52 protein-coding genes and 4 pseudogenes (2 of these 56 cut by a window edge) are annotated in these 57671 nt (G+C 41.1%); 31 read left to right on the forward strand and 25 right to left on the reverse strand.

The window, feature by feature from the left end; translation table 11 throughout:
- On the forward strand, window positions 1–309 hold the 3' portion of the coding sequence (locus ACN222_RS27165; RefSeq protein ID WP_149028808.1) for a nucleotidyltransferase domain-containing protein. Its footprint begins 276 nt before the window's first position; the window shows 309 of its 585 coding nt (coding positions 277–585); its start codon lies beyond the left edge, outside the window; the stop codon is at window positions 307–309.
- A gap of 276 nt (window positions 310–585) precedes the next feature.
- On the opposite strand, the gene ACN222_RS27170 is transcribed toward ACN222_RS27165, so the two are convergent.
- Window positions 586–2832 (reverse strand): ATP-dependent RecD-like DNA helicase, encoded by a 2247-nt coding sequence (locus ACN222_RS27170; RefSeq protein ID WP_010999631.1) that lies wholly within the window; start codon window positions 2830–2832, stop codon window positions 586–588.
- 647 nt (window positions 2833–3479) lie between these two features.
- On the reverse strand, window positions 3480–7049 hold the full coding sequence (locus tag ACN222_RS27175) for a filamentous hemagglutinin N-terminal domain-containing protein (RefSeq protein WP_044523588.1): 3570 nt from the start codon (window positions 7047–7049) through the stop codon (window positions 3480–3482).
- Between the two features lie 1388 nt (window positions 7050–8437).
- On the opposite strand from ACN222_RS27175, the gene ACN222_RS27180 reads away from it, so the two are divergent.
- From ACN222_RS27180 to ACN222_RS27210, 7 genes are all read left to right on the forward strand, one after another.
- The gene (locus ACN222_RS27180; RefSeq protein WP_010999633.1) at window positions 8438–9124 is read left to right on the forward strand and encodes an HAD family hydrolase; all 687 of its coding nucleotides are present in this window, start codon (window positions 8438–8440) and stop codon (window positions 9122–9124) included.
- 480 nt (window positions 9125–9604) lie between these two features.
- Window positions 9605–9991 (forward strand): hypothetical protein, encoded by a 387-nt coding sequence (locus tag ACN222_RS27185; RefSeq protein ID WP_010999634.1) that lies wholly within the window; start codon window positions 9605–9607, stop codon window positions 9989–9991.
- A 12-nt stretch (window positions 9992–10003) separates the two neighbouring features.
- A complete protein-coding gene (locus ACN222_RS27190) occupies window positions 10004–10417 on the forward strand; it encodes an HNH endonuclease (protein ID WP_010999635.1) in 414 nt (137 codons plus the stop codon).
- Window positions 10418–10513: 96 nt separating this feature from the next.
- A complete protein-coding gene (locus tag ACN222_RS27195) occupies window positions 10514–11542 on the forward strand; it encodes a tyrosine-type recombinase/integrase (RefSeq protein WP_010999636.1) in 1029 nt (342 codons plus the stop codon).
- 3 nt (window positions 11543–11545) lie between these two features.
- Window positions 11546–12013 carry a hypothetical protein gene (locus ACN222_RS27200; protein WP_010999637.1) on the forward strand — a complete coding sequence of 156 codons (468 nt, stop codon included), beginning with the start codon at window positions 11546–11548 and terminating at the stop codon, window positions 12011–12013.
- The gene (locus ACN222_RS27205) at window positions 12010–12684 is read left to right on the forward strand and encodes a hypothetical protein (RefSeq protein ID WP_010999638.1); all 675 of its coding nucleotides are present in this window, start codon (window positions 12010–12012) and stop codon (window positions 12682–12684) included. The genes ACN222_RS27200 and ACN222_RS27205 overlap by 4 nt, the downstream gene beginning before the upstream one ends.
- A gap of 88 nt (window positions 12685–12772) precedes the next feature.
- On the forward strand, window positions 12773–13474 hold the full coding sequence (locus tag ACN222_RS27210; RefSeq protein ID WP_126987714.1) for a hypothetical protein: 702 nt from the start codon (window positions 12773–12775) through the stop codon (window positions 13472–13474).
- A gap of 113 nt (window positions 13475–13587) precedes the next feature.
- Here ACN222_RS27210 and ACN222_RS27215 read toward each other — a convergent pair whose 3' ends face one another.
- Both ACN222_RS27215 and ACN222_RS27220 read right to left on the reverse strand, forming a co-directional pair.
- Window positions 13588–13899 carry a hypothetical protein gene (locus tag ACN222_RS27215; RefSeq protein ID WP_010999640.1) on the reverse strand — a complete coding sequence of 104 codons (312 nt, stop codon included), beginning with the start codon at window positions 13897–13899 and terminating at the stop codon, window positions 13588–13590.
- Between the two features lie 21 nt (window positions 13900–13920).
- Entirely contained in the window at window positions 13921–14859 is a 939-nt protein-coding gene (locus ACN222_RS27220; RefSeq protein ID WP_044523592.1) for a ParM/StbA family protein, read from the reverse strand.
- Between the two features lie 392 nt (window positions 14860–15251).
- Here ACN222_RS27220 and ACN222_RS27225 point away from each other — a divergent pair, with 392 nt between their 5' ends.
- A complete protein-coding gene (locus ACN222_RS27225) occupies window positions 15252–16040 on the forward strand; it encodes a ParA family protein (RefSeq protein ID WP_010999642.1) in 789 nt (262 codons plus the stop codon).
- A 9-nt stretch (window positions 16041–16049) separates the two neighbouring features.
- On the forward strand, window positions 16050–17168 hold the full coding sequence (locus tag ACN222_RS27230) for a ParB/RepB/Spo0J family partition protein (protein WP_010999643.1): 1119 nt from the start codon (window positions 16050–16052) through the stop codon (window positions 17166–17168).
- 81 nt (window positions 17169–17249) lie between these two features.
- Here the strand turns inward: ACN222_RS27230 and ACN222_RS27235 are convergent.
- The 3 genes and pseudogenes from ACN222_RS27235 to ACN222_RS27245 form a co-directional block, all read right to left on the reverse strand.
- Window positions 17250–17389, reverse strand: a pseudogene (locus tag ACN222_RS27235) (Uma2 family endonuclease); the annotation flags it as partial.
- A gap of 9 nt (window positions 17390–17398) precedes the next feature.
- Window positions 17399–17977, reverse strand: coding sequence for a hypothetical protein (locus tag ACN222_RS27240; protein ID WP_010999644.1), 579 nt, complete (start codon window positions 17975–17977; stop codon window positions 17399–17401).
- 33 nt (window positions 17978–18010) lie between these two features.
- The gene (locus ACN222_RS27245; RefSeq protein ID WP_010999645.1) at window positions 18011–19135 is read right to left on the reverse strand and encodes an RNA-guided endonuclease InsQ/TnpB family protein; all 1125 of its coding nucleotides are present in this window, start codon (window positions 19133–19135) and stop codon (window positions 18011–18013) included.
- A gap of 48 nt (window positions 19136–19183) precedes the next feature.
- Here ACN222_RS27245 and tnpA point away from each other — a divergent pair, with 48 nt between their 5' ends.
- On the forward strand, window positions 19184–19585 hold the full coding sequence (tnpA, locus tag ACN222_RS27250) for an IS200/IS605-like element ISNsp3 family transposase (protein ID WP_010999646.1): 402 nt from the start codon (window positions 19184–19186) through the stop codon (window positions 19583–19585).
- A gap of 160 nt (window positions 19586–19745) precedes the next feature.
- Here the strand turns inward: tnpA and ACN222_RS27255 are convergent, their stop codons facing one another.
- Complete coding sequence (locus ACN222_RS27255) at window positions 19746–19997, reverse strand: hypothetical protein (RefSeq protein WP_044523594.1); 252 nt, start codon at window positions 19995–19997, stop codon at window positions 19746–19748.
- A 143-nt stretch (window positions 19998–20140) separates the two neighbouring features.
- On the opposite strand from ACN222_RS27255, the gene ACN222_RS27260 reads away from it, so the two are divergent.
- The 4 genes from ACN222_RS27260 (at window position 20141) to ACN222_RS27275 (ending at window position 26112) form a co-directional block, all read left to right on the forward strand.
- Window positions 20141–20386: a hypothetical protein gene (locus tag ACN222_RS27260; protein ID WP_010999647.1), complete on the forward strand. Its 246-nt coding sequence runs from the start codon at window positions 20141–20143 to the stop codon at window positions 20384–20386.
- A 131-nt stretch (window positions 20387–20517) separates the two neighbouring features.
- Complete coding sequence (locus ACN222_RS27265) at window positions 20518–20964, forward strand: hypothetical protein (RefSeq protein WP_010999648.1); 447 nt, start codon at window positions 20518–20520, stop codon at window positions 20962–20964.
- A gap of 100 nt (window positions 20965–21064) precedes the next feature.
- Window positions 21065–25405: a strawberry notch-like NTP hydrolase domain-containing protein gene (locus ACN222_RS27270; RefSeq protein WP_231865595.1), complete on the forward strand. Its 4341-nt coding sequence runs from the start codon at window positions 21065–21067 to the stop codon at window positions 25403–25405.
- 509 nt (window positions 25406–25914) lie between these two features.
- Entirely contained in the window at window positions 25915–26112 is a 198-nt protein-coding gene (locus ACN222_RS27275; RefSeq protein WP_044523598.1) for a DUF2811 domain-containing protein, read from the forward strand.
- Window positions 26113–26178: 66 nt separating this feature from the next.
- Here the strand turns inward: ACN222_RS27275 and ACN222_RS27280 are convergent, their stop codons facing one another.
- Window positions 26179–26649: a hypothetical protein gene (locus ACN222_RS27280; RefSeq protein WP_010999651.1), complete on the reverse strand. Its 471-nt coding sequence runs from the start codon at window positions 26647–26649 to the stop codon at window positions 26179–26181.
- A 276-nt stretch (window positions 26650–26925) separates the two neighbouring features.
- On the opposite strand from ACN222_RS27280, the gene ACN222_RS27285 reads away from it, so the two are divergent.
- The 4 genes from ACN222_RS27285 (at window position 26926) to ACN222_RS27300 (ending at window position 29132) form a co-directional block, all read left to right on the forward strand.
- Window positions 26926–27249 (forward strand): hypothetical protein, encoded by a 324-nt coding sequence (locus ACN222_RS27285; protein ID WP_010999652.1) that lies wholly within the window; start codon window positions 26926–26928, stop codon window positions 27247–27249.
- A 68-nt stretch (window positions 27250–27317) separates the two neighbouring features.
- Window positions 27318–27632, forward strand: a complete 315-nt coding sequence (cutA, locus tag ACN222_RS27290) for a divalent-cation tolerance protein CutA (RefSeq protein ID WP_010999653.1) — start codon at window positions 27318–27320, stop codon at window positions 27630–27632.
- Window positions 27633–27736: 104 nt separating this feature from the next.
- Entirely contained in the window at window positions 27737–28414 is a 678-nt protein-coding gene (locus ACN222_RS27295) for a type I restriction endonuclease (RefSeq protein WP_010999654.1), read from the forward strand.
- A gap of 157 nt (window positions 28415–28571) precedes the next feature.
- Entirely contained in the window at window positions 28572–29132 is a 561-nt protein-coding gene (locus tag ACN222_RS27300) for a GNAT family N-acetyltransferase (RefSeq protein ID WP_010999655.1), read from the forward strand.
- A gap of 61 nt (window positions 29133–29193) precedes the next feature.
- Here ACN222_RS27300 and ACN222_RS27305 read toward each other — a convergent pair whose 3' ends face one another.
- Window positions 29194–29487 (reverse strand): hypothetical protein, encoded by a 294-nt coding sequence (locus tag ACN222_RS27305; RefSeq protein ID WP_126987711.1) that lies wholly within the window; start codon window positions 29485–29487, stop codon window positions 29194–29196.
- A gap of 132 nt (window positions 29488–29619) precedes the next feature.
- Between ACN222_RS27305 and ACN222_RS27310 the strand changes: the two genes are divergently transcribed.
- Together ACN222_RS27310 and ACN222_RS27315 are read left to right on the forward strand one after the other, a co-directional pair.
- Window positions 29620–30822: an AIPR family protein gene (locus ACN222_RS27310; protein WP_096637295.1), complete on the forward strand. Its 1203-nt coding sequence runs from the start codon at window positions 29620–29622 to the stop codon at window positions 30820–30822.
- A 111-nt stretch (window positions 30823–30933) separates the two neighbouring features.
- Window positions 30934–31257 (forward strand): hypothetical protein, encoded by a 324-nt coding sequence (locus tag ACN222_RS27315; protein ID WP_010999657.1) that lies wholly within the window; start codon window positions 30934–30936, stop codon window positions 31255–31257.
- A gap of 64 nt (window positions 31258–31321) precedes the next feature.
- Here ACN222_RS27315 and ACN222_RS27320 read toward each other — a convergent pair whose 3' ends face one another.
- Entirely contained in the window at window positions 31322–32440 is a 1119-nt protein-coding gene (locus tag ACN222_RS27320; RefSeq protein WP_096637294.1) for a hypothetical protein, read from the reverse strand.
- A 46-nt stretch (window positions 32441–32486) separates the two neighbouring features.
- Window positions 32487–32795: an HNH endonuclease gene (locus ACN222_RS27325; protein WP_010999659.1), complete on the reverse strand. Its 309-nt coding sequence runs from the start codon at window positions 32793–32795 to the stop codon at window positions 32487–32489.
- Between the two features lie 182 nt (window positions 32796–32977).
- On the opposite strand from ACN222_RS27325, the gene ACN222_RS27330 reads away from it, so the two are divergent.
- From ACN222_RS27330 to ACN222_RS27350, 5 genes and pseudogenes are all read left to right on the forward strand, one after another.
- Window positions 32978–33460, forward strand: a complete 483-nt coding sequence (locus ACN222_RS27330) for a hypothetical protein (protein WP_010999660.1) — start codon at window positions 32978–32980, stop codon at window positions 33458–33460.
- Between the two features lie 76 nt (window positions 33461–33536).
- A complete protein-coding gene (locus tag ACN222_RS27335; protein ID WP_010999661.1) occupies window positions 33537–34565 on the forward strand; it encodes a WD40 repeat domain-containing protein in 1029 nt (342 codons plus the stop codon).
- Between the two features lie 186 nt (window positions 34566–34751).
- Entirely contained in the window at window positions 34752–35333 is a 582-nt protein-coding gene (locus ACN222_RS27340) for a Uma2 family endonuclease (protein ID WP_010999662.1), read from the forward strand.
- Window positions 35334–35463: 130 nt separating this feature from the next.
- A complete protein-coding gene (locus ACN222_RS27345; RefSeq protein ID WP_010999663.1) occupies window positions 35464–35787 on the forward strand; it encodes a hypothetical protein in 324 nt (107 codons plus the stop codon).
- Window positions 35788–36035: 248 nt separating this feature from the next.
- A pseudogene (locus tag ACN222_RS27350) lies at window positions 36036–36281 on the forward strand (AIPR family protein); the annotation flags it as partial.
- Between the two features lie 18 nt (window positions 36282–36299).
- On the opposite strand, the gene ACN222_RS27355 reads toward ACN222_RS27350, so the two are convergent.
- From ACN222_RS27355 to ACN222_RS27410, 12 genes and pseudogenes are all read right to left on the reverse strand, one after another.
- Window positions 36300–37793: an ISNCY family transposase gene (locus ACN222_RS27355; protein WP_231865596.1), complete on the reverse strand. Its 1494-nt coding sequence runs from the start codon at window positions 37791–37793 to the stop codon at window positions 36300–36302.
- A 164-nt stretch (window positions 37794–37957) separates the two neighbouring features.
- Window positions 37958–38287: pseudogene (locus tag ACN222_RS27360) on the reverse strand (Uma2 family endonuclease); the annotation flags it as partial.
- 176 nt (window positions 38288–38463) lie between these two features.
- Window positions 38464–38655, reverse strand: a complete 192-nt coding sequence (locus ACN222_RS27365; RefSeq protein ID WP_010999671.1) for an N-acetyltransferase — start codon at window positions 38653–38655, stop codon at window positions 38464–38466.
- Window positions 38656–38705: 50 nt separating this feature from the next.
- Window positions 38706–40047, reverse strand: a pseudogene (locus ACN222_RS27370) (transposase).
- 68 nt (window positions 40048–40115) lie between these two features.
- A complete protein-coding gene (locus tag ACN222_RS27375) occupies window positions 40116–40481 on the reverse strand; it encodes a hypothetical protein (protein ID WP_010999673.1) in 366 nt (121 codons plus the stop codon).
- Between the two features lie 18 nt (window positions 40482–40499).
- A complete protein-coding gene (locus ACN222_RS27380) occupies window positions 40500–40808 on the reverse strand; it encodes an HNH endonuclease (RefSeq protein ID WP_010999674.1) in 309 nt (102 codons plus the stop codon).
- A gap of 43 nt (window positions 40809–40851) precedes the next feature.
- Entirely contained in the window at window positions 40852–41046 is a 195-nt protein-coding gene (locus ACN222_RS27385; protein WP_084789148.1) for a hypothetical protein, read from the reverse strand.
- A gap of 44 nt (window positions 41047–41090) precedes the next feature.
- Complete coding sequence (locus ACN222_RS27390; protein ID WP_084789149.1) at window positions 41091–41396, reverse strand: FAD-dependent monooxygenase; 306 nt, start codon at window positions 41394–41396, stop codon at window positions 41091–41093.
- An 11-nt stretch (window positions 41397–41407) separates the two neighbouring features.
- On the reverse strand, window positions 41408–42019 hold the full coding sequence (locus ACN222_RS27395; RefSeq protein ID WP_010999677.1) for a PEP-CTERM sorting domain-containing protein: 612 nt from the start codon (window positions 42017–42019) through the stop codon (window positions 41408–41410).
- A gap of 294 nt (window positions 42020–42313) precedes the next feature.
- Entirely contained in the window at window positions 42314–44398 is a 2085-nt protein-coding gene (locus ACN222_RS27400; RefSeq protein WP_010999678.1) for a di-heme oxidoredictase family protein, read from the reverse strand.
- 530 nt (window positions 44399–44928) lie between these two features.
- A complete protein-coding gene (locus ACN222_RS27405; RefSeq protein ID WP_010999679.1) occupies window positions 44929–46332 on the reverse strand; it encodes an NCS2 family permease in 1404 nt (467 codons plus the stop codon).
- A 609-nt stretch (window positions 46333–46941) separates the two neighbouring features.
- Window positions 46942–47943, reverse strand: coding sequence for a hypothetical protein (locus ACN222_RS27410; RefSeq protein ID WP_231865598.1), 1002 nt, complete (start codon window positions 47941–47943; stop codon window positions 46942–46944).
- Window positions 47944–48204: 261 nt separating this feature from the next.
- Between ACN222_RS27410 and ACN222_RS27415 the strand changes: the two genes are divergently transcribed.
- The 5 genes from ACN222_RS27415 to ACN222_RS27435 all read left to right on the forward strand — a co-directional run bounded on the left by ACN222_RS27415 (window position 48205) and on the right by ACN222_RS27435 (window position 55309).
- Entirely contained in the window at window positions 48205–48861 is a 657-nt protein-coding gene (locus ACN222_RS27415) for a pentapeptide repeat-containing protein (protein WP_190449796.1), read from the forward strand.
- Window positions 48862–48895: 34 nt separating this feature from the next.
- Window positions 48896–49966, forward strand: coding sequence for a pentapeptide repeat-containing protein (locus ACN222_RS27420; RefSeq protein WP_190449794.1), 1071 nt, complete (start codon window positions 48896–48898; stop codon window positions 49964–49966).
- Between the two features lie 37 nt (window positions 49967–50003).
- Window positions 50004–51113, forward strand: coding sequence for a pentapeptide repeat-containing protein (locus ACN222_RS27425; RefSeq protein ID WP_010999682.1), 1110 nt, complete (start codon window positions 50004–50006; stop codon window positions 51111–51113).
- 3 nt (window positions 51114–51116) lie between these two features.
- On the forward strand, window positions 51117–53072 hold the full coding sequence (locus ACN222_RS27430) for an NACHT domain-containing protein (RefSeq protein WP_010999683.1): 1956 nt from the start codon (window positions 51117–51119) through the stop codon (window positions 53070–53072).
- 86 nt (window positions 53073–53158) lie between these two features.
- Window positions 53159–55309, forward strand: a complete 2151-nt coding sequence (locus ACN222_RS27435; protein ID WP_010999684.1) for an NACHT domain-containing protein — start codon at window positions 53159–53161, stop codon at window positions 55307–55309.
- Window positions 55310–55535: 226 nt separating this feature from the next.
- On the opposite strand, the gene ACN222_RS27440 is transcribed toward ACN222_RS27435, so the two are convergent.
- Window positions 55536–57671, reverse strand: partial view of a putative Ig domain-containing protein gene (locus tag ACN222_RS27440; protein WP_419756917.1) — the final stretch only. Its footprint extends 7116 nt past the window's final position; the window shows 2136 of its 9252 coding nt (coding positions 7117–9252); its start codon lies beyond the right edge, outside the window — the gene reads right to left on this strand; its stop codon occupies window positions 55536–55538.

Raw genomic sequence — 57671 nt, forward strand, 5'->3', positions numbered from 1 at the left:
TATGGTTTTTTGGCTCAGAGTCAGGGTATTCTTCTCGACTGTGAACCGTGCGTTCGGATTGCCGACGATTACGAGTTAGAGGGATTGCCTCCAGGAACTTGCCCACTAGAACCGAATGGCACTCTTGGCGGAAAGTTAGTACGATGCACAAGTTGGGAAGCTATTCTCTGGGATTACTTCTATTATCTCGAAGAGGTTCCACAAAGTGAATGGCGACCAAAAGACTTTCACAGTTTTGCTCTAGCTAAAGACTCATTTGGCGAGGCTGCAACACACAATTTGCATGAGCAATTTAAGCGTCTATATTAAGTATAGTGTTTGATAATACCTGCCAAATTGAAATATTTTTAGATAGAAAGCGTTTGAGATTACAGTGGAATTTCATCCCAACTGTTCTAGACCTTGGGTTGGATGGTAGGGATTGGATGCTAGACAGAACGTCTGTCGAACATTGCCAAAGGCTTTTGCTGCAAGGGTTTTATTTTATTTGCGTAGACAGGGAATAAGAGATAGGGGACAGCAGAGAAGCAGGGATTGAGGTACTGAAATTTTTCAAAAATCAAATAGGATTCCTATATATTCATCTCATCCCATCGACTGTAACAACCTCTGCCACAACCGCGTGTACCTCTGCTGGTCATCTGTAGTTCGCACAGCCAGAGCGATCGCCTTCTTAGAGCCAACCACAATCGCCAACTTCCTTGCGCGAGTTAAACCAGTGTAAAACAAATTCCGCGAAAGCATGACATAGTGTTGCATGAAAAGTGGAAATATCACCACCGGAAACTCTCCGCCCTGGCTTTTATGCACAGAGATACTAAATGCCAGCGTTATCTCGTTCAAATCAGCATAATCATAAACCACAGCCCGACCACCATACTCAACCGTAACCTCTTGTTCCTCCGTGTCGATACTCAGAATAGTCCCCAAATCTCCATTGAACACCTCACGGTCATAGTCATTCATTTGTTGAATTACGCGATCGCCCTCCCGCAAAACCATCCCACCCCGGTTAATCTCGACTTTCCCCTGTGCAGGCGGATTGATCAGCTGCTGTAAAACAGCATTAAGATTTCGCGTCCCGACTAACCCCCGCGACATCGGGGATAGCACCTGCACATCAGTCGAGGGATTGAAGCCCAGCCGGGGGATAAACTCGCCTACCAATTCGCAGATTGCTTGGACTCCGTGTTCAGGACTGTGGCCACCACCATGCCACAAGCAGTCCGACTGCGGATTATCTGAGATTGGTTCTATATTTGGATAGTCACCCTGGTTGATTTGATGCGCTGCCGTGACAATCGCACTTTGCTGGGCTTGGCGAAATACTTGCGTTAGCTTGACCACCGGGACTTGCAGCGAGGTAATCAAATCTGCTAACACTTTACCAGGGCCAACTGAGGGTAATTGGTCGATGTCTCCCACCAGTAATAGTTGCGCTCCTTGTGCTACTGCTTTCACTAGGGAATGTGCCAGAAACAGATCCAGCATCGAAGCTTCATCAGCAATAATGGCACTGAAGGGTAAGGGATTTTCGTTATCCCGCTTAAATCCCATAGTTTTAGGGTCAAACTCCAGCAAGCGGTGAATGGTTTTCGCTTCAAGTCCTGTCATTTCCGATAATCGTTGTGCGGCTCTCCCAGTTGGTGCAGCCAAGGCGATGCTTTTGCTCATCGCTTTCCACAATGAGACAATCGTGTGTGTCGTGAAAGTTTTGCCCACGCCAGGGCCACCAGTCAGAACCATTACGGGTGAGTACGCTGCCATCTCCACTGCTTTCTGCTGTTGGGGTGATAGCTCAATCTTGCGGCTGGACATAAAGCGATCTAGCCATGTACGGACACGGGGGATGTCTTGTTTGACTTGTTGGCGTAACCGTCGAGATATCAACTGTGCTAAGTTTTGTTCTGTGTGGAAGAAGCTCGGCTTATAACAGAGTAATAATTTTTCTCCGTAGCTGTCCCTGACAAATTCCCTGATCAGTTCTTCCTTGGTTGACATATCTTTGATGATGTCCGCGATCGCATCCTCTGTTGGCTGGTGGTCATCTGTTGTTAGTAGTTTGATAACTTTTTCGATTAGTTCCGGCTGGGGGAGATAACAGTGACCATCCTCAGCAGCTTCACTCAATGCGTGGATGATTCCAGCACTGTATCGAAACTCTGAGCTTGTTGGTACGCCCAGGTTTCTCGCAATCTTGTCGGCTGTGAGAAAGCCGATACCGTAGATGTCGGTGGCAAGCTGGTACGGGTTCGCGGTGACGGTGGCGATCGCCTGATCCTGATATTGCTTGTAAATTTTGACTGCATAGGTAGTCGATACGCCGTGGGTTTGCAAGAACACCATCACCTCTTTGATGGCTTTTTGCGTCTCCCAGGCATTCTTGATTAGCTTGATGCGCTTCTTGGCGATACCTTGTACTTCGATGAGGCGGTCAATTTGGTTTTCAATGATGTCGAGGGTTTCTAAACCGAAATGTGCAACAATGCGTCTTGCTGTGACAGGCCCGACTCCTTTGATTAGTCCACTGCCCAGGTATTTCTCAATCCCTGTGAGGGTTGCAGGTTTGGTTTCGTGGTAGTTAGTGACATTAAACTGTGGCCCGTACTGGGGGTGATCCTTCCAGAAACCAGTTAGCTGAAGCGTTTGCCCTGGTTGGATGTTAGCGAAGCTGCCGACGATGGTGGTCAGGTCGGTACTGCGGGAGCGGGTTAGGCGTGCGACTGTGTAGCCTGACTCCTCTGAGTGGAAAGTCAGGCGCTCGACTACTCCGGTGATGGTTTCGTAGTGGGGTTGTACTGATGATTGTTGTGCTGTGGGTAGAGTGGACATTGATTGTTAAAAATGCCGCACACTATTATAAACTTGTGAGTAATTTTATTTTAGTATATTTGTACTAATTACTATCAGTGACTATTATTTATTCTCTTAACTCAAAACAAAAACTTCATAAAGTCGCTAATTATAAAATAATTATTGTAACTTTTTTTACATAGGGTTTGGTGTTTGGTAAGTAAGTAGGGGAGAAAATTTATTCGGATGCGTCCTGTTTTTTGAGCTTCAGCAACTTTGTGATTTGAACGATAATTTTAGCCAAACGGTTACGAAATACTTCACTCTGTACTAGGACAACATATAGTTCAAAGCTATAAATGGAGTTCAAAAAACTCAAAACTTAATTACAGCAAGGAACCTAGTCAAATAGTTCATTTGTACCGTACCGCGATGAGAGAGAAATAAAAATTCAGATTCCAGACGTAGGCGCAGCCCGCCGCAGGCATCGCTTTATCACTCAATTTTTGGCGAAACATATTTTTGAACCATAACGTGGTTCAAAATTTGGTCACGCAGGGGGTAAAGTCACAGCTTTATTTGTGGCAGCTTGTAAAGAAAGTAGGAAACCAGAGTCGGCACAAGTCAAATCTGCTGTGAAGGATTGGTTTGAGCGTGAGTGGGCGAGAAAAGACGTTTTAAGGATATCAGAGACATTCACGACTCATTACTAAATCTCCATTGGCTAGCCGATACACCCCTTGAGGTTCCACAATCAGCTCGCCTTTTTTCCATGAACTCGCTGCACTGTTATTAGTCACACTCTGCACATCACCTGTAGGATAACTAGAAGCCGCCGCCTCACCAGGACGATGAGGTAAACTACCAGTGCCGGTAATAATAAAAGTGCCTTCTTGCTTAGGGCTGCGAGCAATGCAACTATTAGCAATTAGGGCGTTAGTATCAATGGGATTGTTTTCTAATTCTGTCAGGCCGTTTTGGATAAAACTTATATCAGGCACACCGATAATATTACCTGAGACTGTACCAGTGGCATTAATGTCTGAGCGATTATTATTACTCAATGACTGGAGGCTATTTCTATCAGATGTTGTTTGTCTAGGGCTATAGAGAGAATCACTAAACACAGCACGAGTGTTAAATCTAATATCGCCGCCTTGCCCCTCTGGTGCAAAGGCGAGAATATCGCTATCTTCTAAAGCGATGATGATATCTGCTGTGAGGGAAATATCACCGCCTTTACCATTACCACCTGATAAATCAGTACGGATATCGCTGTTATTCCGCAAGCGGATGTTTCTAGCATTGATGTTAATATGACCTCCACCGGATTGTTCGGAGCTGGCACTTACTAAACCATTATTCGCATTAAAATTACCTGTGGCTACAATATTGATATCCCCTGCAACACCTTCTCCCAGACTGCTTGTGGCAACCGCGATGGGATAAGGAAGATTAGAGTTAGTGGCGGATAAATTAAAGTCTGTTGTAAATAAGGATATATTCCCACCACCTCCACTAGAAGTAGTACCTGCTAACAAAGCAGTTAAGCCAGTGTTGCTAAAAATAGTAATGTTATCTGTAGCATTAATCGTAATATCACCCGCTTTACCACTGCTCATAGTTCCTGTCACTAAAACTCCCCCATTTAATACCTCAACCACACGGGCATTGATAGTAACATTACCTGCATTACTAGAATTGCCTGTCGCTGATGATATCGTAGCTTTGTCTGCTAGACGGAAGTAATCTGTGTTGACTATGATATCGCCTCCCTGACCAAATGCTCCCTTTTGAGTTTCAGTTAATATTGCACTTGTAATACCATCAGCATTAAGTCCTGAGATGTTTACTGCATTTGTAGCATTAATGCGAATACGTCCACCTTTACCTTGTACAGCAGGTAAGTCTTCCAAGGCTCCGAAAACGGAACTACTTATGCGACCGCCATTAATCAAAGTCAGCTTTGGTGTCTGAATATTAATATCTCCACCATTTCCAACTCCACTAGATCCCACATTACTATCGATCCAACCGTTATCAATTACCACCTCATCATTGCTAAAAATAAAGATATTACCTGCATTACCTTGACCATCAGTTCCCGATGATATAACCCCCTTTATTAGCAATAACTTTCCTGTATTTATTGTTAATTCACCACCTTTACCCACAGCAACGACATTATCATTAACAGCGAAAACGCTTGTGGAGATTAAACTGCCTTGATTCAGATTTGAACTAATTAATTCAACCGAATCCGAGGCATTGATAGTAATATTACCAGCTTGTCCTCCTAAATTATTACTGGCATCTACTGTAATTTGACCGCCATCTCTCACAATCAGATTTTTGGTATTCAGTGTTATATCGCCAGCACGACTGCTACTACCCGTTCTGGCTACAAAACCAGTTGTTGCATCTTTTGCATTTATCAAACCTTTTGGATCTATTTCAATGAAATCAGTAGCTGTAACATTAATATTGCCACCAGAACCAATGATTTGTCCTGGTGCTGGTTCTCCAGAGCTAGAAGAAATACTTCCTCTATTTGTTATAGTAATTCGTTCAGTTTGAATATTGATATTTCCAGCATTCCCTACATTAGAAATACCTAGCCCCATTAGTGAAGTTGTGGAGATATAAGATTGATTTAGAAAAATGTCGCGCGCATTAATATTTAGATTAGAGCCATTTCCACTACCAGAACTACCAGATGTTATAATAGAATTATTATCAAGATTCAAGCGGTTGGTAATAATAGATAAATTACCTGCATTACCTTCTCCAGAAGTATCTGAGGTTATAGAAGAATTGTTATCAAGACTCAAGCGGTTGGTAATAATAGATAAATTACCTGCATTACCTTCTCCAATAGTCCTTGCAGTAATACTTGATTCATTTAAACTAATGTAATCGGTAGCTTGAATCTTAATTTCTCCAGAATTACCTACAAATAAATTATTAGGATTTGTCAAAACACCATCTGCAAGTAACAAATTTCGTATGCTGACACTATTTATGAAAGAACCATCTGCGAGTGACAGATTGCGCGCTTGAATATTAATGCCACCATCGCTGAAAATCAAACTGCTCGGAAAATCTGCATTTTTTCCAGAAAGAGCAATTGTATCATCAACTATAACATTAATAATTCCTGAATTACCTTGTTGGCTATTTATAATTAGCCAACCACTGTTAATAAGTTTTAGTGATTGACCAACAATATTGATATTTCCACTATTCCCCAAGCCTAAAGAAACATTGCCAATAAAACTACTTTCGGCAATAGTAACTATTCCAGTAGCATTAATAGAAATATCACTAGTTTTAGTCTCAGGATTACCTTGATTAGAAATTAAAAATGTTTGCAAACTGCTAAAATTTAATAAATTGAAGTTATGAGCATGAAATACAATATCATCACCTTCCGTACCGAGAACAAAAGTAGCAACATTAGAATTATTAATTAATGAAATATCTGTTCTAGCCACACCATTAGGAAATGCCAAGCTCAAATTATCATCATTAACCTGAAGCCCGACGCTGCCAGGTGCAGTTAATCCACCAATTTCGACCCTACCACCTAATGCTTCAATGATTCCACCATCCATCAAAATTTGCCCACTAGCGTCAGGTGTAGGTGCAACATTACCTCCAAGTAGTATTAAACTTTTATTATCGGAAACTTGTAAAGAACCACGGTTTTCAATTGAGTTTGCGCCTTGATTAGCAATTTGATTAAATAAAAATGCTGTAGGATTGACACTCAACAAGGTATTACCTGATGGTACTGATGAAGTTAAAGAAAACTCAGCACCACCAGGAAATTGAATTGCATTGGCTGTAGTCGCTACAAAAGAACCCCCAACATTTAATTGAGCGTTTCTTCCAAAAATAATGCCATTTGGATTCATTAAAAATAAATTAGTAGTACCTTGAGCGTAAATCAATCCTTGAATATCAGAAGGTGTACCACCAGTTACTCGTGCAAAGATATTAGTCAGATTGGGGTCATTTAAAAAAATTGCTGCACCACCGTTAGGAATGTTGAAACTACCAAAACTATGGAATAGGTTGGTATTGCCAACTGTTGTACCACCTTGAATTACAGAATATAAACCAATATCTGTAACTTGTGTTCCTAGTGTTTGGTCGGCTGTGACTTGCGCCAAGGCTTTGAGGTTTGTTGTGCAAGTTAAGCCCAGGAATAGTCCTAAGCGCCACCACCACTGGAAATAAAATTGATTAATCATTGGCTTTTCCTTGCTTCCCCCGATGGGTACATATGTTAGCTGTAGCACCTGCTATTCACTTTGAAGCCTGGGGGCATAAATTGCAACTCCGCATAACTTGATAGAAATTGCAATACAGTTTTATCCACTTTTACATACATCATTGTGCTGATATAGATGCTAAAACCTGCATCTAACCTTTCATAAAAGCTGAAGGACTAAGAGATTATTTATAAAGTAAATCTTTAGGAGACAAGACGACGTAGCATAATTCTAGCCATAACAGCATATATAGCCGCTTCGGTCATTTCTGTTAAACGCTCATAATCCTTGCTTATGTCAATTTTAAGGAATTAATGTCTTGCTGTGACCGAGGACAAAAAGCTTATATATCAAGGAGTTTACGCTTTTTGCTGCTCTTATATTTTAGGAATAATTTTAAATAATTAAATGCCTTTTCTCTAAAAACTAACCAGATAGAACTTAAATAATTAGATGCCTTTTTTTTGAAAGTTTCAATAGACTATTGACTTTTAGGCTTATCTTACGGGGAGATCAGCTATGCTTTTGCGTTACGCCATCGCTCTAGTATGAATGAGCCTAATCTAAATTATGGTTAAAACGTTTGCTAGGGGAGCATTTTACGATTTAACTGAAAAATTCTGGTAGATAATGAGGCTCGTTTTTATAAGTGAAGGGGACAGTAATTATTTAAAACTAGAATTTGAGGAGCTAGAGCATAAATTTAATTGCACAAGACCCAAAAAACCGAGTGATTTGACAGTAATTGTTGAAAACTGGCTAATAATTCTGCCACAGTGATGACTTAAATGCCTCTAGTTTTGTTTTACCTAGACATTACCTAGATATTACCTTGACACAAAATTTGGTTAACTAATTTAGTCTAAAAATATACAATATTTTAAATCAAAAGTGCATCTAGGTAAAATTAGCTTAAAAGCTTATTTAAAAACAAAATTACTTACCCATACAATACCTATATACCACAAAGAAAAAATATTCTACTGGCTCAATTCATACATCAAGCCGAGTAAAGCAAACCTTCAAGCGATAAAATATTAATTCTGTCGCGCTCACCAGAATGTAGCCAAAAAGTGCCACTGTTTTTTAGCCGGAGATGAGCATGGTTGCAGTCGTAACTGACCTAGACAATCAGTGAACGTTACCTAGATGCAACCTGAAGCAAGGGTGTCTCTTAAAGAATTATTTGTCAATTTTTAGGAATTAATGTCAGGTTGTATTAGAGGCAAAAAGCTTATATATCAAAGAGAATACGCTTGAGAGCCTCTTTTCTAATGATTCTGTCAATGGGCGTAACAGTTGAGGTAGAGGTAATAGTAGCGAGTTTTGATTAGCCTAGAGGCACTAAAGTAATCAAGAGATTCTCAATGGCTTATCAAGGCGTGATTTTGGACGTAGATGGTACATTAGTTATCAGTAATGATGCTCATGCTCAAGCGTGGGTAGAAGCATTTGCAGAATTTGGTTATGAAGTCAAGTTTGAGCAAGTCCGTCCACTGATTGGTATGGGAGGCGACCAAATTATTCCTCAGTTTGCGCCGGGGTTGTCTGATGAACAAGGAAAAGGAAAGGAAATTGCTGATCAACGCAAACAACTAATTATCAATAAGTTTGCCAAAAATTTGGCTCCTACCAATGGTACGCGGCAATTAATATTGAAGATGCAGTCTCTAGGTTTGCATCTGATCATTGCCAGTTCAGCTTCAAGTCAAGAATTGTCAGTTTTGTTAAAAGCTGCACAAGTCGAAGACCTACTCAGCCAGGATGAAGCAACCACATCCAGCGATGCCGAAGCTTCTAAACCTGCTCCTGATATTGTTGAGGTGGCTTTGAACAGGTTGAATATTGAACCATCTGAGGTTGTGATGCTGGGTGATACTCCCTACGATATTACTTCGGCAAATCAAGCAGGGATTAAGGTGATTGCTCTTCGTTGCGGTGGTTTTGATGATAGCCAACTCAAGGATGCGATCGCCATTTATGATGATCCGGCAGATTTGTTAACACAATATCAGCACTCACCTTTAGCAACCGAAGCCATGACAAAGGCATAATACTTTAAAAGTTGGTCAAGTATCGGTTCGCGGACTAATTGAAAAATTTTCAACGTAGTTATAGGGTTTCTAGCTCCTCTTGTCGCAGACAAAGTGAAAATTTGTCGCGGAGTAGATGAAAAATTCCTACCAAATTCGCGGACTAATTGAAATTTTCCGCCCAATGGGAATAAAAGGGCGCAACTCATTCCAGTATAAGGCTTTGGAGCAATAATTCTGTAAGTAGCGATGCCTGCGGCGGGCGTAGCCATCGCCGTGTACTACGAGAGAATAAGGGTTACACCAGGTCATTTTCAATTAGTCTGCGACAATTTTCATCTTTTCCGCGAACCGACAACAGTCACAGAAAATAGCTGTTGTGAAAAATCTTGTATTTTAATCGTAGTTTTCATCGTATAAAAGATAAGGGTCACTTATTTTTTATTGTAGTCTTGTATTACAACGTAATCTAACTCATAATGTGAGCAAACAGCTAATTTCATGGTTAAGGACGTGGCACAATTAACGATTCAAATACCGGATGAACTAGCGCAACGTTTAGAACCTTTGCAAAGTCGCTTGCCCGAATTACTTTGGCTATTGTTAGATATAGGTGGAGAACAAAACAAAGAGCAGCCTAAACTAAATACACAGACTCTAGAGATTCCCGAAGTTTATCAAGAAGTATTGGATTTTTTGATTAAACGTCCAACGCCAGAAGAAATTATTAGTTTTAAAGTCTCAGCAAGAGCGCAAATACATTTACAAGAGTTATTAGAGAAAAACCGCAGTGGGTCATTGAGTCAAATGGAACTAGCTCAATTAGATGTTTATGAACAACTAGAACATCTAATGATTTTGCTAAAGGCGCGTGCTATGGAAAAATAAAAAATAAATAAAATGGGCAGTACTTCAATTTCCACAGAACTTCGCAAACTGGTAATCAGTAGAGCATCAGAGCGGTGTGAATATTGTTTAATTCATCAAGATTTTTCAATTTATACCCATGAAGTGGATCATATTATTGCAGTGAAACATGGGGGCGAAACTGTAAAAGATAATTTAGCTCTTTCATGTTTAACGTGCAACCGTCATAAAGGTTCTGATTTTGCGACAATTGACTCAACGACAGGAGAAATAGTGCCGTTGTATAATCCTCGTCGTCAAATTTGGGAGGAACATTTTTATTTTGAGGGTGTAAGGATAGAGGGAAAATCTCAAGTAGGTCAAGCAACAACAAGGTTACTTCAGTTTAATCTCGCTAATAGATTACTACAACGACAAGTATTGATGAGTCAGGGAAAATATCCTTGAGCATCTGCTTACTTAATGGTTTAAGGAAAAGTAATTTTATGATAACTAATCTAGGTTTTGGAGAAAAATACAGTAATCAAAAAGGAAATATAAATAATGAATTATAATGCAGATTCTTTACCACCTATTAAACTGATATCGCTGGAAGATAAAGTATTACCGTTAGCTATTCAAAAATCTAAAAGTAGATCAGCAAAAATAGCTGCACCCACAGATATACGTTGGATCAAGGTACTGGAGTTCCTCCGCAGCACCAACCTCGCACCTAATAGCCGAAAATTATACGAACGCGAACTAAAGCGATTTTTGGGATGGACGCAACTGCACTATCACGAACTACGCCCACGTCACTTAGGATTATACAAGGAATATCTGAGGGATGAGGTAAAAACTGATTCAGGTAAACCCCTGTCAAAAGCGAGTATTAATGCTGGGGTTGCCGCACTTAAAAGCTTTTTTAATTGGATGTGCTACACATATCCTGAAATAATTACTACTAATCCTACACTGGGGATAAAGCTAGAGAAAGTACCACTGCCACCAGCCCAAAGCCTAACTGACGAGCAGATGGAGCGCGTTTGGTCAGCATTAGAATTGTTGGGAGAGACAAAAGAGCGCGATACAGCGCTTGTCCACATTCTCAGTCACGGACTACGCGCTGGGGAAATTGTACAGCTAAATGTTGGTTCCTTCGATGGCAAGCTGCTCTTCTTACCTGATACCAAAACGAATGAACCGCGCTTAGTACCATTGCGGAAAGAAAGCCGTGACGTATTAGAGGCTTATTTGCGATCGCGGCAACAGCAGGGTGAAGAACTTAATAGCCTCACCCCGTTAATGATTTCACATCACGCTTCATACAAGGGAGATCGCTTGAGTTACCACGGGATATACTTCGCCGTCGAGAAAATAGGTGAGTTTGCAGGCATCGAAGATTTACACCCGCACCAATTTCGGCATACATACGCCACTGAACTATTACTGTTAGGTGTAGACCCCAGCCACGCCAGGAAACTGACTGGGCATCAAAGCGAGAAGGCGTTCCGGCGCTATACTTTGCGTAGTGAACAAGAGGCGGCGATCGCTGCTTATTATCGGGCGATAGGGGAAGTTGAAGCGGAGTAAGCAATGCCCAAGCCGTTAGACCCCAAATGCCAGTTATGTGCCAAACTACCCTCCGCTAAAGCTAAGGTGCTGCATGGGCGAGAAGGTGATAACTGCTGGAACCCGAAGGTGTGCCACAATCGCCGTTCGTTTTACCGTAACCGCAACAAAGATGATTCTCTTGGGATTGAGGCGATCGCTGTTGCACCACCAGAAACATATTTTGCCGTGCTGTACTTGTACAAGGAGCCAGGCGATAAACCCTTACACGCTTTAGGTGCAGAACTATGGCTGGGACAAAAGCCAATCTGCCGCCTAGAGCCGATTCATTGTTTTGGACTGACGGCAGGTAAAATTAGAGCGTACACCGACAAAGTATTACAGGCTTTTGCTAAAGAATATAATGTCACGCTGTACCAATATAAAGAGATGTTCGAGATTGCACCGACTCACTGCCCAGTAAGACCCTGCCCGTTGCACCCTGAACCATGACCATTTATCGTCAGCTGACAATCTGGGACATTCTTGATGAGGTATCCGAAGCCCCGCCCACCTCTTCACTCGCTGCGGTGTGGTCATGTTTAGATACGGAGTTAGAAACTTTATCAGTAGAAGCACAATTGGCGATCGCCTCCACTGCATTCTCGCAAATCGCAGATATCCTTAAAACTCGCGCCCAATTATTGTTAGAAGATGTCCGCGCACAAACGGACACTGATGGGCCAGTCATCAGCACAGATATCTTTGCTGGTTTGGTGAGAACAACCATGCAATTAGATTTAGATGACCTCATTGAAGAACCGCCACCGCAAAACTTTAGACCACATGGGACACATCAGTTTACTCATCCTGTAAAGAGTGGTGATTCAGTAGCCGCACCTGTGGAGAAAGAGAATGTGCTGGCAATGCTGGAGATTCAGACTGTGGATGATGTCCATCGGCTGGCAGGTGATGAAGATGTAGATAAGTGGCGGGGGGCGATCGCTAATTGTTTAGTAAATGTGAAAGATGAAATAGCTCTAACGAAATTGCAACGCAAGTTGAAAATGCCGATGGTCGAGGTATGGTTGGGATTATTGCTGGGTGGGTTTGCGCTACAGCAGCGTGGGGAATTTTACGAAAATGACAATGTTTGGGTGAAAGCGGATTCTTCTAGAGTTTGACCCGCAGAAATGATATTGTCAAGGTAAGCGTAAAGGTAAATGTTTTACAAACTATCAGTGATAAGCTTTAGTTGACCTAGACTTAGAAATGAGCAACACTGGCAAGGGGAAAAAACTAGCATCTTTTAACTGTGACCAGAGGATGTGGGAAAGGTTTATCCTTCGTTGCCAGTCTAAGGGAACAACAGCCACAGCGACACTTACCCATTTTATTGAGATGTACATAGATGGTTCCTTGGATAACCTTGATGCAGTTGCTGATCATGATTTGAATAACAATGGGCTGGACTCCAGGATAAAAGAGATTGTTGCAGAATACTTACGCCAAAATTTAACTGACAATCTCAGTAGTGGTGATTCGGAAACAATATTAGCTATTTCCTCTCGACTTGACGAGCTTGAATCTCAAATTGAGAACAAGTCCAGTAGCATTGAAACACCATATCATCCCCAACAGAATGAGTTGGAGCAAAAAATTGAATCAATGACTTCCCGTGTAGAACAGTTGACTGATGCGATTAGAAAAATTCAAACCTATCTGAACAATCAACCCAAGCAGCGGGGCAAATCATACAGTAGAAACTCGTATACTCAAGCTTCTACTCCGCGCATGAAACCGTTAACTCCAGAAGGTTTAGCCTCTCGTTTAGGTGTCAGTGTGGAAACTTTGCGCGAACAGACGGCGAAGTTGCCACCACCGCTTTTCGTGGCATGGTGCAAGGGGAAAGATAGTTCGAGCATGGGGTGGGAATTTAACGAGGAAACAGGTTTTTATCATGCGGCAACTTGAACCCCAGTAGAAATTGGGGAGTAGGGAGTAGCGTTCGCAGCACCATCATTGCATCATCCCCACCCAGTTTCTCCAACTTGACTGTTGCGCCCCCTAACTAGCAAGACCATCCTTCACAAATCAAAATCGAGAGTAAATGTATCATCATCAGGTTTTTCTAATGTTTGAGGTATAACGGTCGCTGGTTCTGGCTCTTGCGCTTGTTGTTGGTTTTGGTTGATAGTTACCGGGGGTGGAACTGGTGTATGTACCCCTCCTAGTTGCAGAGGAAATGCACCTTTCTTGAAGGCGAAATAGCAATCAATTATAAAGTACAGCGTTTCCAGGTAACTTTTATCTAGGTTTTGCGATTCTAGAAATATACGTTTGCGGTAGCTGTCTCGGATGCGAACTCTCTCTGGGGTGTTGTCGTGTTCGTTTTTCATTTTTTCTCCTGACCTGGCTTCTTAGTTTTTGGCTGCAATGCTTTTTGCCATTTCTAGAAGCCCAATAGCATTCGCCTCTACCGGATTGTCCAAGACTTTGAAACCGTTTTTCTCCAACAGCTTCGTGAATCCCGGTAACAGACAACCACCACCTATCGCCCAGAGTTCATCACCAGAGTGCTTGGCATCAAGCGCCAGATTCACTGCTTTCTTTAAATATTTTTCGTACCAGTCTTTGAGGCAAGCAATGTAAATCTCTTTGATGTCAATGTCCCGACTATACTTGGTATGCCCCATTTCTAGGCAATAGCGAATTTTGGCTGGATCTCCGACTTTACCACCATTGAGATGCTTCATCTTTTGGGCAATATCGTCGATGAGAACTTCAACACCTGTTGGGTATGGGGTATGTACTTCTCGTTTACCCTGGTTGTAACGCGAAAATAAAGTTGTACCGTTGCCGAAGTCCAGCACAGTCAATTTTTTGGGTAGTGGCTGTCCGAATAATGCTCCCATTCCTTCAGGTATCACCTTCAGCACTTCTACTTTCACTTCTGATGGTTTACCCGCCAGTATCGGCTGATATTCTCCATTTAATACTTTCTTCAATTCTTCTGCCAAACCAACATCATGCAAGCTGACAACCATCTTTAAGTGCCATGCTTTGCGGTGTGGCAAATGTGCTAATGCTCCCAGCAAAGTAGTTAGTGCATTCTTGACTTTGTTTTCATTGCTATCGGTGTTGCGCTCAAAATGAGTTCCAGCACGAAAAGCTGATTCGCCAACTGTGTAAGCCTTGCCTTCAAACTCTACCCTTCCCGGCACATCTTCCATGTCGGCTGTAGAAATATAGCTAGGGATACGAACGACATCAAATCCTTCGACTAAAAGTTTGAGATTGCCGTAACCGTTATCGAACCCTGCGGGAAATATTTTTTGTAATGCGTGAACACTTGTCATTAATGTTAAATATGATACAAAAATTGATGGCGATAGAAATAACCTAAAAGCCACCTAAATATATCCTATATGGGTAACAAAATGAACCAAAAGATTTATAAATGATTTTGGGATACATTTAGACTCTATATGTAGCCCAATAAAAATATGCCCTTTTCAAAATTTTAAAAGCATGATAAACGTGGTACTTATTCTTTACCCATAGCTTGACAAAATCACTCACGCAACACCGGATCTGTTAGGGTGATAGCGAATCATAACAAGCTCAAAAGTTGTCGAATTTTAAAATTCGACATAAAACCGAATGTAAGTAATTGCAAAAACTAAAGAGATAAAGATTAAAAGACTTGTTTTAAGTTACTGAAATAGTATTGATATACTGAGGTGTTTCAATGTCACAAGTAGTAATAGCTGTTTTAGCAAATGCTGGCGGGGTAGGAAAAAGTACTTTATCAGTACACTTAGCTTATGAAGTAAGTCGGCGTAAGTTAAAAGTGGCACTGTTAGATTTAGATCCGCAGCGATCGCTTGATGTGTTTTGTGGATTAGAAGCCGCAGAAGCCGAGAAGACAATGTTTAAAGTATTATCAAAAGATTTTATAGGTGATTGGGCTTTAGCATCATCATGGGATGAAACCCGAATAGAGGTTTGCCAAGGACATCCATTACTGGCAGAAATTGCTAATGAGTTAGTAATTCGTAAGAGAGGAGAATATACGTTAGCAGACAGATTACAAAAATATTCTTTACCCCATGATCTAGTTATTGTAGACTGTCCTGCTACGTTGGGAATGCTTAACGTCAATGCTTTAGCTGCTGCAACCCATATTTTAGTACCAATACAACTTGAGATGAAAGCAATTTCAGGTTCAGCAGAATTGGTAGAGTGGTGCATGAATACATCTGAGGAATTACAATTAACACCTAAGCCTCAGATTCTAGGTTTTGTACCTAGTATGTACGATGAGACAGTAGCTATGCACAGGCAGTACCATTCACAACTACCTGAAATTGCCCAACAACTAGATATAAAACTTTATCCAAAAATTCGCAGTTCTAATGAATTTAAGAATGCCAGCGCTCATGGGCTACCTTTGCATAAGTACCGAAATAAACATCCAGCTTGTAAAGATTTTAAGCAAATCGCTGATGATGTGATTCAATTGATCAAAAACAAGTAAGGAGTATTAATGGCCAGAGCTTTACCACAAATAAGTGAAAAATTTAAAGGTGCAGTTCAGAAAACTGACCAAGAGAAGAAAATTGCTCAACTGCAAGCAGAAATAGAACAACTGAGGGTTAAGCAATCCCCAGAACTGGAAGCTGAGTTACAACTACTACGGGAAAAACTTAAAAATAGCTCAGGGGAAGTAGAGATTGAGCTTGAATTAATAGATCCTAATCCTCATCAACCCAGGCAAACAATAACTCTAGAGTCTATTCAAGCTAAAGCTAGACTTCTGAAAAAACACGGGCAGATTACACCTATAATTCTTGTAGCTCAAGAAGATGGTCGTTATATACTGTTAGACGGTCAATTACGTACTGAAGGGGCAAAGCTACTAGGATGGAAGTCCATTCGGGCTGTTGTAGTACCTATGCCCAAGGATTTGACACAATCATCATTAATTACGTTTTTAGGATTTGAAGACTTAAACCCATTGGATAAGGCAGAGGCTGTAATTCAAGAGGTTATTAAGGCAACTGCATTAAGTTCTGAGGAAATCACTACAGCACTAGCAACTGTACTCAAACGTATTGAACGCGATAGTAACATCAAAGAATTGGCAAAATTGACAAGTTTAGATGTAGATGAGCAAAAACAAGGATTAGAATCACTGGGGATTATAGGTGAAGAACAAAATTTGTTTTTATCATTGTTGGAGTTGGGCTTAAATCCAGCTTCAGTCAAATCTAATTTAATACCGATGTTGTTCTTACCTGCTGATTTAAAAAATGCGATTCGTCAAAAGGGTCTTAAAGGGGCGCACGCTTTGGCACTATCAACATTATCTGCAAAAGCTTTAGAAACATCTGAAGAAAAGGCTTTAAAAGAGCGAACTAGAATTACTCAAAAAGTTCTGGCAGAAAATCTTACAGTACCTGAGACACGCGAACTTATCAAAAAAGTTAAAGCTGAATACATAACAAAAACTGAATCTGAATCAAAAGAGGTAAAATTTCTTATTCAAAAAATCAATAGTATCTCGGAAAAAACCTTAGTAGGTGCAAGTAATAAACAGCTTCAGGAACTTAAAACACTTTTACAACAAAAACTGCTTGAGATAGAGAACCTGAATCAGAAGTAACATACTGCTAGGCTTTTAATCGATAATTGGTTCTGTTCCCCTAAACTGATTTCCTTGATAGACACCATCAACTAGCTGCTAAATAGTCATTACAGGTTCTTGAGATGAGGCAATGTAGCGTTCCCCCCTAGTCCCAAGTAATCGGCAATCCAATACTCTCCAATTCCCAGTGCTTCATAATCTTCCACTTTCCGAGCATAGTCATTTTGCCAGTTAGTACTGAATTGGTTTTATATTCTGTTCGCTTGAATAAAAGCGATAGTACTTTTCCAAAGAATTGTTTGATTCAGCAGATACTGTGCAAATATTGCCTTAACCTTTTGTAGTTCCTCTAGTGTTAAGTTTCGTCCAAGACGTTGTGCGTAACTTGGACGATTACTGCTATCTGTAAATAAACGTTCCAGAAAATGGCTACTAATGTGCATTTGCGTTGAATTTTGCTCAACAATTACATCTGCCTCTAGCCCTGCTGATTTAAAAGCGTCACGTAAGTCATCCACGTCCCAATTGAGCATGGGGTCTGAGCCATCATCATAAATTGCTTCTTCTGCTGACATTAAGCGTTTGTATAACTTGCTATCTACCGGGTGAGCTTCTAGTAGACGATAAAATCTTTGAGTGAAACGTGGTACAGTCTCAGCCAATATCAGCTTTCCTCTTTGGGGTAGTATTTTTACTATCTCTTGAACAGCATTTGACTTATCAAGCTCAGAAACTAAAACATTACGGCCAATAATAAAATCAAATTGGACATTTGCTGCTTGTTGAGTTATCACCTCAACTAATTCAGGAATTGAGGCTTTTGACATACTCCCCCGAATATAATTCGGGGGATTCTAGGCTCAAACAGCGATTGCTGGCGTAGCCAGTCTGACATCACCTAACCCAACAGTCGATGCCCCGACTGCACAAATTACCTTAGAGGCGTTTTCGTCTCTCTCGTTCACTGACTGGCAGGACGGACAACTCCACGACCGAACAGACAAATCAATACTCTCTAAGACATGACCACAGTGAGAACAGGTCTTAGTGCTGGGATACCACTGATCAATGAAGACAATCAGTTTATTCTTCTTTTTGGCAACCCATTCTAGAATTTCCAGAAACTCACCAAACGCCAAATCTGATATTTTCCTGCCCCAACGTCGTTGCATTCCCTTGAGGTTTAAGGTTTCAAAGCAGAGAACATCAAACTTATCTGTTAACTCATAAGCTAGTTTCCAGAACCAGTCACGACGGCGATTAGAAATATCTTCGTACTTGCGTACTAGATTAAGTCTCGCTCGTTTCCGATTAGCCGAACCTTTGAGTTTCTTTGAGTGTTGTCTACTAGCTTTGGTGATAGCGTTTAGAGATTGTTTGAAAAACTGAGGAGAATCAATTTTTGTGCCGTCTGAGCAAGTGAGAAATGTCTTCAAACCAAAGTCAAAACCAGCGATTTTACCCGTCTTAATCTCGATTTCTGGCTTAATACCGTCGTCAACTACCACAACCACGAACAACTCACCTAACGGTGTGCGCTTTATAGTTAGGGTTTTAACTGTTCCCTCTATCTGTCTCGACTTCCAGAATTGATAAACTCGATTACCGATTTTTACTCTGTTGCCACCTAAAAACTTATAACCTGCTTGTTTTAGGGTGAAGGATTTATATTTCTTCACCTTCTTAAATCCTGGTGGTCTAACCCCCTTCTTATTGTGTTTAAAAAATAATTGGTAAGCTTTTTCAATGCGTTGACAGATATCTTGCACTGCCTGAGATCCTACAGTTTGCCAAAATGGGTTACGCTTCCGCAGTTTAGCAATGTGAGCTTGAAGTTTTGCACAACTTAAGTGTTTGCCCCACATTCGGTAGTAGCGTTTGTGTAGGGCAATACAATGGTTGTAGATTACCCCACTCGCATTAATCATGCGCTTGAGGAATCTATTTCTTTTGTGCTGGTACAGTTTGAACTTCAAGGTTTTCATGTGGTTATAATATCATCATTGGTGTAGATAATCAACACTCATCTACAAATGAAAACTACATATAATCATTACAACCATTCAATAGGTTTAGCTACTGTTCACTTAGTCTGGATACCCTGTAGGCGCAGGAGAGTTTTCAATAACAACGAAAAATTAAAACTACGATGTATTGAGATATTTCAGTCAGTTGCTAATGATAAAAAGTGGATTATCAAAGCACTAGAAATTGCTCCTGACCACATTCATTTGTTGGTAGAATATGACCCGCATCACTCAATATCTCAAGTAGTGAAAGCGTTTAAAGGCAGGTCATCAAGATACTTGAGGCAAGAATTTCCAGAACTAATGAAGCTTCCTAGTTTGTGGACTCACTCTTTCATGTTTGACACAACGGGCAAAGTCAGCACTCAGAAAGTTTTGGAGTACATAAATGACCCACATCACGGATGAATAAATTCATCCCCCAGCGCTTATATCCCCCGCATGAATGACGGGGGCTTTACGCATCACGACTCGTAAACTCAATGCTTCTGGTTCTCACACCAAAAGCATTTCTTTAGCACCAGATGCGATGGCGTAATTACCCTCTTTATAAGAGATCGCCCCACAACTATTTTTGAAAATCCACATCGCTCTTATAAACCTTAGCCCTCGGCTTGGCCTTCTTTAGAGGTGCGGCGGCAGACTTCTTGGGAGCCGAAGGTGGACGGCAGGTTTCGCAATACAGTGGGCGTGGGCCAAATGTCTCGCGGCTTGTCATCTGTTCACATTGCTTACAGACGAAGTTGAACGTGCGGGTGTGTATCGTGCGTTTGTGCGCTCTGACAGTGTATTCTCTGACATCGATTTCTTTGCTTGCCATTGCTTATTTCAATTGTTAACTTTTCGGATCTTAGCCTTTGCCAACAGGATTTCAATAGTCTGGGTAAACATAATTACTCACTTTGTAGAATTAACTTTCAACGGCTACGCCAAAGCTAAACGAAAGCTCGTCTTAGGAAAAATATGAATAATCACAACTTTGATTCCATCTTCCAGGCTGTTTGGGATGGCAGCCAGAGAGTGTGGACTGATGAGGAAAAGGCTGTGGTTGTAAGCCATCCCGAACTGCTCAATCAGTTGCAATCCTGGGCAGACAATAACAATAGTGATAGCTGTTGGCATAAGGCTAATTACGATTTGGTTAAACCTAAGTCTTGTATTGCCAATACCATTTCTTCTGCGGACGAAGATATTCACATACCGTTTTAACCGCTTTGCACTCACTAGCTGAAAATGGCTACGCCAAAGCTTATGTGAGGGTTGCAGCGACGACACGCTTCAGACCCAACTGCAATACCTCATCACATTGAAGAAAAATTACAAACATTCGGAGTCTCATTATGGATATTCAAGCTACCCTCAACCTCATGATTCAAGCAGTCGTTATGGGAGTTGTCGCACTGATGGTTTTCGATTTCGTTGGTGGTTTGTGGGTCGTACCACTACCAGGTGCAGGATGGCAACCGCCAATTATCGAACAGTCCACAGTTTCCGTATTTCAACAAGTTCCTACTCCACAACAGGAAATTCCACTCCCCACTCCCGCAATCGCACCACAGTTTGAGGAAATTCCCGACCCCTGGACATTAGAAACCCAATCCCCTCAGAACTGTCTTCCAGCGTCAGCAGCAATAGTCTTATTCCCTACCCTCCAACTACTGCCACCAGCCAAAGCCCAAGAAGTACAACCGACTAAACCAAAGCGCAGAACTAGCAAATCCACCAATCCCACACTGCCTAAATCTCCCCGCCAGCGCCAGCCAAAACCACGCAAGATAACTGCTTAGTCCGATTGGCGATCCCCCCGACCACGCTTCAAAAAGGGCGATCGCCTCTACTAATTAAACAGTGACACTAATTAACGAAGTTTCTCATGAATACAAGTCAATGCTCAACTTGAGGCACAAAAGTATTAACAAACGGCTACGCCAAAGCGAAAGTGAAAATTATATCTATATATATATGGTCAGTCTCATCGCTACACAAGGGACTCTCTTTGATCTGCAAACAGTTTTGGATTATGGGCAATCAATCCTCAACGTTGCTCTTGAGTTGAGCAAATCACTCATTGAACACCGACCACTAACCACCAAAACGATTCAAGCCCAGATGAATCGTCACTTCCACGGCACGGCAGCAGAGGGCGCTTGGCAGTGGAAGGACGCTTACGAGGCTGTGGAAGTGGCAGCAATATTGTACTTGCGGCATAAGGGGCTACCTCCTTATCCCCTGAAAGAACTGCAACTAATTGAATCACTTTGCCCCACGCACACCCGTCGCAGCGAAGAACAATTGCAGCTTCAGCAGTTTTCTACCCCGTTGTCTTTGGCATATCTGGTTTCCCTTGCCGGACAAATACAGGGCAATGACCTGATGCTGGAACCATCAGCCGGAAATGGGATTCTGGCTCAGTTTGCTAAACTCCAGGGTGCGAGTTTGATGCTCAACGAACTCTCAAACGACAGAAGCAAAATCCTCCGGCGGCTGTTCGGTGGCGTTCCGCTATTCTCCGTCAATGCCGAACAGATAAATGACTATCTGGCTGGAAAGACTCAGCCATCTGTTGTGCTGATGAATCCACCGTTTTCAGCATCACCCAAAATCAACAGCCGCAATCCAGATGCTACCCCACGACATATCAACTCGGCGTTGCAAAGACTATGCGATCGCGGACGCTTAGTGACAATTTCCGCCAACTGGTTTTCTCCAAACAATCCTACTTGGCGAGACACCTTTATCAAAATGCAGGAGAAGGCAACGGTAGTTCTTTCGGTTGGTATCAACGGCAAGGTGTACAGCAAGCATGGGACGCAGATTGACACTAGATTGACGGTCATCGACAAAGTTCCGGCATCTGACCCACAAGACATCCCTTGCATTGCGGATACCGTTGAACTGGACGAACTTGCAACGCTGATTGAACGACTGCCACCACGACCACTGTGGGAACGAATTACTTCAACTGCTCAAACAGCCGTATCAAAAGCAATTCCTTTAAGTCCTGTTAAGCCTAATTCTCAATCAGCACCAGTTACTCAAGCATTATGCGAATTTCTTAATATCGTTGAGCTAGATTATGAGATTGTTGATTGGGCAGCAAATGACCAATTGAAAGATACTCTCTATGAAACCTATCGCCCACAAAGAATCCGAATCAAGGACGCAAAACCACATCCGTCGCTACTTTGCGAAAGTGCAGCCTTAGCCCTTGTATCTCCCCCGGCTCCCACATACAAACCCCATTTGCCTCAGCACATCATCACTCAAGGTTTGTTGTCAGAAGCACAGCTTGAAAGCGTTATTTACGCAGGTCAAGCTCACTCCGAATATCTATCAGGGTCTTATACTGTTGATGATTCTTGGGATAATGTGACTGTCTCGGCAACTAGCTCGGAAAATGCTGTTAGATTTCGCCGTGGCTGGTTCCTTGGTGATGGGACTGGTGCGGGTAAGGGTAGACAGTGCGCGGGAATCATCCTCGACAATTGGTGTCAGGGACGACGCAAAGCTATCTGGGTATCCAAAAGCTCTGCACTGATTGAAGATGCCCGTAGAGATTGGTGTGCTTTGGGCGGTAGTGAAAAGGACATAATTGACCTAAGTAACATTAAACTTGGCGATCCAATCCCTTTCACAGAAGGCATCTTGTTCTGCACATATTCCACGCTACGTTCCCAAAAGAACGGTAAAAGTCGGCTTAAGCAAATTGTTGAGTGGGCAGGCAAGGACTTTGAGGGTGCGATCTCCTTTGACGAGTGCCACAGCATGGGTAACGCAATGGCACAGGAAGGTACACTCGGTTTGGTGAGCGCATCACAGCAGGGAATTGTCGGGCTTCGGTTACAAAATGCTCTACCCAGAGCCAGAGTTGTCTATGTCTCTGCCACCGGAGCCACTAAAGTCTCTAACCTCTCCTATGCTAATCGCCTCGGACTCTGGCAAACGGGTGATTTCCCCTTTACCTCGCGTGAGGATTTTGTGGAGTCCATTGAAGTCGGCGGTATTGCTGCAATGGAAGTGGTGGCACGAGATTTAAAGGCGTTGGGTCTGTATTTAGCGCGATCGCTTTCCTTCGACGGTGTGGAATATGAGATGTTAGAAATCGAACTTACTCCTACCCAAGAACGTATCTATGACAATTACGCCGATGCCTTTCAAATCATCCATAACAACCTTCACAAAGCATTAGAAGCCTGCAATATCACTGGTGCGAAAACATACAATCGTGCAGCTAAGATGTCTGCCATGTCTCAGTTTGAATCGCATAAGCAAAGGTTCTTTAACCATTTGCTGACCGGAATGAAGTGTCCCATGCTAATCAAAGCAATTGAGAATGATTTAGCTGCGGGTAATGCTGTTGTTATTCAAATCGTATCGACTAATGAAGAATTGCTTAAGCGACGACTCAATGAGGTTCCGGCAGAGGAGTGGAAGGACTTAAACCTTGACCTGACTCCACGGGAATACGTCATGGACTACTTGTTAAGTGCCTTTCCCGTACATCTGCATGAGATTCACTCATCAGCTGAAGGAGAGGAACGTTCCGAACCAGCCTTTGATGCCGATGGTTCTCCGATTGTTTCGGCTGAAGCTGTGGCTTTGAGAGATGCCTTAGTCGATAAGTTAGCAAGCCTTGACCCAATACCAGGAGCTTTAGAACAACTGCTGTGGCATTTCGGTCACAAGCAAGTGGCTGAAGTGACTGGACGTAGCAAACGAGTTCTCAAGGATGATTCCGGGCGTTTGTTTGTCGATTCACGGGGCGCTGGTACGAATATTGCGGAAACAAACGCTTTTATGACGGGAGATAAGCAAATCCTCATCTTCTCTGATGCTGGTGGTACTGGCAGAAGTTATCATGCGGATCTCAATGCTGTGAATCGTCGGCGGCGATCGCACTATTTGCTCGAAGCTGGTTGGAGGGCAGATAATGCCATTCAAGGACTTGGGCGCTCTCACCGGACTAACCAAGCATCTGCACCAGTATTCCGTCCAGTGACCACTAACGTTAGAGGTGAACGCCGCTTCATCTCGACTATCGCTCGACGGTTGGACAGCTTGGGCGCACTGACACGGGGGCAACGGCAGACTGGAGGTAATGGAATCTTCGACACTAAGGATAATCTTGAATCCCAGTACGCGGAGTATGCCTTGTACGAACTCTTTAAGCAGATATTCCAAGGTCGATTCTATGAGGTTCCACTAGGGACTTTTGAGCAAATGACTGGACTCAGCCTGACTTCTCATGAAGGCGGGATGAAGATCGACCTCCCACCCTTGCGACAGTTCCTTAATCGACTGCTGGCTTTGACTATCAGGATGCAGAACGTGATTTTCGAGCGTTTTGAGTTGCTCTTGAGTCAACAAATTGAGACGGCGATCGCAAACGGTATCTTTGAAGCTGGAGTAGAAACGCTCCGTGCTGAAAGGTTTACTATCGAAAGCTGCGAATCTGTTTACACGCACCCAGATACCGGGAGTGTAACTAACTACCTGAAGGTCGAGCAAGTTCAACGAAATAACATCAGAACTGCTGTCGAGATGCTTGAGTTTGCTGCTAAGTACCAAGGACAACTCATGGTAAATCAGAAATCCAGTAACGCGGCTGTATCCATTCCTACGCACAGTATATTCGACTGTGATGGTGGTGTTGTGCCACGGGTTTTACTCGTCCGTCCACAGAAAGAAACTCGTGTACCAGTCGAACAATTGGAATCATCCACTTGGCAGCAGGTTTCGGCTGAGGAGTTTGTTACGGCGTGGTCGAGAGAAGTTGATGAATTACCCAGATTCACTACTGATTACTTGCATTTGGTTACAGGCATATTGCTACCCATTTGGAAAATTCTGCCACAGAAGAACAGCCGGGTGTTTCGCCTGCAAACAAGTGATGGACAGAAAATTCTGGGGCGGGTTGTTCATGCCTCAGACATCCAGACCGTTACTGAACAGCTTGGGCTGAAGAACAAGCTGCTTTCTCCAGCAGAACTTGTTTCATTGGTACTCAACGAAGGCTATTCTCAGCAGTTGCCCGGAGGAGTCACGCTGCGGCGGTCTTCCATTGCTGGGGAACCTCGCTTGGAATTGGTTGAGGCTCTTTCCCTAGCTGACAGACTTGTGGCTGTGGGTTGTTTCAGTGAAGTAATTCAGTGGCGCAAGCGGATATTCATTCCCACTGGCGACAAAGCTGCTGCTGTTCTGGCGGCGGTGATTGGGATTCTTGGGTAATGAAAGCAAAGCGATGTGGGTGAACTACCCGTCGCTTTGTTTTTTCTAAGATTCTGGTGTGCAGTTGCGACTTTTGATAATTCTTATTACTAGCTCAATTTTTCCGCATCCCTTCCACAGCTTTTCCACAGCTACCTCGGCTATTTTCCACAGACAGTCAACAAGGCTACAGGCTTTTGCCGTGTCGCTGGGGATTTTATCTTCTAGGCTTTAAGTCTTGTTAATTACTGAGTTTTTATTAAGTAACGTAACAGAAATGTATCTTCAACCCTGATGCTGCCGTAATACTTAATTCTTTTTGTACTTATGCTTGACATTTCGCAACATTGACAACCCTACCCCCTGGAGTTGCACAATAATTCGACTAGTCCTTCTTGTCGTTAAGACTTCTACAAATATCTGTATAAGAGTATTTAAACGTATTACAGATTGTTTAGTAGCTACTCAACGATATAGCAAAGGTTAAAGCTAGTTGTCAGGTTAATTCTCTTGTCTCCAGTCCGCATCCTATGAACGCAACAGTTAGCATTTTCACTCAAATCCCTGCCTCCTTGCACGATTGTATGCAGGATTACTTACAGCAACACCCAGATTGGGATGAGAAACGTTTACTGGCTGCGGCTGTCTCACTGTTTCTGCTGCAAAACGGTGATGGAGATCGCCATGTTGGGCAAGTTTATCTTGAGGCTATGTTCCATCGTTCTTGAATCAACATCAGTGGTGCTATATTCTCAAGCACCAATCTATCAGCATGAACAAACCGTACTTAATATCTATGCACTGTATCTGCTTCGCTCATCAACATAGCAATCTAAGTCTAGCTTTGCCAAATAATTAGCAAAGTCTCTAGCATCTTCCCAACTTGTTAATCGAGCATATATTACCGCATTTCCTCGGTCTTCATCGAAGCAGCACTCAGTTTTATACACTTTTCCTGATAAATATTCTTGAATTTTCTTAACGCTTGCGGGGCTGAATCTATACTTGTTTTCGCTAAATCCTTCAACGCAATCAGCAGTAACAACGAATTTATATTTCCCCCTAGATTTAATATAAATGTCAATCCAATTTTTGTTGTTTTGGTGAATTTTCTGGCGGTATTTAGCCATTTTCTGCAAATATTGAGTAGCGTGTTTTTTAGATTTTGCCTCTTTGAGGTTGCATCCAAAAATATTTGCACCTGCTTCGTTCATTTCCCGTTCTGTAGTTAACAGAATATATTTACTGGGGGATGTGTAATCCATCAATACTATCTCCAAAAATATAGAATCTAATTCGGAGCAGACAATTTCCAGTATAAAATATTTAAAATAGGCAACAAAACTTAGATACAAAGCAACACAACAAGGTTTTGAAATTAACGTTTATGTTTCCTAAGACTTGGAAGAATGTAAACAACACAAAAGCCTACAGCCAGATGAACCGTCACACATATTCGATGTATACGAGTTAACCCAAAAGTGTAACTTACCTCAAAAAATTGCTTCTAGCCCCAATGCAATGGTATTTGAACGACAGTCATGAGTAACCCTTTTTCCCATCCCGAAGATCCAGATTTGCATTTATCTATTCAGGAGAACCTAAAACAGCTTTCGGCTCAGTTGGGATCTCCCTTGGACGAATCATCAGTCATGGAAATATACCAGGATGCGTGCGATCTACTAAGCCACCTTTCCCCATCACCTCTTACTCTCGCCCGCGTTGCTGGAACATTACTGGTTTACCGAGTCAATGATACAGAACCAGAAGAATCTAAGTGGTTCAGCAGCCAGGTGAAACAATGCCTAGACGACGAAGAAGTTGAGGAGTTGATCGAATCTATCTCTCGCACTGATGCTTTGTAATCGCTGAGAAAACGGAGTCTCGCAATTCTTCTTTAAACTTTTAATTCAGTCCCAGGAGGAAAAGTACGATGAAAATTGCATTAACAAATTTACCGCCAGAACACGGAGAACGGATTGCTCGTTTGCTTGTAGAAGAGCATATTGTAGCCTGTGTTAACCTGTATCCAGTCCACAGTATATATTCTTGGAAAGGAGAAGTTTGTTCAGAGGCAGAAGTGACATTAATGATGAAGGTTTCAACTCAAGGAATAGAGCGTTTAAAACAACGTATTTGTGAACTTCATCCCTATGAGTTACCAGAGTTTGTTGTTATTGAGGTTGATAACAATGCTTCTCTGCGGGAGTATATTGACTTTGTTAAAGGAGAAACTCATCTGTATTAAGATAAATTAGTGTTATCAAGTTTCCTCACCAATCTCTTGATCACAATCTGCACTCGCGGGATCATCTTTCCAGCACTCCATAAGAAAGTCTAAGTCTGAGTTTTATGAAGTTTGAACGTTACTATTGCGGAGAAGCTGACTCTTGTGGCAATAGCGCAAGCACCCACATCCAAGCGCGGGATATCAGTCTTTACGAACTAGAGGAAACTTTTGGATTAGAGTTAGTTACCGATATTAATTTTTTCCCAGAATGGCGAGAAAATTTACCTTTACTAACAGATATTGAAAAATCATCTTTAGAAAGAGTAAAAAGCAATTATTCAAATTTAACTAAACGCCGCCCCATGTCTGAAGAAGTAGTGAAGATGGTTGTGTTGTCTCCATTACTTGATTTAGCTGGTTTTTATCAACCTAATTTCGAGATTGAAACAGAAACTTCTACTGAAATTTCTGCTGTAGATGAAAGCGTTATCGTTAAAGGTAGTATTGATGTTTTAGTTGTAAATAAAAGACTTTGGATACTTGTTATTGAATCTAAAAACACCAAATTTGATGTGATATCTGCACTACCTCAAGCACTGGCTTACATACTCGACACTCCCAATGCTGAACGACCAACTTTTGGTTTGCTTGTCAATGGTAGAGAGTTTGTTTTTGTCAAATTAGTTCAGGCACAAAATCCAAAATATACTCGTTCTGATGCTTTATCAATAGAAAAACCAAATGAAATTCAGCAAGTTTTAAGCGTACTAAAAAGATTTAGTGAATTAATTCTGTTGTAGTATTTTTAACTGAAAAAACAAGATACAAGCGTGTTTGAATATTGGGATTGACAATAGTTTTGGTCAACCGAAGAAAAGGATACTGGGGTAGAGAGATTCTAATCACCATCAAGTATTTTTCTGCTACAGTCAGAAGATTGAGTTTTTACCAAAGTTTATGTCAATTAATCTCCAACTTGAAACACCACGTTTGTTACTGCGTGAGTTTCAAAACAGTGACAAGGTAGCATTCGCCGCTTATCGCTCAGATCCAGGAACAGCAAAATATCAAAGTTGGGATACACCCTATTCAGAAGCACAAGCAGAAGCTTTTATAGAATCTTTGCAGCATTTAACCTCCAGTATTTTAGGTGAGTGGTATCAATTAGCCATTGAACTCAAATCAACAAGACAAATCATTGGTGACTGTGCTTTCTGTATCTTAGCTGAGGATGGAAAACAAGGAGAAATTGGCTTTACCTTAGCGCGTAAATACCAAGGTAACGGCTATGGCACGGAAGCTGTGATTTTTTTATTAAATTATTTATTTAACCATCTAAATTTACATCGAGTGCGCGCTAACTGCGACCCTGAAAATCTAGCATCCATTAAACTATTAGAACGAGTTGGTATGCGCCTTGAAGGTCGTTTTATTAAGAGTTTGTGGTTTAAAAATAATTGGGTAGATGAAATGTGGTTTGCTATTTTACAAGATGAATTTACAGCCGTTAATGTGTAGTGCAATTTGTATATTAATCTGCACATTAAACCTATTGTTGAAATTTATCAAGCTCCCTTACCTAACATTGCAGGTACGTCAATCTCTTTAATACAAGTAGCTTGTGATCAGGAAAGATACAGTCAAGAATGCGAAAAAGATCCCCTAGAGCGATCGCTTCACCATAGCTCAGATTCCCGGCTGCAAGATCCACCAACACTTCGGGTGTGCCAACGTTGTCAGGGTTAATTACGGTTACGATCAATTGGTTGCTGTGGGGTGCTTTACGGAGATTATCTACTGGCGTAAGCGCGTGTTTGTGCCAACGGGAGGGCCCACGGCGGCGGTGATTGGGATTTTTGGGTAATAAGAGCAAAGCGATGTGGTTAAAGCCCGTTGCTTTGTTTTTTCAAAATTCTGCTGAGTGCATCAAAGCTTGGGACTTTTGAAGCTAAATGCGCGTATGCTTCAATAATATATATGACTTGCGACCTCCCACAAGAAGACTATGCCAAAAAATTTGGCTTTGAAAGTAGACCAGTTTTTCAATGCAAACCCACACTGCATCATCGCTACCGTTCACGTTGACAGCTTTCCCGCCGACCTACCCCTAGAACCGAATATTCGGGAACCAAACAAGAAAAGTTCGACATACAGACAGATTTTTGACTCTCTGACTACCGAACCCGAAAAGTTCTTCGAGCGACATAGTGGGATTGTACTGTGTGCCAACAAAGTCAAGCCCAACAGTAAAAAGACACAACTAGAATTAGAGATACTTGAGGCTTCTGAGGGTGGTAGCGACGGTATCATTAATGGTGGGCATACGGTTTTAGCGTTTGAGCAAGCAAGAAATTATAAATATGACCTAACCGAAGCTAGAGTCAAAGTCACAATTCATATTGGATTAACTGAGGATGAGGCGAAAGACATTGCCCTAGCATCAAACACATCTGCCCCAGTAGATGCCCGTTCTAAAGTCAACGCCAGAGGTGACTATAAATTCCTCAAGCAGTTTTTAGCGCAATTGGAACGTGAGCAAAAGACAAAGTTCAGAATTGCATATTACCAAAACCAAAGCGGTGCGCCTAAAAGTCCACAGTGCAATGTCAACCATCTCATCAAATTAATGAACTGCTTGGATAGAAATAAGTACAACCCGGACTCTAAAAGCAGAACCAAGCACCCGCCTGTCAGCAATACGCCATCATTGAGTGAGGCGGAAAGACAACGCCTGTCGAAACTGTTACCGTTACTGTCCAAGGGGTTATGGATTGAGCAACGACTATTTCAGGTAATCGAGGGGCATATCACCAAGCCTAAAAGAAAGGGGGTAGTTGACCTCGCCTCAATCGACTCCCGCAAGAATACGCTGTTGCCCGATAGCAGATATTCGTTCGGCTTTAGTGCGCCGGCTGATATTGCTATGCCCATTGTTGCTGCCTATCGAGTGTTTTTGGATGAACAGTACAATTGGATAATACCTTTTGATGACTTTGCTGAAGATTTTCTGCAACATCTGTGGAATAACTATTACCGCAAGTATTTGGTGTCAGAAAAATTGGCTCTCAATACAGTTGGGAGTAAAATCTGCCGTAATCCAGTGATTTGGGATAATCTTTACGTTTCGGCGCAAAGTTATCTTAATCAGCAGTTGCTTAAGATGGTTGGATCAAGCACTAAGCGCGAAGAATTGAAGCTGGTGAATTGACGATAATTATTGCTCTATTTCCAAATTGATACCTATGCAGAAGCTAGAAAGCCTATACTGTAAGGTATCTGCAATTTTTATGATTGTGATTCGCTCCTTATTAAAACTGCTATGACTGATACACCCAGCAACCGACTAGACCGGATTGAGGCAATTTTAGATAGGGTAGCATCTCAACAACAACTAAATACTCAGGCGATCGCCCAACTGACAACAAAGCTGGACAACCTTAGCGATAACGTCAACGACCTAACCAGTAACGTCAACTCTGTATTGGCTAGGGATGCCATACTGAATGATGTGTTACTAGAACTGCGTGATAGTCACGAACAGCACCAACAGAATTTTGAAGAACACCAGCGAACTACTAATGCTGCCTTAAACCAGCTTGGGGCTATCTTGGTACAATTAACGAGAATAGACCCACAAAATTAAACCCTGTCCTAACAAGTCCTAAATTTCTCTGGTTTGCTTTTCTTTAGACAACTTGACTGTTGAATCAAATTTGAGTTAATCCAGCTTTCTTGAGCCGGGAGAGTAACCCTGAACGAGTGCTGTAGTCCTTCTGTATTTGTTGAATACTAGCTTTAAACTCCTCTAATGACCCTTGATATTCCGCCAAATCTCGTAAATCAATGAGATATGCAACGGCTTGCTCGTAGGGTTTAGATTGCTTCAGTTCTATTAATCTATATACCTCCAACCATACCTTATCTTCTTTTAAAGCCAGTGATTCTAACTTACGTACTTTCTCTTGTTGTGCTATTAGCAATTCCTGCTTAGTACGGTGTTCATTTTGCTCTTTAGCACCTTTTAATAATTCAGTTACAGAGCGTCTAGAAATATTATCATAACTAGAATTTTTTGCAGACTTAAATATTTCCCTTAATCTTTTTATCAGCTTCAGCTTAACATTAGGTTCATCCTTGACTATTTTGAGGAGAAATTCATTTTTTTCTGAAGATGATAAAGCTTGAATCCATTCTTCTATTGGTTCAACTTCAGATTTTTGAGAAACACTTAGCTCAGTTGCAGATGTTATAAGATCCTGATCGATATCAAAAAATTCTATAAAATTCTCTAGATAGACTGGGAGTTTTTTTAAATTTGCCGGAACAGGTGGTTCCAGCAAATCTTCTTCTTCCTCAGTGATGGACATGGAAGTAGCTTTTAACCAAGCAAGATATAAAGCTCTTAAATCTCCCTGCAAAATGTCGTCTCGAATCTGTAAAAACTTACTTAAGCAACCTTCACCTTCTATCCAAGTCCGATATTCTTCATCATCAATATTAATATCTAAAATTACATAGCTTGAGGTTGTAGATACTGTAATTTGCTCAGGTAAACAGTAAGGAGCGAAAACTGATGAGTCAATCACCGATTTTGGCAGCCGAAATACTAATTGTCTAGTCCCCCAATTTGCCATACATAACATAACGTCAAAGCACTTTTCTAAAAGCTCCTTGGGTTCACCTCTAAAGTCACCATAACTGTAAGTGAAAATTGCACTTCTTGATGTTAGCTGCACACGGCTAGAGAGACTACTAATATACGTTTGCTCTGATGTCGTTAATGGATGGTCTAATGCTTGAAATTCGTAATACTGATATTCGCTCATCGTCTCTATTAATTGTTTTTGTATTACCGCAAAATAAAGTTAAGTTCTAGCTAACTTTCTGCTCTGCAAACAGTGACAACTGCCCCGGAGAAACATTACCTCTGCCAAAACGGTGGTATGACAGGTGACAGCCACTACACAGACAAACTAAGTTTTCTAAGCGATTGTCAGACGGATCTCTATTCCAATGATGGACTTGCAATGTGTGGGCTTTACGCTCAGAAAAAGTTAAATTATCGGGTTTTTCCCCTGGACGTAAGCAGACTCTACCGCACTTAGCACAACGCCAGTCAGAAGCCGCTTTCAAAGCTGTGGCTAGTTGTTTCCAATTGTCTGGATATACACCCTGAACCATAACAGTGTTTTATAACTGATGAAGTAGGTTAATGGCTTAGTAATTACAAGAGCTTACCTCATTCATCAGGCCAATTCAAATACTCTTGCGTTGACTACGGTGATCGCATCTCATACTGTACCAAACCCCGTACTTGCTACAATCGAATCAATTGAAACTGCCAACTATTTTTTTTAGCAGGTATGTCAAGTTTTTGGTTCTGGGAACGGGATTCAGTTGAATACGAAATTTTCAATAAATATGAACGGGCATTAGTTACTCTTGGCGTAAACTTTTCTCTTGAGCAAGTTAGTGAAGCCCTAGAAGGTTGCACTTGTGGGCTAGAAGATGCGTTTAGAAGCACAATCGACTATGCTTTGTGGTTACAAAAGAATGAAAAACAAGTTTACCCAAACGCAATTTTGATTCGTGCTTTACAGGAACAATGGAAGCCGATGGCATGGTCTGATGACTACCTCGAACTACCAAGCTTAGAATCACCTGGACAAAGGTGGTGGAATGCCGCAGCTAAATTATGGGGGTACGATTTACGTAATCAACTTGTTGCAGATGTGTTTTATGATGACGGCACAGAATTTATCAAATTCACCAACGGCAAAGAAATTACTTTAGAGACTGCATGGCGTTGGGAATGGGAACGAGTGCTGGAATATGCGACTAATTAATAACTGAGGTTGCTAATGGAACAGCGCGTAGTTTAATGAGTCGAGTCAGATAGTAAGCTTAAGGGATTCCCCGGCTATGACTCTCAACCGTATTTTGTGGAATTACCTAATAGCCCCAACAGTAATCACTATTGCTGTTTGCGGTTGCACTACACAGACTCCCAACACTCAGGATTTAATTGCTCAGTCGCCAAAAGATAGCCAATTAGTCCGTACTTTATCAGCACGGTCTGATTCAGGTTATTCGGTTGCGTATTCTCCAAGCTCTGTGGGAACAATTCTTGCTAGTGCTGGTGCTAAAAGCATTAAGCTTTGGAATCCTAACACGGGTAAACTATTGCGTACTTTATCAGGACAAGCTTTTACTGTCAGCTTTAGCCCAGATGGTCAGATTCTCGCTAGTGGTTCTCAGGACGGCAGCCTGAATTTGTGGGATGTTCAAACAGGGAAACTCATCCGTACACTCCAACACTCAGAACCAGTGCTTGGTGTAGTTTTTAGTCCAGATGGACAAACTTTGGTTAGTAATCTTGATCTCGGATCTATCATCAGGCTGTGGAATTGGCGTACTGGAGAAATCATCCGCATAAAGGATGACCCTGACGCTTATCAAAAAGGATTTGAGAACTTCAAAACTCAACCAGCCACTTTTAGCCTGGATGGTCAAACATTATTTGCTACAAGTGGTTCTGGTTCTATGCTCCAGTCGTGGAATCTGAAAACTAGTAAACGAACAGGCAGTTTCGATGCGAAATCATCAATTAATGCTGTCGCTATCAGCCCAGATGGAAACACCCTAGCTACTGGCATTCGGGATAATGCAATTAAACTGTGGAATATTAATGATGGTAAACTTATTCACACTTTAACTGGTCATCAAGGTCAAGTCAGAACTGTTGCCTTTAGCCCAGATGGAACATTACTGGCTAGTGGTAGCTCTGATGGCACTGTCAAATTGTGGAATGCTACTACTGGTAAAGAAATCAACACTTTTACAGCACACAAAGAACAAGTTTGGTCTGTGGCTTTCAATCCTGATGGCAAAACACTTGCTAGTACTGGACAAGATGGCAGTGTTAAGATTTGGGGTGTATCCCCACAATAAATCTACGAGCTTATGTAACCTTGTTCACCACCCACCGGATACCGCCACATCATCTCCTGCAATCCCATAGCTTCCCCATCCGGCGTGTATTGAGCCGTTTGTTGAGGTGAAGGCCAATTAAGGGATACAGCCGTTCAAAAGCTAAAATTTGCTAGAATTTACATTTGAAAGTATAAAAAAGGGGTTATGACCACAGCAGTCAGAAAATTTACCCTTGATGAGTACCTGTCCTATGATGATGGCACAGATACTAAGTACGAACTTGTGGATGGAGAATTGGTTGAAATGCCACCAGAAAGCGATAGGAATAATTTAATTTCTCTTTATCTCCTATCGCAGTTTCTCAAGTTTATCCCCATTCAACTCATCCGCCATAAAGATACAGAACTGGTAGTCATTGGCAATCGAACTCGTGTGCGGCTCCCTGATTTGATGATATTGACACAAGAATTATTTGAGGCGATCGCGGGGAGACGAGCAACTATCACTCCAGATATGCCTTCCCCCGCAATGGTAGTTGAGGTTGTCTCGCCAGGAAAGGTAAATGAAGATAGAGACTACCGTTATAAGCGTTCTGAATATGCTGCTAGGGGGATTCCTGAATACTGGATTGTTGACCCTGAAAAATCTCGAATTACTTTATTGACTTTGGTTGATGGACTATATGAAGAGTCAGTGTTTCAGGAGACGGACATGATTAGGTCTACAACATTTCCAATGCTGGATTTAACGGCATCACAGGTATTGGCTGCTGGGCTAGTTCTTTAGCCTGTCACATTTCTATGCACGAGGGATTATCAACAGAGTGGCTTTTTTCAATCTATGAATTAACCAAAAAGAGTAACTTACCTCAACAAATTTCTTAGAGTCTCAATCCAATGACATTTTAACGACAATTATGAGTTCCCCTATTTCCCATGCTGAAGATCCAGACTTCCATTCATCTATTCAGGAAAACCTAAAACAGCTTTCGGCTCAGTTGGGATCTCCCTTGGACGAATCATCAGTCATGGAAATATACCAGGATGCGTGTGATCTACTAAGCCACCTTTCCCCTTCACCTCTTACTCTTGCCCGTGTTGCCGGAACATTACTGGTTTACCAGGTCAATGACACAGAACTGGAAGAATCTAAGTGGTTCAGCAACCAGGTGAAACAATGTCTGGACGAAGAAGAAGTTGAGGAGTTGATTGAATCTATGTCTCGCACTGATGCTTTATGAACTTCAAGTAAATAACTCAGACCGAAAATTTTGGCTGAATAACCGCAAAAAAGTTAACAATTATTGTTGGTTCCAAAAAATTAATATCGCTGGCTGTGCGGACTACAAATGACCAGCAAAGCACAACAGACTATGGCAAAGGCTCTTACAACCCCATCAATAAAAGCTCAAAGCTTTTACTAGTGTCAATTGATGCTAAATTCTGTATGCTTCATTAATATGCACTGCACTCCTCACACAAGAAGACTATGCCAAAAAATTGGGCTTTGAAAATAGACCAGTTTTTTAATGCAAACCCCCACTGCATCATCGCTACCGCCCATGTAGACACATTTCCCGCCGACCTACCCTTAGAACCAAATATCCGAGAACCGAACAAGAAAAGTGCAACATACAGACAAATATTTGACTCGGTGACGACTCAACCAGAAAAATTCTTTGAGCGTCATAGTGGAATTGTACTGTGTGCCAACAAGGTTAAACCCAATAAAAATCTAGCGTGGCAAAACTTACTAGAGAAGACGACTCTCTAGATTAGCCAAGTAAGCCTTGGGGTCTCTGCGAAATCGATACTGTTCAATTCTGGCTTTGTGGTGTTTTTGCAATTGAGAGCGTAATTCGAGCCAAGTATGAATATCAACTTGTGCTAAATCAGATGCGGTAAAAGAATGAAGCTTAGTAGCGATCGCACAGGCAAGTTTGACAGAACCACGAATAACGAGAGATGAGGGGGCAACCTTACGACCGGTACAACGACGTTGATGATAACGTAGCATACCAAAAGCGTGTTCTAAGTCATTATTAGTTCTAGGAAAATCTTCAATTTCATAACAATGAAAAAGTCCAGACCAGTAGCTGTGGGTGGTTTTTATAAAGTTATCGATTGCAGTGTTCAGGGTACCAGCTTTCTGCTTTTGTTGAGACATTTCTGTCAACAGTTGCTGATAACTTTGTTTGACCCCAGCAGCATCAAGACCTATTTTATTGTTGAGAATATTACTAGCTTTATCAACCCACTGATATGCAACCCTCACAGGTGAAAATAAAGATGCAGTAGCAGATAATCCCTTAGCTAGAAGGTGTTTTAGGTTAACTAAAGGTGGTGGTAAAGCACTTCTTTTTTCCATCCTTTCTAAGCTTTGTTCTATCAAAGTCAAATTTTCTTGTAACTTTAATCCAGATGCCTCTAACGGTGGATGTCCATCATTGGTTATAGAACTACGGACTGCCGAGCAATAATCTTCAATAATAGTCACCAAATCCTTATCTTCATTGGTAACACTACGTTCAATTTCTCGTAATCCTCTAACTTTTTTTTTCAATTCCTTTTTTGCATTTCTATCCGCCTCATATATGGGTTTAATTGCTTCTTTCAGGTAATGGTAATGACATAAACCATGAGCAATTTTAGGTAATGCTAACCCAACAGCTTTACGAATTGATTGTTGTCCATCACTAACAACTCCATCAATTGGTACATCCAGTGTATTAGCCACTTCTAATAATAACGCTACTAAATCTTCATTCCTTGATGATAATAAAGTTTTAGCAAGTAAAATTTCTCCTGATAGACAATCTCGAATTACCCATAATACCTCATGTCCAATTTCTGGCTGCATCCCATCAATGGCTAATATCACCCGTCCTTGATTAGCCACTATTGCTTTTAATCTTTTATGGTCTTTTAGCCATAAAGAAAGTAACTCGTCATATCTGTCAATTAAGTGTGTGACCGTTCGTTGACTTATACATATACCTTTTAATTCAAGGTGAGTATGTATTTGAGGAACACTTCTATGTTCCTGGTAGCGTAATGCTCCTATATAAGCAATCACATCCAAACCAAATTCGTTCTGTGGTAGAGCGAGTGACCCTTCTTGCTCTGGTCGATATGCTTTTTTATACCGCATACATGACTTATTTTGACATCGCCGAATTTTTAGCTGTAGTTCTACTACCCCATTTAGCGTTCTTATATGTCGAGGATTATTGTATTCATTCCACATTGCTTGACCACACGAAGGGCATTTTTTTTGAACACAATCGAGTACTTCAAACGATGTTGCTTCTGGTTTTAAACTTTTTCTTACCAAGTTTTTGTACCATTATTTCGTTACAAGCTCAAGATTACAGGATCTCTGCTCCTCTCTAGTAAGTTTTGCCACGCTAGGATTTTTTCTTGTAATGGTTTGATGCGGTCACTTTTAGATTTGACCTCAACAGTGAGATCAGGTACTAACTCCACAAAGTCACGCTGAGTTTTTTTTAGTCGTTCAGCGCGAACAAAAGACACATCAGGAGCGCGTAAGTTTCTTTTTTCAGGGTTGCCTGTGTTGTCATCATTTTCCAGACTAGGCAAGATAAAGCCAGCACTAGAACCAGTCACTCTGCCTAACTTGCGAGGCATAACCCACATATTGAGGAAAGTTAACAGGCGAGAACCAATTTCATCTGACTCGTAATCGGATGGCCCGCAACCACATAACCCCACTGTGAACACTTCCGCACCATCCCCCTAATCACAATCTGCACTCGCAGGGTCATCATTCCAGCACTCCATGAGAAAATCTAAGCCTGGTTTTTTCAACAAATTCCCCATCTTGAATTTCTCCATGCGCCAAGGTCTAGCCTTGGCTCTCTCTGCGATACCTACGGTGGGTTTTGCCTACGTCCGACTCAGCCTTCATAGGCAAACACCAAAAACCTTGTACCTTCATAGCTGAACTCTGCCATTTGGCACATCCCCATTTTTCGATGAGCTTGAAGAGATGGTTCATTGTGACCTTTGATAAATAGTATTCCTTGGCGTTGAGGTAATAAATTCTTCAACTTAGCAAACATTGCCGCAGCAATACCTTGACCTCGCATACTTTCCTCAACGCATATAGGGCCATACAAATAACAATACCTCTGCCAAATTACGAGGGTTCAACACCCGTAGAAACGGGATGAATGCGTCCTAAAGAAGTAAGCTTGGCAAAAATCTGGTTTAATAAAATAGGCTCAGGGATTTCGGGAAGCATTTTTAACATTTCACGGACATATCGAAAACCACTCTGGGTGAGCTTTAAGATCAATAATGCCGGAGTCAGGATTAAGGAGACGGAAATCAGATAGAAGATGATGGGATAAGTTGACCATAAAGAATGCTAGATTAACAGCATTAGTTACAGCAGTTTGACTTAAATTCATAAAATCTTCCAATCCCCAAAACTGCTTCGCATCACGAAAGTTAAACTCGATTTGAAAGTGCAGTTTATAGTAATCAATTATCTTTTCGTATGACAACTTTAGGTCACTAGAAAATAGGATTACATGACTATGAGCATTAGTTTTAAGATTGGTTTTGACCAAAATAACTATATTCAGTGCTTGGGCAAATTCCTTGTGGAGTAAAGTAGCTTGATAAATATCAGTTTTGATATCGTCTTCAATGGTACTTTTACATAAATATTTATCAGGTATGTTACAGTAGTCAATCTTATCACCGTATTTACGACGAGAGCGACTATTGGAGTCAGGATGTTGATAGGGTATATACAATGAGGAATCATGGCGCAACTTGGAAATTATGTGCAAGTTAACTTGCCGAACCATTTGCAAGGCATTATTGTTTCCAAAATGACCGTCTAAGACTAAGTAAGTTAGGGGGATAAAGTTAGCTATTAACTTGAACAACTCATTAATCATCTTCTTAATTCTTAGTAATTCAGATGTGAGAATTACTTCTGTTTTGTTTTTATTTTTACTACCTTTTGGTCGTCCACGTCCACATATTTCTTTGGGTTTGATTTCTGTTGTTGGCGATACACTACTTTTTTCTACATCGCTCTTGATTACCTGTTCTATTTTAATCGGAAATGAGTGTCTTCGCTTCACACTTACTAATGATAATGTAAAAAAAGATAGCCCTAATATAGGTTTGCTGGCGAGGCTAGAAAAAAATCTATCCAGCCCATAAGTTTGTTTCCCTGATTTACTGATTACAACTTCATCTCCTGCCAGCAAATACACCTCATTTGCACGGAACAAATGCTTACGAAAAAATACCCAAAACAACGTTGCCCAAGGTATTACTGTCTGAAAGAATCTTAATATTGTCCGATAACTACCACCAGTCCCTGCCCAACGAGACATTCCCAACATTGTGACTCTCCCGCTCATCGCTAACATCGCCAGGATTATCTGGTTCATTCGGCGCATCGTCGTCGCGTTGATCTGCGGTAGCAGGCATTGTAACAATGATAGGATGTCTGGCATGGGTGGTTTGTAGTTTTTGAGTTGTCGTTGTGAGAGACAATAACTCTACTACAAAGCGCCCTACCTCTTTATGCTCTTATTTTGGCTAAGGTATTGAAATAAGCGTCTTTATTACCGGGGTAGACTTGTAACATTGTGCCTATAATTGGCATCTGTACTGTTGCCTTTGGCCAAGTCAGTAAAAATCCTACGACTTGATTATCTTTACGGGCAACAATACTGGGCATCTGCGAGATGGTTTTGCTTACTGCTTCAGTTTCAAGACGACCTAGCAACATCCCACCATGTTCTGGATCATTGGCTTGGGCTAACGCTATAATTCCTGCCACATCTGCTTGATTAGCTTGGTCAATCACAATATTAGACAAACACATACAGCGACACTCTAGTAAATTTGTAGTATGGCTTTTGGATTTGGGTGAAAGTTGCTTCATCAAAGCTAATCAAGTTAGTTAACTAACTTTCTGCTCTGCAAACAGTGACAACTGCCCAGGAGAAACATTACCTCTGCCAAAACGGTGGTATGACAGGTGACAGCCACTACACAGACAAACTAAGTTTTCTAAGCGATTGTCAGACGGATCTCTATTCCAATGATGGACTTGCAATGTGTGGGCTTTACGTTCAGAAAAAGTTAAATTATCGGGTTTTTCCCCTGGCCGTAAGCAGACCCTACCGCATTTAGAACAACGCCAGTTAGAAGCCGCTTTCAATGCTGTGGCTAGTTGTTTCCAATTGTCTGGATACTTACCCTGAATCATAACAGTGTTTTATAACTGATGAAGTAAGTTAATAGCTGATTAATTAGAAGAGCTTACCGCATTCATCAGACCAATTCAAATACTCTTGCATTGACATGGCGATCGCTTTGTTGTGATCGCCATAATTCACTTCAGTTAACAAACAAGTAATTATCAGGGTGTAGATACTTGCGCCATCGCACCCACTCCATTGGGCCACAACATTTTGATTATTCTTCCCAAGATGGTTGGTAATCAAACAACCATTTAAACTGCAAGTCAGCTAACCAAGTTGGAGTCAACCTATAAATCCAATCTCGTAGGAAACATCCAATTGCTCCCGTTAGTTTGTCCAAGCTGACCAACTTGCCGAGAAGTCGTAAATACACGAGTGACTCGTTTGCTACGAATACTCTCAAATTGACGTAACATTGACACCACTTGATCGCTGTTTGGGTTATTTTTGAGCAACTTGACGAGTTCAAAGGCATCTTCTACTGCCATACAGCCGCCTTGTCCAAGATTTGGTTGTACAGGATGTGCTGCATCGCCAATTAAAGTCGCTCTCCCTTTACCCCAAGCATTGCCTAATGGTTGGCGACTTCTAATGAAGGGAAAAGTTAAGTGTTAATAGCGTTAATGTCTGTCGGGGATGCTTCCCTGCTTATGACCCTTTGAAAAGCTACTGCTTGCTTTCGTTTTCTCCACCAGCCAAAACCAATAGCAAGTAATGAGCCAACTACTGTATGAGGTTCTGGAACAGAACGTGGATTAATACTAAAGTTTCCATAATCTACATCACTTGAAAGCTCTGAATAACCTTCGTTGAAACTACTGTAGAATACATTAACGTTCCCCAAACCATCTTCTCCACTACCAGAAACCAAATAAGAAAAACCATTCGTGGTTAACAGTGGCTGACTCGCATTCAACAAATTATCGTTGACACCATATGTACCAGGTAATAGCAAACCAATTATTGTCTCTGTAATTCCTTTATCTGTTCGTTTACCATTTATACCTATAATTGTGTAACTATTGTTAATAGGATCTAGATCAGTTGTAGTAAGAGTTCCGCTAGCATAAATAGGCGTACCGTTTACTTCATAACTGGGAAAAGAATACTGAAAATTAAATAACTGTGCAGCTTGTGCTGTAGAACAGGCACTCATACCAGTTAAGCCAACAACAGCAATGACGGTAGCAATGCGAAGCTTTCTGACTATTTCCATGCGATAATCCCTCAAAAAACTAAAGTAAAAATTTGCTTAGGAGTCAGAATATTCTCTCTTTTAGCTCCCAAAGCCCTGGATCTAAACAAAAATTCATATTTGGGAATGCAACTCCCTAATACTGTTTCTCCAAGTTAGCGTGCAGTAAACAGTTATCAAGGCGTATGGTGAGGGACTGCTGCTACCCAGCACCATACGTCTACTACCAGTTGATGTGGTGTTTCACCAAGGATTTTAGTAATAAGTGATAACTGTCAAAGGTAGATTTACTGTTTGTATTAGCCTCAGTTTCAATTAGAAGCTACCAGGATAGTCATCAAGTGCTAGTAAGAAATTAATCAAGTCTGTTTGCTGGTTTGGATTAAACCCAGCCTGCCGATCTACATAGAAATCATGACCTGTACCATCAATGTTACTAAACACTAACCCCGGATTAGCTTTATTAGCTTTGATAACTAACGCACGAAGATCACGATCAACTAAAGCACGCAAGCTGCTAGCAGCATCGGCAGGTATACCTTGGTTGAGAGTGTTAGTTAATCCTAATCCACTCTTGTCAGCAATAGTGAAACTACCATTGGGGTTAATTTTCAGACTTTTTGCTCGTACTGCTACACCACCATCATGCAAATATGGCGCGCTTAAATAAAGACCACGTAAGGAAGTAGTTTTGTAACCACCTTTAGGCAATATACCTTTAGGCAGAGTTGTGGGAGTATCGGAAATACCCTGTGTTGGTACATCCAGCACTTCAGCGTTATCTGGAATCGGAACGGGAGTATTAAAAGTGTATAACTTGGATGGCACTAGCAAATTCTTCACCGCAAGACGAGACTGGGCGCGAGCTGGATTAGTACCTATTTCATCAAGAGGATGAATTTTATTGTCAGTGAAGAAGGGCGGAATATGGCAAGTTGCACAATTAGCTTTCTCAAATATTTTCGCCCCGCGCTTCACAGAATTGCTGTTTAATGCTTGCCAATTTTCTTGAGTCTGGTTAGCAGGTGGTACTAAGCTATTTTGAAAAGCAGACATAGCATTGTTAGCAAATAAGAAAGTCCCACTGGCAATATCTCTAGGATTACCAGTATTTGGACTGAAAACCAAACCGTTGCTTGTAAATAAATTGATTTGTAAATCAGGGTAAGTTCCTGTATCAGGTGCAGCAACTTGGTCTTCTAATTCTGCTTGTGTAGGATTCGGGGCAAGCACTCCTCGTAGCCATTCTGAAGGTTTTAATGTCACTCCTTCTGGTAAACGTAGACGTGGGTCAGCCGCATTTTGGAGAAATGTCCCAATATAAACTTCTGGGTCAATACCAAGAGTTTTTGAACTTAATTGAGCCGCAGCCAACAAATTAATTTCTGAAGAATGGACAGCACTGGTAAGAGAAGTCAGTCCTCCAAATGGGCCAAAAGCCGCAGCCCCGTCTGCACCATAAGGCTGACTTTTAAAGGTGAATAAACTCGGAATTTGCGTGGTGTTATTAATGCCATCTGGTGAACTCTCAAAATTTCCAGAAGGTAAACCTAGTAAGGCATCATCAAAAGCTTTTTCAAACTTTTCCGGATCTGGTAATCTGACTACATTACCTTTACTGTCAATAATAGTTTTGCCATCACCTTGATATTGTGGATCTAGAGGATTGAATTTTGCCCGTGCAAAGGCCGCCGCCGAATTTGGTGCTATGGCAAGAAAAAAAGGAAAGGCAAGTTCACTATTCGGGACTCCCGGAAGACGTTTCCCTTCCTTGGAAAGAGTTACATGACAAATTGCACAAGTAATGTCACCATTAGGCGCACTTCCTACAATATTCCCCTGCTTGTCCACTTTTAAGCCTGTATTAATGGCAGTTCCCTTGAGAAACGTCTTACTACCCAAAGGAATATCCTTCAAGAGGGTGATTTGTAAGTTGTTCGTTGCCTGACCTTGCAAATTATTAATTGCTCTGGCATATTCTTCTGCAAGAATCGCAGATCCCTGACCAAGACCGAATACACCTTGCAAACCAAATGTATCGCCAATTTTACGGTTGAAGAATATATTTTCACCTTGAGCTATTAATTCCTGAGTAATTTTAATAGCCCCTACTCGCTGATAAGAAATAGGGTCATTCGGGTCAAGTCCCTTTTTTACAAGCATTTCTGCCGCTTCTTCAGGACTCAGCAGTTTGCCAAAATAATCGTAATAACCTAGTGGTTGACTAGGTGCTGGTTGCAAAAGATCGGTTTTTGCGAAGGCTGTCTGGCTTGTCATCAACAAATTTGATAACAAAATACCAAAAACACTCATCATAAAAACGCAGATTAGTAATAAAATCTTGGTTTTTGCAGCACGAAATACCCTAACTATGCCTGTGTTGGGGTTGTTTTTTTTCATCGTAAGCAATGTAGTAAAAGCTTACAGCTAGATATATCACACTATTACGTAAATATATCTAAAGGTAAGTGGAGTTTTCTGTTTTGCCATATTCAGGTAATTGAACTGTTTGGACACAAAAAAAACACAACCCAGACAGCAAGAGCAGAACTAAACACCCACCTATGAGTAACACCCCGTTTTTAAGTGAGGCTGAAAAACAATTGACGCTGCAAGAACAATGGAAGCCGATGGCGTGATGAATACCTGGAACTACCAAATCTAGAATCACCTGGACAAAGGTGGTGGAATACCGCCGCTAAATTATGGGGGTACGATTTACGCAATCAACTTGTTGCAGATTTGTTTTATGACAACGGTACAGAGTTTATCAAATTCACCAATGGGAAGGAAATTATGGTAGAGACTGCATGGCGTTGGGAATGGGAACGAGTTCTGGAATATGCTACTAATTAATATTTTATAGTAAAAATCTTCAGCAAAAAAATCGCTTTTATCTCCTAATTCAACCACTAGCAATCATACTGAGACTAAGCCTGTATCGTGATCAGCGTGAAGTAAGCTACAGCAATACCTGCCAGAACTAGACTAGATCGCGTCCCTTGTCGATTTCTCTGAGCAACAGTTGCAACCGCATGAGCAATAAACCCTGCTGCCATGCCATCGGCGATCGAAAAAGTTAGGGGTGTAATTAAAATGACCACAAATGCCGGAATTGCCTCTGCTAAATCATTCCAATTGATCAGACGCACACCACTCATCATTAAAACACCAATCATCAGAGGAATAGGAGCAGTAGCAAACGCCGGAATCGCGGCAAATAAGGGTGTGAACAACGTCGAAATGAGAAAGAGTAACCCCACCACAATCGCAACAAATCCACTACGCCCACCTTCAAAGATTCCAGAAGCCGCTACTAGATAGGGCATGACAGGAGTACTACCCACGATTGCACCAAAGACGGTTCCGAGTGCGTTGGATAATAAGGCTTGTTTCGATCGATATAGTTCACCGTCGGGCTGCATGCAGTCGATTTGTCGCCCTAACACATTGAAACTCATCGCATCGGATAAGGACATAAATAGCAGCACAAAGACGACTGCCACAAAATTTCCCAGTTGCGACCAGGAGAGATATTGTACTCCAACGAGCGCTTGCCCAATCAAGTCTTGAGGCAACTGGGGCAGAGCGAGAATGCCTTTAGGGCGGGGTGCTACTCCTGTCAGCCAACCGAGCGCAGCCGTGCCAAAAATCACAAACAGGAATGCGCCTTTGACCTTCCGCACCGTAAGCAGTATTGTCAATAAAATCCCAAAAATTGCCATCAGCGTAGCTGGCTGCTTCAGTGTTCCCAGGCTGGTCAGCGTGGCAGTATTCGCAACGATGATCCCTGCACCGACCTGGGAAGAAGCGACTTTTCCCGACAGCGCAATAGATGAGAGAAACAGACCCAAGCCAATCACCATCGCCTGTTTTAGCGAATTGGGAATGGCATTATGCAGTTGGCGACGGAGTGGACTGACAGACAACGCTGTGAAGAGAATTCCCTCGACTAAGACAGCAGTTAGTGCCAATCGCCAATTCATTCCCATGCCTAGCACGATAGAGAAGGTAAATAGTGCGGCGGCTCCAGTCGCCGACCCCAGGACAAAAGGATAATTAGTTAGTACTCCAATTAGGAAACTAGATACCGCAGCACAAAGGGCAAGTGCCACCAAAATTTGCTCCAATAAATCTCCGGCCTGCTGTAGAAATATCGCATTTCCTAAAATATGAGCATTCACGACCAGAATCGGAGCCGTGGTTATAAAAATCGTCAAGCCAGCTAGTAATTCTGTGCGGAAGTTTGTTTCCAACTGTTTAAACCGGAAGAATTGACTAATGCGATTGAGACAGGATGGGGGCTTGGAAAATGGCATTGTTTGTCTGTTCATATAACATTGAAGAGTTGGTGTAATGCCAAGCTACTACCTGACTTGTGAACCGATGTAATTTTGATAAGTACTGAAATCAGTTTGATGCAAATTTTTTCAGTCTTGTAAGCTGGGCAGAAACGCACAAGAAATATTTACAGCGATATGAAAAATTTAGATTTGCTGTTGTAACCGAACATTTTATAACTTGTTTGAAGCTTCTTTTAATGGTTGAATTTAGATATTTTTGTGATTTTAAAAAACAGATGACTCGCAGTCAATAATCCTTCAAACTGGTCAATATTTTGAGAACACGATTCCGCAGGTTGAGCAGCATTTAGCATATTTCCTAATACGCTAGTTAGAGACTGTTGCAATTCCAAATTTTCTCTAACTGTCAGATTTCTGATAGTTTTTAAACTTCATTAACACGATATTTTGGCATAAGCAGTGCATTTCATGTATGTTGCAATGTGTACAGTGACAAATTCTCGGAATCAGGAGTACTTATGATACTGGGTAGAACTGTAAGTCTAGGCATAATCAAAATCTTTCTAACGTCTTTACGTAATGTTAAATATTAGCTATCTGATACTTAGCTGTGAGTCTACTAAGTAGTCACTTCAAAATTTAACTTTTCTGCAAAAAGCTAAAAATCTTACAAAACTTTATACTTGTTCTTGTCCTGCTCATGAGGTGGTTGTCAATCACTTTTGACATCACTCCCCCATCGGATACCGCCGCATCATCTGAGCCAATGCCACAGCCTCCCCCAAGGAGCGTGTACACAACCTCACCCGACATCGCAATCACAATCCGCTTCTGCCTCGCCCACTCAAACCAAGCGATCGCTTCCGATTTAACTTGCACTGACTCCGGCTTCCTCCCCTCCCTACAAGCAGCCACGAATACAGCCTCCGGTGACTTAACCCCCTTCCAAGTCCGTACTGCCTCCTTCAAATACGCGATCTGCTGAAAGCAGCAGCGCTTCGCTATCGCACCCGGCACATTCGCCCAGTAACGCTTGACTGTACGCTGAATCTCTCCGTTTAACCGGAACTGAGGCGTACAAGGTATTTCCCGTAGCTGTTGCAATACCTCCTGAACCTCCTGCTGACTGGGTTGTACTGATTTTTCTTGTGGCTCGGTGTAATCATCATCACTATCATGAAAATTTGATCCAACAGGGGCGGCGGAAGAATGGCCCTCATGATGGTCTGTCTCGGTAATCGAGTCAACCTGTTCTATCTCTTCAACAAAGTGAGTAATCTGGGGTAACTCTGGTTCCTCCTCACATTCCAAAATCTTGCTTTCCACTTCCTCACTTTTTTCAAGCTCAACAGCACTGTGTTGTTGTGAAGCGAAGTCTTTGAGAGGGAAGTCTCTGTTATGATCTGCCGGCTGTGAGCAGATCGATATGTCCAAATTGCTCACATCGATCTGTTGATTTTGACAAATGCGATTCCACAAGGCTTGTACGTTCTCGACGTTAACCGTGAACCAGTTCGCTTGATACCAAGTCTTCTCACTGTGACGACAGACATCAATCAACTTAAAATTATCTCTCAAGTTAGCGATCGCACGTCTGATGGCTGATGCACACAAATTTTTCAGTGGGTCTTTGCCTTCCAAACCTTTAGCTGGCGGTGTTTAGCTGCGATTGTCGCCCCTTGAACTTTGAGCGTCTTCCAGAACCAACGCCTACCGTCACGCTTGATGTGCTTGGAAATTTGGCAAAATTAGTGAATCTGTTGGAGTATTACCAATACAAACTGAAAAAGAGATTATAGCAACCAATATCGGTTTACTTGCCAAGAAATCTTGTGCTAAACTCCGTACAAGCACATACTTAAGCTTTATACAGTATAAACTATCGCTTTTATTTGCCTAACCATGCTAAAAGATTTCTCTGGTCAAAATCTCAGAGGTCGTTCGTTCAAAGGCGAAGACTTGGGCGGGGCAAACTTTAGCTATGCAGATATCCGAGGGGTAGATTTTAGTGGGTCTAATTTGAGCGGTGCAAACTTTAGTCATGCTGAAGCTGGGCTACCGTTATATTGGGCAATTGGATTGATTATAATTTCATCTTTATTGACAGCAGTTATAGGGATATGTTTACTATTTACTCATATTGTATTAACAGCCATTCTTACGTTTTCTAATAATATCAATATTAGCTTTAAATTTGGCATAATTTGTTCAATTATATTTGCTGTTGCTTTTACTATTCATAAGAAATTTGTAGCAGGTTTAGAAGCACTTTGTTTGGTCTTTACTGTGGCAGTAGCTATGGCAGTAAGTACCAGTATTATTTTAGACATTACTGCCAATGCTAAAGTAAATGTTCTTGGGAATTTTGCCGTAGCAGTTGCTTTGACTGTGACTATCATTTTTATTATATTTTTTACTGTTGTTGGCATTATGAGTATTGCGGTGAGTGCCGGAATTGCAATAGCAGTTTTGGAGTCTGAAAAATTTCTTGTTTTAATTTTTTTTCACTATTATTGTCACTATTCTTATTCTTTTCTCTTTCATTATCTCAGTTTTTAATATTTATGAAGCTGGAATTTTTACTGGAATTTTCGTGATTTTAAGTGCCTATATGGGAATATTTGTTACAACTTCTAAAAAGTATGAGACTGGTATTAAAGAAATTTCCATAGCTGTTGCTGCTATGAAAGGCACTAAATTTCATTTAACCAACTTAAGTAATGCCAATTTCAGTCATGCCAAACTAAAAAATACAAACTTTGAAAAAGCTAACCTAACTAACGTCTGTTGGAATAATGCTAAAAAGCTTAAATATATTTATCCTATTAGAATTCATCAAGAGAATGGACAAGTAAATTCAGATAATATAGATTCCCATAAGAGCATTAACTTCACATTCAAAAAGGGGATTGTTTGGGAAGCTTTTTTGTCTACTTATAAAATAATTGTTGATAATGAAGGTGTCGAGCTAAATATTCAAAGTATTGAGAACAAGAATAATAATGTTTTAGTCATAAAAGTTCAAGTTCCTGAAGGAGCCAATAAAGCAAATATTTCTAATATTTTTAGACAAAAATACAAAAATGCACTGAAAGCTATAGAAGCGAAATACGAAGGAGAATTAAAAAATAAAAACAATCAAATGACCATTTATCGTCAAGTTTATGAAGATAATTTACAACAAAATGCAAATTTGTTAAATATTATAAATAAAATGGCTACAAGTCAGTCTATAAATATTCAAAATATAGCTAAATCAGAAAGCGAATCTATGTCAGAAAGTTCTAAGAAACAATCTAGCTTTGATCTTAAAGGCGCTCAATTCGGTGGCGGTCTAGTCAACGCCGATACAGTAAATGCAAACCAAATCGGCGGTAACATCACCAACTACAACCCAGAGCAAAAGCAGAATCTCGCCCAAGCCGCAGCAGACATTCAGCAGCTTCTCAACCAACTGAGCCAAACCTACCCCACGACTACAACATCGGAGAAAATGAGCGTTGTGGCTAGGGCTGTAGATGAGATTGAGAGTAACCCAACATTAAAAGCACGGGTAATAGGTGCGTTGAAGGCTGGGGGAACCGAGGCGTTGAAGGAACTAATCGATAATCCTTTGATTAATATACTGCTGGCATCAATCGACGGGTGGCAAGATGCGGAATAGTTTGTTGTCAACAGGTGAGCAGAAGGGTTAGCTGAAGATGGCGAATGAGGAGCATCTGGCGATACTGAGACAGGGGGTGGAGGTTTGGAATGCGTGGAGAGAAAATAACCCAGATATAAATCCTGACCTTAGCTGTTTGAATTTTAATAAAATTGATTTAGATGGATTTAATTTTAGTAATACTGTTATTTTTGGTTCTACTTTTGGCAGTTCTTCTCTCCGAAAAACTTTATTTACTAGAGCCTTTCTACAAAATACAGACCTTGCAGGCGTTGATTTAACTGGATCTAATTTGCGTGGAGCATTTCTCAATAAAGCTAATTTATTAGGTGCTAATTTGTGTCAGGTAGATTTAAGTTATGCTGATCTTTCAGAAACTGATCTGAGTAGTAGCTGCCTGATAAAAGCCAAGTTACTTCAAACAAACCTTGTAAGAGCTTATCTGGCAGGAGCTAATCTTGTAGATGCGGATCTCAGCCACGCTAATTTAATGTTAACTACGGCAGCGTACACCAATTTTGAAAGAGCAATATTAACTGGTGCTTGTATTGAAGCTTGGAATACTAATGAACGTACAAATTTCAATTTTGTGACTTGTGACTATATTTATCTTCGGCACGAACAACAAGAACGCCGCCCCAGCAGTGGTAACTTTGCCCCTGGCGAGTTCACCAAGTTATTCCAGAAATCTCTAGAAACCGTTGACCTAATCTTTCGCAATGGTATCGACTGGGATGCTTTCGCTTACTCCTTCAAAAAGGTAGAAGTCGAAAACCAAGGCGCACAATTGGATGTCCAAAGCATTGAAAAGAAAGGCGATGGCATTCTTGTAGTTAGAGTGGCTGTTGCCCCTGATGCAGATAAGGCGAAAATTCACAACGATTTCATGCAGGGGTATGAATTTGCGGCTAAGACATTGGAAGCACAGTATCAAGCAAGACTTGAAGATAAAGACAAAGTAATTAATCAGCTATTTTCCACCATCGACCAGCAAAATCAGTTACTAGCTCAGACTGGCGATAAAGTTTCAATTTACTATCAACCGAACTCTCAGTTTGCAGGTGGCATAGTGGATGCCAATACTGTCGATGCACAGCAAATTGGTGGTAATATTCAAAACAATAACACTGAAGACTTCTCAAGTTGACCCATGCCGGACTCACAAGACCCGAAGCAAGTCAATAACAACGACTTACGCAATGCCCAGTTTGGAGGCGGGTTGATAAATGCTGAGAATGTCAATGCTGGCAGAATTGGCGGAGATATTTGGAATATTTTCTTAGGACAGCAGACAACACCAATAGGCAATCCGGCTCGACCAAGGAACGAACGGATACTACTCGCCGCAGCTAAGGAAGAAGTTACAGCGCGGTTAAGGCAATCTCTACATAATGCCGTGCTGATTAATTTAGGGAAGGAGTCACAACCCCAGCAGGTAAAACGCCCTTGGGATGCAGAAATAAAAATCGGCTTGAAGCCGGCCGTTCCTCTTTCAGACACGACAACTATCTTGGAAGTTTTTAATTCCCCGGAAATTGCAGGAAAATTACTAATTTTGGGTGCGCCAGGGTCAGGTAAGACAACCACACAACTAGAACTGGCTCAAGAATTAGTTAAACGTGCAGAAGAGCAGTCTGATTATCCTGTTCCCGTTTTATTTAACTTATCTTCTTGGAAAGATGATCGGCAATCTATAACTGATTGGTTGGTGGCTGAACTTAAATCTAAATATGGGGTTTCAAAAAAGCTTGGCCAAGAGTGGGTAGACAACCACCAATTACTACCATTACTTGATGGTTTAGACGAACTTGAACCACAACGTCAAGAACTCTGCGTTCATGCAATCAATCGATTTTTAGGAGGCGAAGATAGACCACTTTATTTAGCTATTTGTAGTCGGAGTGAGGAATATAGTAACTATGCGACTCAATTACAACTTAATGGTGCGATTTACTTACAGCCTTTAACTAACAACCAAATTTATGATTATTTAACTTCTATAAATTATATAGAACTGTGGTCAACTATCAGTAACGACTTAGATTTAATAGAGTTAGTAAAAACTCCCTTACTATTGGGCATTACTGTTCTAGCCTCTCAAGAAATATCTGTTGAAAAATGGCAGCATTTAACTTCTACAGCAGACCGGGTTCAATATTTGCTAGATGTCTATATAGTACGGATGTTGACACGAAATATTAACAGTAGGACATATTTGAAGAACAAAACTCCTAATACTAGACAAACTCAAATGTGGCTTGTTTGGTTAGCCAAACAAACACAAAAGCAATCTAAAACTGAATTTTTAATTGAAGAAATACAGCCTAGTTATTTAAATGGCAGATTTGAAAATTTCAGTTATTATTTTCTATATACTTTAAGCATATTCTCGATTTTTGGAATTGGTCTTGCTTTAATGATACATGATATATTAGCTAGTATTTTATTTATAATTTTTGAAATATTTATGGGTTTGATTACAGGTCTAATTTTAGGGCTGATTTTAGATATGGAACCTAAATCGATAATTTTAGTAGAAAAACTCACTTTTTTCCCAATCAATGTAGATATTTTACTATTTTCTATATTTGTAACTATGTTGCCTTGGATGCTTTTATCAATTTCCTTAAAGATACCTTTAGGAAATTTTATACTGAATTTAATAATAATTTTAGGTCTATTTTATGGTTCTCTTTCTAAAGAACCTGACCGAGTTATAGACAATAAAAAAGTTCCGAATCAAGGTATTTGGAAGTCCGGATTCAATGCTGTTTTTTTAGGGCTTGTTGCAATAGGATCTTATGGGTTGATTTATGTATTCACTCATAACGAGATTTGGTGGCTATTTTTAGAGCCAGTATGGAGGCTAGGATTAGGGCTAACACTGGTGCTGACATGGGGTTTATTTTATGGTGGTGATGCGTGCATTCAACACTTTGCCCTTCGCCTTACCCTTTACTTAAACGGACACATCCCCTGGAACTACGCCCGTTTCCTCGACTACTGCACCGAGCGTATGCTACTCCAGCGTGTCGGCGGCCGCTACCGCTTCATCCACAAATTGCTGCAAGACCACTTCGCCCAAATGGAGTTCAGGCGAGATTAAGAAAGAATTTGCATCTGTTGAACTCAAAAACTTGAGTGATATTATTTTCAGTAACAACGCTTAAGCTTGCCCAAATAAACTAATCCATGCCAGACTCAGAAAAACCAAAGCAAGTCAACAATAATAATCTACAAAATGCCCAATTTGGTGGTGGGTTGATTAATGCCGACACGGTGAACGCCCAAAGAATAGGTGGTGACATTTGGAATTTTTTCTTTGGGCAGCAGCTAGCACCAGAAGCAAACTTTTTAAGACCAGAAAATCAGAGACTAGTACTAGCTGATGTTAAGCATGAAGTTAATGGGCGACTGAAACAATCTCTACATAACACTGTGCTAATTAATCTGGGAAAAGAGTTACAACTGCAACAAGTAAAAAGATATTGGGATGCGGAGATAAAAATTGGGACTAAACCACCTGAACCCGTTTCAGAGAATACAACTATCTTATCAGTTTTTGATTCTGAAGAAATAGCCGGTGAATTGTTGATTTTAGGTGCGCCAGGAGCGGGTAAAACAACTACACAGTTAGAACTAGCACAAGCACTAATTAAGCAGGCTGAAGAAAACCCTACTTATCCTATACCAGTATTAATTAATCTTTCCTCTTGGAAAGATAAAAATCAACCAATTAGTGAATGGTTGGTAGTTGAACTCAAGTCCAAGTATGGTATTACAAAACAGCTTAGTCAGCATTGGTTAATAAATCGACAATTACTTCTTTTATTAGATGGTTTAGATGAAGTTAAACCAATATTTCAAGAGGCTTGTGTTAAATCTATTAATCAACTAGTGCGAGGAGAATATCGATCTTCATCTATAGTAATTTGCAGTCGTTCTCAAGAATATCAAAATTATAAAACTAACCTTCGGATTAACGGGGCAATTTGCTTAAAACCTTTAACTAAAAAGCAAATAAACAAATATCTCATTGAAATTAATAATGCTGATTTATGGGAAACTATTAACAATGATTTCAATTTACTGGAGTTAGTTAAATCTCCCTTACTACTTAGTATTACCATTATAGCAGCAAGAGAAATATCTCTTAGTAAATGGCAGCATTTAGAGTCTACCCAAGAGCATCTTGAGCATTTGCTCAATGCGTATGTGCAGCGAATGTTAACAAGAGAGATTAATAGTAATTTATTTGTTAAAAATAAGGCTCCTAATGCTGCGAGAACTTGCTTTTGGCTTGGATGGTTAGCGCAGAATTTACAAAGAGAATCACAAACTGAATTTTTAATTGAAAAAATGCAACCATCTTGGTTAGCAGATAGTATTCTCAAAAAACAATATCGAGTTCAGGCTTACCTAATTGGAGGTCTTGTTGTATTATGTTTTAGTTTAGTTGTGGGTCTAATTGCAGGTCTAATTGGAGAACTGTTAGACATCCTTCAAGGATTCGGATTAATTGAAGGCTTAATTGCAGGTTTATGTATTGGTTTAATCTCTGCACCAGTTTTTGGTGTTTTTTTTGGATTAAACAAAGAAATAAAACCTATTGAGACTCTAATTTGGTCTTGGAAAAGAGCTAAATTGGGTTTTAAAAATGGTTTAGTTCTAGCTGCAAAGATTGGGATGTTTATTACAATTTTTTGCTTAATAATTGCCATTACTATTGATGTAATTTCTAATGGGGTAGCCATAAATTTTCATCGAACAATTGTGTTAATTTATGCAGTAATGTTTGGGCTAATATTTGACCTATTTTTTACGTTGCTCTTTGGTTTGCTATTGGGATTACTTTTTGCTCTAAATGATGGACTTGTTAATTTGGAGATGAAAGCAAAAGTCACTCCAAATCAAGGTATCTCAAATTCAGTAATTAATGCTGGGGTCACTGGGATAATTCATGGATTGAGCCTTAGTTTCTTTTTAGGGTTGATGAGTGGGTTAATCGGTTGGCTTAGTTTGTTGAGCCTAAAGATTAGCTTTCCTCAAGAAGCTGTATCAGCAGAAGCATGGTTCTCGACGACTTTAAATATTACTCTTTTTGCATCTATCACTGGACTCGTTTTTGGGTTAGTTAGTGGATTAATTAGCGGTAGAGTTTGTATTGAACACTTTACTCTCCGCCTCATCCTTTACTGTAACGGCTACATCCCCTGGAATTACGCCCGTTTCCTCGACTACTGCACCGAGCGTATGCTGCTCCAGCGTGTCGGTGGCCGCTACCGCTTCATCCACAAACTGCTGCAAGACCATTTCGCGCAAATGGAGTTTAGGCAAGATTAAAAGAAATTTCGTTTCAGTTGACCTAAAAACAAAGGTGATAGTATTTACAATAACAACGCTTAAGCCTGCCCAAACTGACCTATGCCGGACTCCCAAGACCCAAAGCAAGTCACCAATAACAATGCACCCAATTGTCAGTTTGGTGGAGGGTTGATTAATGCTAAGTCTGTCAAGGCAGAGCGGATAAGATGCTACATTTACAACACTTATCCACCCTGCGTTTGCGTTAGACAATTACAATACTTGTAGAGTTAATCGCAATTTTATTTGACAGAGTGGCAATTTGAACGGCAGTATTCGCCCCTATACCGTCAACATCAAACAACAGAGCGCCAGTTGCTTGATTGTAGATAAAGCGATCGCTTCCATCTTGTGCAGATGAACCCAAGACAAATTGTGATGCGTCCAGATTACCAGCTACAAGCCCACTACCGAACCCAGCAGCATTGACACGAATTTTGTCATCAGCAACGCTAAAGTCTGTAATGGTGTCAATGCCATCAGCAAGAGAAGAGAAGCTAAAAATATCTTTCCCACTACCACCAGTTAAGCGATCGTTACCGCTACCACCGACGAGAATATCATCACCGTCATTGCCAGTTAAGTTGTCATTACCTCCGAAACCAAAAATGGTATCGTTGCCAGCACCACCAGAGACATTATCACTGCCATTGCCACCTATAAAAGTATCGTCGCCACCTCCCAGGTCAACAATTGCATTTTGGTAGCTTCCTAATAGTGTAATTACATCATTACCGCCTTGAGCGTTATTAACTGGCTCATCACCCTTCATGTTGATGAAGAACTTGCTATTATTCATCGTTACTGTAATGTTATCGTCGCCGTAGCCTCCAGTAATCTTGCCATCAGAACGTGGGGAGTTGTTGGGATTACTATCATTATCCCAGTTGGCAGCAAAAGTAACGTTGATTGTATCGTTGCCTAAACCACCATGCGCTCCTAAGATTCCATCTGGATCGGTAATTGCATCATCTCCATCACCGCCAAACAACCGATCAAATCTTCCAATCCCACCATCTATTGTGTCATTCCCAGCTAAACCTTCTATATAATCATCACCACCAAAGCCGTTGAGAACATCTGCACTAGATGTACCAGAAAGGGAATTATTAGTATCATTACCAGGATTGATATTGGAGGCTGTTACTGTCAACGCAAAAATGTCTGTAACAGTAGTTCCTTGATTATCGCTGGCTGTAACTTTGATATTCAAAATACCCGCATTGTTAGTAGTAGGATTGCCGCTAAAGGTACGAGTATCAGTATTAAAATTCAACCAACTTGGTAAGGGATCACCATTTTCTAAGGTGGTGCTGTAGCTGAGGATATCACCAGTATCTACTTCAGAGAAAGTATTTTCGGGAATGGTAAAGGTGAAGGTATTATTGGCTGCAACGGCTTGATCAGCGATTGCATTCGCTAGTATCGGTGCGTCATTGGTATTAGCAACTGTCAAGGTAAAGACATCACTAACATTTGCACTAGACTTATCAGTTGCAATAACTTTAATGTTGAGTGTGCCAACCTCGCTATTAATTGGCGTACCAGCAAATGTGCGGTTAGTGGGATTAAACGTTAACCAACTTGGTAAAGCCGCACCTTCTTCTAAAGTTGCCGAGTAAGCTAGGATATCGTCTGCATCTACATCAGCAAAGGTATTCACCGGGATGATGAAGCTGAAGGTACTGTCTTCAGTGGCAGTTTGGTCAGCGATCGCATTCTCTAGTGTGGGTGCATCATTAGTATTAAGGACTGTCAGGGTAAAAACATTACTAGCACTTGCTTGGGATTTGTCAGTAGCGATGACTTTAATACTGAGTGTATCAACTTCGCTGTTGGTTGGTGTGCCGCTAAAGGTTCTAGTTGCTGCATCAAAGGTTAACCAACTTGGTAATTCATCACCATTTTCTAATGTCGCTGTATAAGTTAGGGTGTCGCCTGTATCAACGTCGTTGAAAGCATCAGCAGGAATTTGGAAGTTGAAAGCTGTGTCTTCTGTCGCTGTTTGGTTTGCGATCGCATTTGCTACAGTTGGTGCATCATTAGTGTTAATTACTGTCAGGGTGAAGATATCACTTAGGCTTGCACCAGCATTATCAGTTGCGGTGACTTTAATATTGATTGTGCCAACTTCATCGTTAGTTGGTGTACCGCTAAATGTACGAGTGCTGGGATTGAAGTTTAACCAATTTAGTAAATCTGCACCGTCTGCTAATGTTGCACTGTAAGTTAGGGTATCGCCTGCATCTACATCAGCAAAGGTATTAGCTGGGATAGTGAAGGTAAAGGCGCTGTCTTCAGTTGCAGTTTGATTGGCAATCGCATTTTCTAATGTCGGTGC

This window comes from Anabaena sp. FACHB-595 (assembly GCF_048568275.1).
Classification (GTDB): Bacteria; Cyanobacteriota; Cyanobacteriia; order Cyanobacteriales; family Nostocaceae; genus Trichormus.

Excerpts from the sequence above, each read along its gene's own strand:
- ACN222_RS27400 (WP_010999678.1), bottom strand. The coding sequence starts at position 44,398 with ATGAAAAAAAACAACCCCAACACAGGCATAGTTAGGGTATTTCGTGCT.
- ACN222_RS27300 (WP_010999655.1), top strand. The coding sequence starts at position 28,572 with ATGTCAATTAATCTCCAACTTGAAACACCACGTTTGTTACTGCGTGAG.
- ACN222_RS27260 (WP_010999647.1), top strand. The coding sequence starts at position 20,141 with ATGAATAATCACAACTTTGATTCCATCTTCCAGGCTGTTTGGGATGGC.
- ACN222_RS27425 (WP_010999682.1), top strand. The coding sequence starts at position 50,004 with ATGGCGAATGAGGAGCATCTGGCGATACTGAGACAGGGGGTGGAGGTT.
- ACN222_RS27405 (WP_010999679.1), bottom strand. The coding sequence starts at position 46,332 with ATGAACAGACAAACAATGCCATTTTCCAAGCCCCCATCCTGTCTCAAT.
- ACN222_RS27200 (WP_010999637.1), top strand. The coding sequence starts at position 11,546 with ATGCCCAAGCCGTTAGACCCCAAATGCCAGTTATGTGCCAAACTACCC.
- ACN222_RS27325 (WP_010999659.1), bottom strand. The coding sequence starts at position 32,795 with ATGGTTCAGGGTGTATATCCAGACAATTGGAAACAACTAGCCACAGCT.
- ACN222_RS27295 (WP_010999654.1), top strand. The coding sequence starts at position 27,737 with ATGAAGTTTGAACGTTACTATTGCGGAGAAGCTGACTCTTGTGGCAAT.
- ACN222_RS27315 (WP_010999657.1), top strand. The coding sequence starts at position 30,934 with ATGACTGATACACCCAGCAACCGACTAGACCGGATTGAGGCAATTTTA.
- ACN222_RS27355 (WP_231865596.1), bottom strand. The coding sequence starts at position 37,793 with ATGTGGAATGAATACAATAATCCTCGACATATAAGAACGCTAAATGGG.
- ACN222_RS27255 (WP_044523594.1), bottom strand. The coding sequence starts at position 19,997 with ATGGCAAGCAAAGAAATCGATGTCAGAGAATACACTGTCAGAGCGCAC.
- ACN222_RS27335 (WP_010999661.1), top strand. The coding sequence starts at position 33,537 with ATGACTCTCAACCGTATTTTGTGGAATTACCTAATAGCCCCAACAGTA.
- ACN222_RS27340 (WP_010999662.1), top strand. The coding sequence starts at position 34,752 with ATGACCACAGCAGTCAGAAAATTTACCCTTGATGAGTACCTGTCCTAT.
- ACN222_RS27365 (WP_010999671.1), bottom strand. The coding sequence starts at position 38,655 with ATGCGAGGTCAAGGTATTGCTGCGGCAATGTTTGCTAAGTTGAAGAAT.
- cutA (WP_010999653.1), top strand. The coding sequence starts at position 27,318 with ATGAAAATTGCATTAACAAATTTACCGCCAGAACACGGAGAACGGATT.
- ACN222_RS27435 (WP_010999684.1), top strand. The coding sequence starts at position 53,159 with ATGCCAGACTCAGAAAAACCAAAGCAAGTCAACAATAATAATCTACAA.
- ACN222_RS27345 (WP_010999663.1), top strand. The coding sequence starts at position 35,464 with ATGAGTTCCCCTATTTCCCATGCTGAAGATCCAGACTTCCATTCATCT.
- ACN222_RS27375 (WP_010999673.1), bottom strand. The coding sequence starts at position 40,481 with ATGAAGCAACTTTCACCCAAATCCAAAAGCCATACTACAAATTTACTA.
- ACN222_RS27265 (WP_010999648.1), top strand. The coding sequence starts at position 20,518 with ATGGATATTCAAGCTACCCTCAACCTCATGATTCAAGCAGTCGTTATG.
- ACN222_RS27270 (WP_231865595.1), top strand. The coding sequence starts at position 21,065 with ATGCTCAACTTGAGGCACAAAAGTATTAACAAACGGCTACGCCAAAGC.
- ACN222_RS27275 (WP_044523598.1), top strand. The coding sequence starts at position 25,915 with ATGAACGCAACAGTTAGCATTTTCACTCAAATCCCTGCCTCCTTGCAC.
- ACN222_RS27310 (WP_096637295.1), top strand. The coding sequence starts at position 29,620 with ATGCCAAAAAATTTGGCTTTGAAAGTAGACCAGTTTTTCAATGCAAAC.
- ACN222_RS27395 (WP_010999677.1), bottom strand. The coding sequence starts at position 42,019 with ATGGAAATAGTCAGAAAGCTTCGCATTGCTACCGTCATTGCTGTTGTT.
- ACN222_RS27185 (WP_010999634.1), top strand. The coding sequence starts at position 9,605 with ATGGTTAAGGACGTGGCACAATTAACGATTCAAATACCGGATGAACTA.
- ACN222_RS27245 (WP_010999645.1), bottom strand. The coding sequence starts at position 19,135 with ATGAAAACCTTGAAGTTCAAACTGTACCAGCACAAAAGAAATAGATTC.
- tnpA (WP_010999646.1), top strand. The coding sequence starts at position 19,184 with ATGAAAACTACATATAATCATTACAACCATTCAATAGGTTTAGCTACT.
- ACN222_RS27175 (WP_044523588.1), bottom strand. The coding sequence starts at position 7,049 with ATGATTAATCAATTTTATTTCCAGTGGTGGTGGCGCTTAGGACTATTC.
- ACN222_RS27190 (WP_010999635.1), top strand. The coding sequence starts at position 10,004 with ATGGGCAGTACTTCAATTTCCACAGAACTTCGCAAACTGGTAATCAGT.
- ACN222_RS27380 (WP_010999674.1), bottom strand. The coding sequence starts at position 40,808 with ATGATTCAGGGTAAGTATCCAGACAATTGGAAACAACTAGCCACAGCA.
- ACN222_RS27320 (WP_096637294.1), bottom strand. The coding sequence starts at position 32,440 with ATGAGCGAATATCAGTATTACGAATTTCAAGCATTAGACCATCCATTA.
- ACN222_RS27205 (WP_010999638.1), top strand. The coding sequence starts at position 12,010 with ATGACCATTTATCGTCAGCTGACAATCTGGGACATTCTTGATGAGGTA.
- ACN222_RS27280 (WP_010999651.1), bottom strand. The coding sequence starts at position 26,649 with ATGGATTACACATCCCCCAGTAAATATATTCTGTTAACTACAGAACGG.
- ACN222_RS27330 (WP_010999660.1), top strand. The coding sequence starts at position 32,978 with ATGTCAAGTTTTTGGTTCTGGGAACGGGATTCAGTTGAATACGAAATT.
- ACN222_RS27225 (WP_010999642.1), top strand. The coding sequence starts at position 15,252 with ATGTCACAAGTAGTAATAGCTGTTTTAGCAAATGCTGGCGGGGTAGGA.
- ACN222_RS27195 (WP_010999636.1), top strand. The coding sequence starts at position 10,514 with ATGAATTATAATGCAGATTCTTTACCACCTATTAAACTGATATCGCTG.
- ACN222_RS27230 (WP_010999643.1), top strand. The coding sequence starts at position 16,050 with ATGGCCAGAGCTTTACCACAAATAAGTGAAAAATTTAAAGGTGCAGTT.
- ACN222_RS27180 (WP_010999633.1), top strand. The coding sequence starts at position 8,438 with ATGGCTTATCAAGGCGTGATTTTGGACGTAGATGGTACATTAGTTATC.
- ACN222_RS27415 (WP_190449796.1), top strand. The coding sequence starts at position 48,205 with ATGCTAAAAGATTTCTCTGGTCAAAATCTCAGAGGTCGTTCGTTCAAA.
- ACN222_RS27220 (WP_044523592.1), bottom strand. The coding sequence starts at position 14,859 with ATGACAAGTGTTCACGCATTACAAAAAATATTTCCCGCAGGGTTCGAT.
- ACN222_RS27210 (WP_126987714.1), top strand. The coding sequence starts at position 12,773 with ATGAGCAACACTGGCAAGGGGAAAAAACTAGCATCTTTTAACTGTGAC.
- ACN222_RS27170 (WP_010999631.1), bottom strand. The coding sequence starts at position 2,832 with ATGTCCACTCTACCCACAGCACAACAATCATCAGTACAACCCCACTAC.
- ACN222_RS27285 (WP_010999652.1), top strand. The coding sequence starts at position 26,926 with ATGAGTAACCCTTTTTCCCATCCCGAAGATCCAGATTTGCATTTATCT.
- ACN222_RS27240 (WP_010999644.1), bottom strand. The coding sequence starts at position 17,977 with ATGTCAAAAGCCTCAATTCCTGAATTAGTTGAGGTGATAACTCAACAA.
- ACN222_RS27430 (WP_010999683.1), top strand. The coding sequence starts at position 51,117 with ATGCCGGACTCACAAGACCCGAAGCAAGTCAATAACAACGACTTACGC.
- ACN222_RS27215 (WP_010999640.1), bottom strand. The coding sequence starts at position 13,899 with ATGAAAAACGAACACGACAACACCCCAGAGAGAGTTCGCATCCGAGAC.